Raw genomic sequence first — 55,669 nt, forward strand, 5'->3', positions numbered from 1 at the left:
CAACCGCATGATCTCGCGCAGGATGCCGCGCTGGACGACGACGTCGAGCGCCGTCGTGGGCTCGTCCATGATCATCACCTGGGGGCTGAGCGCGAGCGCCATCGCGATCATCACGCGCTGGCGCATCCCGCCCGAGAGCTCGTGCGCGTAGGAGTCGAGCCGTCCCGGGTCCACACCGACGAGGTCGAGCAGCTCCGCGGCCCGCGCCGCCTTCTCGCGCTTGCGCATGCCCGGGCGGTGGGTCGTGAGCACGTCGTAGAGCTGGGCCCGCACGCTGATGACCGGGTTGAGCGAGTTCATCGCGCCCTGGAACACCATCGAGACCTTGTCCCAGCGGTAGGACCGCAGGGCGTCTCCCCCGAGCGCGACCACGTCGATGTCGCTGCCGCCCTGGTCGTGGAACGTCACCTCGCCCGAGGTGAGCAGCGCCGGCGCCTTGAGCAGCCGGTTGAGCCCGTACGCGAGCGTGGTCTTGCCGCAGCCGGACTCGCCCGCGAGCCCGAGGATCTCGCCCCGGTGCAGCGTGAGGGACACGTCCTTCACCGCATGGACGACGGGGCTCACCTCGTAGTCGATCGAGACATGGCTTGCGGTGAGGACCGGCTCCAGGCCCGCGACGTGGGCGTCGTGACCGGACGACGTGAGCGGCCTGGCCGAGGTCGTGGCGGTCATGCTCGCACCCTCTCCTTCTCGTCGGCGGTGCGCGTGGCGGGCGTGGGTCCGTCGTCGACCGCCCGACGGCGCGCGCTCGACGCGTCGTCGTCCGCGGTGGCGTGGCCCGCCGCCCCGAGCCCGGCCCTGCGCGCCTTGCGCACGCTCTTCACGGCGGCGGGGGCGTTGCGCAGCTTGGGGTTGATGATCTCGTCGATGGCGAAGTTCACGAGCGAGAGGCCGGCGCCGAAGACCGCGATCATGAGGCCCGGCGGGACGAACCACCACCACGCCCCCGCGCTCAGCGCGTTGCCGCCGTACGCGTCCATGATCATCGTCCCCCAGGTGATCGAGCCGTTGGGTCCGAGCCCGATGAAGGACAGGCCTGCCTCCCCGAGGATCGCGAGGATCACCGCGCCGAGGAACTGCGCGGCGAGCAGCGGGAGCAGGTTCGGCATGATCTCGACGAGCACGATGCGGAGGGTCTTCTCGCCCGCGACGCGTGACGCCGCGACGTAGTCGCGGGTGCGCAGCGACCGCGCCTGCGAGCGCAGGATCACGGCGGACCCGGCCCAGCCCGTGATGCCGAGGATGAAGGCGACGAGCCACAGGCTGCGGCTCTCGGCGTAGATGGCGATGACCATCATGAGCGGCAGGCCCGGGATCACGAGCATGACGTTCGTGCCGAGCGACAGGAACTCGTCCGTCCAGCCGCCGACGTACCCGGCCACGATCCCGAAGACGAGCGAGAGCGTGATCGCGATCGCGGCGGCGACCAGCCCGACGAGCAGCGATCCCTTCGCGCCGTACGCGAGCTGGGCGAGGACGTCGTAGCCGAGCTTCGTCGTCCCCAGGAGGTGCTCCGCGCTCGGGGGCTGCAGCGCCTCGTTGCCCGAGAACCGCGGGTCCTGCACGACGTACGGGGCCAGGAACGCGAAGAGCGTGATCCCGATCGTGATGACGAGACCGACGGCGAGCTTCACGGAGAACGACGGCAGGAGCTGGCGGAACCCGCGGCGCGCCGTCTTCTCGGTCGGTGCCGCGGTGCCGACGGCGCTCGCCTCGACGACCGCGCTCTCGACCGGCTGGGGCGCTCCCTCGTCGGCGGGCAGGCCGTCGACGGCCGCCTCGTCGAGGGGTACCGCCGGACCGGCGTTCTTGACGAGCTCCTGCTCGCGGATGTCGTCAGCCATTGTGCCGCGTCCTCGGGTCGATGAAGCCGTACACCAGGTCCATGAAGAAGGTCGCCACCAGCACGGTGAGGGTGATGACGAGGAACAGGCCCTGCATGAGCGCGTAGTCGTTGCCCTGGACGGCCGTGATCATGAGCTTGCCGAGGCCGGGGTACGTGAACACCTGCTCCATGACGATCGCGCCCGTGACGACGAACGCGAGCGAGATGCCGAACCCGGCGATCGACGGCAGCGCGGCGTTGCGCGTCGCGTAGGTGAGGAGGATCCGCGACTTCCGCAGCCCCTTGGCCTCGGCCGTCGTGATGTAGTCCTCCGACATCGTCGAGACCATCATGTTGCGCATCCCGAGCAGCCAGGCCCCGAACGACGAGAGCACGACCGTCAGCGCGGGGAGGAAGCCGTGGTGGATCACCGAGCCGACGAACGCCCAGCTCAGCTCGGGTCCGTCGAAGGTGAAGACGTCGTACCCGCCGATGCGCGGGAAGACCGGGTTCTGCACGGCGAAGAGGTAGGCGAGCAGGAGGGCGACCCAGAAGTACGGGAGGGACTGCAGGAGCGTGGAGGCCGGGATGAGGTTGTCCACCCACGTGCCGCGGCGCCAGCCGATCCACGCGCCGCCCGCGATGCCGATGACGAACGAGATGACCGTCGCGATCCCGAGCAGGCCGATCGACCACGGGAGCGCCGCCCCGATGAGCTCGGTGACCGGCGTCGGGAACTTCGTGACGGAGACCCCGAGGTCCCCCTGCAGGATGTTGCCCCAGTAAGCGACGTACTGGTCCCACAGGGACTGGTCGGTGTCTGCTCCGAGGAGGAGCCGGATGGTCTTCTCGACCCCGGGTGCGACCTCGCCGCTGCGGGCCATCTTGGCCAGCATGATGTCGGCGGGGTCGCCCGGCATGAGCCGGGGGATCAGGAAGTTCAGGGAGATGGCAGCCCACAGGGTGAACGCGTAGAACGCGATCCGCCGGGCGTAGTACTTCATCGGGTGCTTCCCTCGCTCATCACGGCTCCTCCTCGGTGCGGTTCAGCGGAGCGTCACTCGGCGGGCTTCAGGTTGCCGAGGACGTAGCCCGCGGAGACCGAGCCCCACGACGGCGGGAAGGCGTAGAGGTCGTCCTCCGTGGGCCAGCCCGTGTAGTCCGTGTCGTTGAAGAAGGTCTGCGTCGCGTTGATGACGAGCGGGATGTACGGCAGGTCGCGCGTGATCTCCGCCTGGATCGTGGCGTAGGCCTCCTGCTTCGCGGCCTCGTCGTTCGTCGCGGCGGCCGCCTTCACGGCCTCGTCGACGACGGGGTTGGCGTAGCGCGAGAAGTTCCACTCGCCCGGCTCGAGCTGCGTGCCGACGGCCTGCGTGTAGTCGCCCGAGAACCAGTCGCGGTAGATCTGGAACGGGTCGGCGACCGAGGTGCCGATGACGCCGCCCATGATGAGCTGGTAGCTGCCGGACTGGCGCGAGTCCGAGAACTCCTGCCAGCTCACCGTGCTCGCCGTGACGGCGATGCCCGCGGCCCTGGCCTGCTCCTCGATGAGCTTGGCGGCGTCGTTGTAGTCGGTCCATCCGTCGACCGAGGTCAGCGTCAGCTCGACCTTCTGGCCGTCCTTGGCGTAGATGCCGTCGTCGCCCTTGGCGTAGCCGGCGTCCTCGAGGATCTGCCCGGCCGCATCGATGTCCGCCGTCTGCGGGCTCTCCTCCTCCACGTCCGGCGAGATCCACTCGTCGTCGCGGCCGAGAAGGGCGAACGTCGGGGAGATCGTCCCGGCGAGGCCGACGAACGCCTTGTCCGTGATCGTGCCGCGGTCGATGGCGAGGTCGAGCGCCTGGCGCACCGCGACGTCCGTCTGCGGGCCGGTGCAGCCGAGGTCGGCGTTGGCGCACGTGTAGAGCACCGTCGGGTCCTGCGGCGTGTTGATGTAGCCGGTGGGGCCGCCGGACGAGGCGACGGCCTCGGGGTCCGGGACGAACATGCCCGCCCAGTCGAGGTCGCCCGCCTTGAGCAGGTCCTCGGCGGACTGGTTCGCGTCGATGCCGAGGTAGCGGACCTCCTTGACGGCGGGCTTGCCGTCCTGCCAGTAGTCCTCGTTCGCGACGAGCGTGTAGGCGGCGTCCGAGGTCGTCTTGACGGTGTACGGACCGGTGCCGACGGGCTCCTCGTTGGTGAAGGTCGTCATCTCCTCGGCCGACTTCTCCGACCAGACGTGCTCGGGGATCATCCACGAGGCGCCCAGGAGCGCGAACTCGTTGGTGTACTGCGGGCCGTCGAACGTGAGGACGACCGTCGACTCGTCGGTCGCCTCGGCCGACGTGGCGTAGGCGGGCTTCGACGCCTCGTTGGTGAACGAGAAGACGACGTCGTCGACGGTGAAGTCCTCCCCGTCGTTCCAGGTCACGCCCTGACGGATCGTCACCGTGAGCTGCGTGCCGTCCTCGTTCCACTCGAACGACTCACCGAGCATCGGCGTCGGCTCGGCCGCCTGGGCCTTGTTGTAGACGAAGAGCGTCTCGTAGACCGGGCCGAGCGCGCCGTGCAGCACCGTCGGCGCGAAGGGGTTGAAGTTGGCGACGATCGGGGTCTGGGAGCCGGCCCACACGTTGAGCACCCGGCCTGCCGTCGCGCCGTCCTCGCCCTGGTCGTCCCCGCTGCTCGAGCAACCCGTCGCCAGGAGGGTCACGCCGGTCACGAGCGCAACCGCCGTGAGCAGACGCTTGCGCGCCGTGCTTCGAATCATCATCGGTCCTTTCGCATGGACGACGCGCCGTCGCGTCGTTCGTCGTGCGCCCGGAGGCGTGTGCAGGAACACTAACTAATTCGACGCAGCCCTCACGGCAATACGACAGGAAAGTTACCTAACTGATACACGCCGGCAACGGACGGCGCGATCCCGCCCGACGGCGGCCCTCGCTCAGCCCGTGCGGGTCGCCGTGTCGAGCGCTGCGCGGGCGGCCGCCGCGACGGCGGGGTCCGTGACCTCGTACCCGGCGTCGCCGCCGCCCCCCGGGCCCGCGTCGTCGGCGACGACCCCCTTCGCCGAGAGGTGCACGGCGTCGACACCTACACCGACGAGGGCCGCGACGTCCTCGACGCGCACTCCCCCGCCCGCCATGACCTGGACGACCCCGCCGAGCGGCCCCCGCGCGCGGGCGGCGAGCTCGCCCAGCCGGCGCGCCCCGTCGATGCTCCGCGGCGCACCGCCGGAGGTCAGCACGCGGCGCACCCCGAGGCCGGCGAGGACGTCGAGCGCGAGCAGCTGGTCCGCGACGACGTCGAACGCGCGGTGGAACGTGACCTCCGCGCCGCCCGCCGCCGCGACGAGCGCGCGCAGCGCGTGCGCGTCCACGACGCCGTCCGGGGTGAGCGCTCCGACGACGACGCCGCTCGCCCCCGCCTCGACGGCCGCCCGGACGTCCCGCACCTGCAGGTCGACCTCGTCGGCCGAGTAGACGAACCCGCCCGGCCGGGGCCGCACGAGGACGTGGACCTCGGGCCCGGGTACGCCCGCGGCGCCGCGCGACGCGTCCAGCGCCGCGGCGAGCAGGCCCGCGCTCGGCGTGAGACCGCCCGTGGCGCCGAGACCGACGCACAGCTCGACCCGGCGCGCGCCGACCGAGGCCGCGACGCGCACCCCCTGCGGGTCCTGGACCGCGAGCTCGAGCGCGACGTCGCGCCCGCCCCGCGCGGTGGCGCCCTCGTACCCGCTGGTCGTCATCCGTGCGCTCCCGTCGACGTACGGCCGGTCGGTCCGCGCCCCGTGCGCGCACCCGACGTCCGGCCGCCCGCCAGGGTAGACGACGCGTCAGATGACCCCGAGCGCGATCATGGCGTCGGCGACCTTGGTGAACCCTGCGACGTTGGCGCCGAGCACGTAGTTACCCGGTGCGCCGTACTCGTCGGCCGTCTCGACGCAGCGGTCGTGGATCCCCGCCATCGTCTGGGCGAGACGCTCCTCGGTGTGCTCGAAGGACCACGCGTCGCGGGACGCGTTCTGCTGCATCTCGAGCGCCGACGTCGCGACCCCGCCCGCGTTCGCGGCCTTGCCGGGCGCGAACAGCACGCCCGCGTCCTGCAGGAGCGCGACGGCCTGGGGCGTCGTCGGCATGTTCGCGCCCTCGGCGACGGCGACGACGCCGTGCGCGACGAGCTGCTTCGCGGCCCGCTCGTCGAGCTCGTTCTGCGTGGCGCACGGCAGGGCGACGTCCGTCGGGACGTCCCAGATCGAGCCGTCCGTGACCAGGTGGGCACCCGGCCGGCGGGCGACGTAGTCCGCGACGCGCCCCCGCTCCACCTCCTTCACGTGCCGGAGCAGCGCGAGGTCGACGCCGAGCTCGTCCACGACGTAGCCGGAGGAGTCCGAGAATGCGACGACGTGGCCCCCGAGCTGCTGCGCCTTCTCGATCGCATAGGTCGCGACGTTCCCCGAGCCGGACACCGTGACACGGCGCCCGTCCAGGTCGCGCCCGGTCGTGGCGAGCATGCGCTCGGCGAACAGGACCGTGCCGTAGCCGGTCGCCTCGGTGCGCACGAGCGACCCGCCCCAGCTGATGCCCTTGCCCGTGAGCACGCCGGACTCGTACCGGTTGGTGATCCGCTTGTACTGGCCGAAGAGGTAGCCGATCTCCCGGCCGCCGACGCCGGTGTCGCCCGCGGGGACGTCGGTGTTCTCGCCGATGTGCCGGTAGAGCTCCGTCATGAAGGACTGGCAGAACCGCATGACCTCGCCCTCGGAACGGCCGCGCGGGTCGAAGTCGGACCCGCCCTTCCCGCCGCCGATGGGCATCCCGGTGAGCGAGTTCTTGAAGACCTGCTCGAACCCGAGGAACTTCACGATGCCGAGGTACACCGAGGGGTGGAAGCGCAGCCCGCCCTTGTACGGGCCGAGCGCTGAGTTGAACTCGACCCGGAAGCCGCGGTTGATCTGCACGCGCCCCGCGTCGTCGACCCACGGCACGCGGAAGATGATCTGCCGCTCCGGCTCGCAGACCCGCTCGAGCACCGCGGCCTCGACGTAGCGCGGGTGCTTGTGCAGCACGGGTCCCAGCGAGTCGAAGACCTCGCGCACGGCCTGGTGGAACTCGGCCTCGCCGGGGTTGCGGCGCAGGACGTCGTCGAAGACGGACTGCAGTCGGCTGTCCATGGGTGCTCCTCGTCGGACGGGTGACGGAACCCTCGACGGTACGCCTGTACCAGTTGAACTCCGCTCCTCGTCCGCTCCGCGAAACGCCGCTCACCTGCGTTCCCCACGTCACGTCCGTCCACCGGCTGAGAAACCCGACTGATCCGGTGCACTTTCAGTCGCCGGGTTGCTATACCCGTCACCAGGTCAAGAGCACCAGCGCCAAGCCCCGGCTCGCTGGTCGGCAACCCCCACGTCACGGCGGGGTGCTCCGGGAGATGACCAGGCCGCACGGGCACCCGCCGCACGCCGGCAGGACCCGCCCACGGCAAGCGTGATCGACGAGAACTGCGAGGAAGACACCCATGACGAACCATCTCTCCCCCTCGGACCCGGCCACGGTGGTGGTCGTGTCCGGCAACCCGCGCGCGGGCTCCCGGACGCTCTCCGCGGCCGAGGCGCTCGCCCGCCGGGTCGCGGCCCACCTGGCCCCTGAGGCGCCTCCCCACGTCACGACGATCGACCTCGCGACGCTCGGGGGCGAGCTGCTCGCCCCCGAGCACCCCGCGGCCGACGCCGCGCGCGAGCGGCTCACCGCCGCGACGGTCGCCGTCGTGGCGACGCCCGTCTACAAGGCGTCCTACACCGGCCTGCTCAAGGCGTTCCTCGACCTCTACGGACCGGACGGTCTCGCGGGGGTCGTCGCGGTCCCGCTCGTCGTGTCGGGGAACCCGGCGCACGCGCTCGTCGGCGAGGTGCACCTGCGCCCCGTGCTCGTCGAGCTCGGCGCCGTCGTCCCCACCCGCTCTTTCACCGTGACCGAGCCGCAGCTCGCGGACCTCGAACCGGTGGTCGAGGCCTGGATCGGCCGCGAGGGCGACGCGCTGCGTCGCGCCGTGACGCCGCTCCACCTCCCGTCGGACGGGCCCGACCGTGAGCCTGCCGTCGTCGACGCGTTCGCGGAGGTGGCCCGATGACCGCCGAGCCGGAGGCCCGCGCCGCCGACCTGTACCACCTGGAGGCGCTCCTGACCGAGCAGGACGAGCCGCAGCTCACGCCCGACGAGTACAAGTCCGTGTTCCGCGGCCACCCCGCGGGTGTCGCCGTGATCGCGCTCGAGCACGACGGGCGCCCCGTCGGCTTCACCGCGACGTCGGTCATCTCCGTGTCCGCCGCTCCCCCGCTGCTCGCGTTCTCGCTCGCCTCGACGTCCTCGTCGTGGCCCGCGATCTCCGCGGCGCGCACGCTCACGGTGAGCTTCCTCACCGACCACCAGGACGACGTGTCCGCGCGGTTCGCGACGAGCGGGATCGACCGGTTCGCCGACGGCGGCTGGTCCCGCCTCGAGTCGGGCGAGCCCGTCATCGACGGCGCGCTGTCGTGGGTCCGCGGTCGCGTCGTCCAGCGCACGCCCGTGGGCGACTCCTACCTCGTCTCGCTGCGTGCGCTCGCGTCGAGCGCGGGGCCCGGCGGCGGCGACCGGCGACCCGGAGAGAGCGGTGCGCCGTCACCGCTCGTCTACCACGACCGCACCTACCACCGGATCGGCGACCACTCGGTGCTGTGACCGGGTGGTCACCAGCTCCAGCCGCGCGCGCTGAGCTCGAGCTCCTCGCGGAACCGCTCCTCGTCCCCCGCGCGGAAGCCGACCTGCAGGGGCATGTCCTCGACGGGAAGGCCGGTGAGCCGGCACGCCTCGCGCAGGAGCGCGTCGTACGCGCCCTGCACGGCCAGGTAGTGGTGCGCGCGGGCGTAGACCTCGGGGTCCGCCTCGATGCGGCGCAGCTCCGCCGCCAGCTCGCTGAGCCGGACCTGGAGGCCCAGGGTCACGAGGGGGTCGGGCGCGGCGACCCCACGCCGACCATGACGCCGGGGTGGCCGCGGGCGGACCGGGAGCGGCCGGGGGTGGAGCGCGCGGAGCAGCACCCAGCACACGGCGGCGAGCGTGCACGCCGTCGCGCACCAGAGCATGACCTGCCACGTCATCGGAGCGGACCTCGTGAGCCCGTCCCGCGGGCTCCCCGCGGGACCTCGTAGGGACGTCCTCAGCCTACGGCGAGGTCGCCCGCGGGAGCCATGCGTAGGCGGCCGTCCTGCGTCGACCGGCCCGCGGTCAGCCGGCGAGCAGGTCGGCCTGCGGGTGCCGGACGCCCTGCACGTCGCCGCGCGGGATGCTGGCACCGATCGCCGCGACGTCGTCGGCCGTGAGCCGGACGGACGCCGCCGCGACGTTCTGCTCCAGGTAGGCGAGCCGCTTCGTCCCGGGGATCGGGACGATGTCGTCGCCCTGCGCGAGGAGCCACGCCAGGGCGAGCTGCGCCGTCGTGACGCCGCGCTCGGCCGCGAGGCCCTCGAGCGTGCGCACGAGGCCGCGGTTGTGCTCGAACGCGTCGCCCGCGTAGCGCGCGTGCGCACGGCGCACGTCGTCCTCGGCGAAGGCGTCCGGCGCGTCGACCGTGCCCGTGAGGATGCCGCGGCCGAGCGGGGAGAAGGGCACGAACCCGATGCCGAGCTCGCGCAGCGCGGGGAGCACCTCGTCCTCGGGGTCGCGCGTCCACAGGGAGTACTCGCTCTGGACGGCGGTGACGGGATGCACCGCGTGGGCGCGGCGCACGGTGGCCGCGGACGGCTCCGAGAGGCCGATCGCCCGGACCTTGCCCGCCTCGACGAGCTCGGCGAGCGCCCCGACCGTCTCCTCGATCGGCACCTGCGGGTCGATGCGGTGCAGGTAGTACAGGTCGAGACGGTCGGTCCCGAGCCGCGAGAGGCTGCGGTCGATCGCGGCCCGCACGTACTCGGGCCTGCCGTCGACGCGACGGCCGTCGGGGTGCCCGCCCGCAGGCGGCAGGCCGAACTTGGACGCGAGGACGATCTCGTCCCGGTGGGCGCCGAGGACCCGGCCGATCAGCTCCTCGTTGCGGCCGTGCCCGTAGACGTCCGCCGTGTCGACGAGCGTCACCCCGAGCTCGAGGGCGCGGCGCAGGACGGCCTCCGCCTCGACCGCGTCGGCCGGTCCGTACGCGTCGGTCACGGACATGCCGCCGAAGCCGAGCGCCGAGACGGTGAGCGCGGCGTGGCCGCTGCCGAGGGTGCGGGAAGCGAGGACGGAGGGTGCTGGTGCGTGGTCGTCGGTCATGACGACAGCGGACCACCCGGCATCGCCCGGCGCAAGCGTCCGGGCGAGGCACTCACCTGTCGGGAGGACGTGAACGGGACGCGGTCAGGTACGGCTGTCCTTGCTGGCGGGACCGCCCCGTGGGTCCTAAACTGGAATCGTTCCAGAAAAGATCGACGAGGTGCCGACCTGCACGACGGGCGGCACCGAGAGAGCGAGGAGCACCATGACCACGCCGACCATCACCCGCGGCACCGCCCGCTTCCAGGCGTCCGAGACGCTGCGCGCCCACCTCCAGCGCGTGCTCGTGGATCTCGTCGACCTCCACCTCCAGGGCAAGCAGGCGCACTGGAACGTGACGGGCCGCGGCTTCCGCGACCTGCACCTCCAGCTCGACGAGCTCGTCGACGCCGCCCGGGAGCACAGCGACACCGTCGCCGAGCGCCTGCGCGCGCTCCAGGCCGTCCCGGACGGACGCACGGAGACCGTCGCGACGACGACCGACCTCTCCCCCTACCCCGCGGACCTGCTGTCCGTCGGCGACACGGTGACCACGGTCGTCGAGCGCGTCGCGCAGACCGTCGCGGTCGTGCGCGAGGTGCACGACGCCGTCGACGCCGAGGACCCCACGAGCGCCGACCTCTTGCACGAGATCCTCGCCGACCTCGAGAAGCAGGCCTGGTTCCTCTCGTCGGAGAACCACGAGGTCTGACGCTCCACGTCCCCGACGCAGATCTCACGCCCTGGGACCCGAGCGAGCTCGCGGTCCCGCCCGGTGCTCGCACCCGTCGAGGTCAGGCGATGGCGGCGGAGCGGTGCGCGGGACCGGCCAGCCCGAGCGTCTCCCGCAACGTGGTGCCGGGGTACTCGGTGCGGAACAGCCCCGCGCGCTGCAGGAGAGGGACCACACGCTGCACGACCGCGTCGAGGTCCGTGGACAGCGACGACGGCCGGAGGAGGAAGCCGTCCGCGGCTCCCGCGACGGTCCAGTCCTCGACGGTGGCTGCGAGATCGCGCGCGGTGCCGACGTGCGTCAAGGACCCCGTGTCCCAGCTCACGCCCTCGAGGTCCTCGATGAGGTCGAGGCGCGCCTGCGCGCTCGCGCGGTCCTGGCCGACGACCACATAGGCGTCGACCAGGACGCGCAGGTCGTCGGGGCGCCGACCGACGTCGGCCGCCGCGGACCGCAGCCTCTCCCGCAGCGCGACGGCCTCGTCGCGGCTCGACGTGCGCACGCGGACGACGTCTGCGCGGCGTACCGCGAGATCCTCAGACTCGGGCGACGTCACGCGGACGACGACGGGCGGCCGGCCCTGCGGCGGGCGCGGCACGGTCGGCGCCTCGTCGACCACGAAACGGATGCCGTCGCGGTCGACGCGGTGGACCGCCTCCCGGTCGCGGGAGCGGCCGCTCGCGACGTCCCGGGTCCGGGTGGCCCCGTCCTCCCAGCCCTCCCAGAGGCACGCGACGGCCCCGACGACCTCGGCCGCCTCGGCGACGCCGTCGGCTGCGCGCTGCGGACCCCTCCGTCCGGACGCGGCGGCGTCCGCGGGCGTCGTCGACCACCCGACCTGCCAACCGGCCCGGCCGTTGCTCACGTGGTCGATCGTCGCGAGGGCTCGGGAGACGTGGAACGGCTCGGCGTGCGTCGTGCTGACGGTCGGGACGAGGCCGATGCCCACGCTCCGTGGCGCGAGGCGGGATGCGACGAGCGCCGCGTCGAGCCGCCCGCGAGCGCCGCGACCGTGCTGGGGCGAGAACGCGTCGTCGAGCGTCACGAGGTCGAGCAGCCCGCGCTCGGCGGTAGCGACGAGCTCGACGAGACGCCTGGCGTCGAAGAGCCGCTGCGTCCGGGCGCCCGCCGTGCTCCACGCGGCGGGATGCGCACCCGCGTCGGTGAGGTCGACGCCGAGGTGGACGCGGTAGGGAGGGGTGGTCGTGCCGGGCATGGGTCATCCGTTCTCGAGGCACGCGGACGCACAGGCGCCCCGGCGAGGAGCAGGCCCGAGCGCTGCCGGACGCGGTGCACGGTGGCGAGGTCCAGGACGCGGCCGGCGACGGGCGTCGCGGGCGTCGGCGATGCAGGCGGTCGGCGGTCGGCTAGCGACGACAGAGGTGTCGGCCACGGGTCCGGGACCGCTCGTCCCGGCAGGCGGCGATCAGGAGGCAGGTCGCGGTGCGGCACGCCGCACCGCGCGACGGGAGGTGGCCCATCATCGCCCCCCTCCGGTGTCGGCCTCACGACCATGTCGTCACCGGGACCGTGATGTCTCGGTGCGGGGAACCTACGAGGGCCCCCGGGGGGTGTCAACGCGATCCGGGCGGCTTCCCACATACTGGACCAATGTTGTCAACATTGGCCTCGGAAGGGCGTAGTTTGCACTCAGTGCAACGATGCACCTAGTGTCGTGACGTGATCCCCGAGCCCCCGCCCGCCGACCGGCGCGCCGCCCTCCGGCAGCGCCACCGGCGCGCCATCGTCGACGCCGCCGCGGCGCTCCTCGACGAGCGGAACGGCGCCCCGTTCACCGTCGACGAGCTCGCCGCACGCGCCGACGTCGCCCGCCGCACGGTCTTCAACCACTTCTCGTCCGTGGACGACGTCGTGGCAGAGGTCGGTGCGCGCGTGCTGGGCGAGGTCGCCGCCGACTTCGGCGCGAGCGCCGCCGCGCCCCGGGACGACGAGCGCGACGGCTCGCTCTTCGACGAGCTCGCCGAGCTCCTGCGCGCGACCGATCTCGTCGCACCGATGGCCTACCTGACGCGCGTGCTCGGCAGCGAGGGCTGCGCCGAGCCGTCGCCGCGCGTGACGGCGATGGTCGCGCGGACGTTCACCGACCTCAGCGAGAGGCTCGTCGTGGGCCTCTCGCGACGGCACCCCGAGGCCGACCTGCTCGACGTCCAGCTCCTCGTCGCGTCGTTCATGAGCGGCATCATGGTCGTCCACCGCCACTGGTGGGAGGCCACGGGCGCCGCGGACGACGCCGCGTCCCGGGAGGTCTGGAGCGGGCTGCTCGACCACCTCGTGGAACGCGCGCGGCACGGGCACGCCGCGCCGTCGGACCGCACCTCCTGACGCACCCGGCACGACAGCAGCACCGACCGCCCGGACCACCCCCGCACCGTCCTGACCGCTCCCTCACGAAGGACCCTCATGGCTGAACTCCTCTACCGGCTCGGGCGCGCGTGCGCGCGCCGGGCACGGACCGTCCTCGCGGCCTGGCTCGCGATCCTCGTCCTCGCGGGCGCGGCGTTCGCCGCGTTCGGCGGCACCCTCGCGACCAGCTTCTCGATCCCCGGCACCCCGACGGCGGAGGTCACCGAGCGCCTGCAGTCCGAGCTCCCGGAGGCCTCGGGCGGCAGTGGCACCGTCGTGTTCCAGACGGAGGACGGCTCGGCGTTCACCGCCGAGCAGGAGGCCGCGATCGGCGAGCTGATCACGACGGCGGGCGACGTCGACGGCGTCGAGACCGTGATCGACCCGTTCGCGACCCAGACCGAGCTCGCCGACCAGGCCGCCCAGGTCGAGGACGGCCGCACGCAGATCGCCGACGGCCGCGAGCAGATCGAGGCCGGGCGCACGCAGCTCGAGGACGGCCAGGCGCAGCTCGACGCGGCACGTTCCCAGCTCGACGCCGGACAGGCCCAGCTCGACGAGGCCCGCGCCCAGGCGGAGGCCGCGGGCATCGCCGACCAGGCCGCACCGCAGCTCGACGCACAGCAGGCGCAGCTCGACGCCGGGCGGGCCGAGCTCGACGCGCAGGCGGCGACGATCACGGAGCAGCAGGCCGCGCTGGAGGACCAGAGCACCGAGCTCGAGGACCAGGCCGCTCAGCTCGAGCTCTCGGCGCCGCTGCTCGAGATGGCGTCGGACATCCGCATGGTCTCCGAGGACGGCAGCGCCGCGGTCGCGAGCGTGTCGTTCACCGAGCCGAACATGAGCATCGAGCAGCAGACGAAGGACGACCTCGTCGCCGTCTTCGCCGACGACCCGGTCGACGGGGTGCAGACGGACTTCTCCGCCGACATCACCCAGGGCGTCCCCCAGGTGTTCGGGGTGGGCGAGGCCATCGGCCTCGTCGTCGCGGCCGTCGTGCTCGTGATCATGCTGGGCACGCTGGTCGGCGCGGGGCTGCCGCTCCTCACGGCGCTGATCGGCGTCGGCATCGGCGCGCTCACCGCGATGTCGCTGTCCGGCGTCGTCGACATGTCGTCCGTCACCCCGGTGCTCGGGCTCATGCTCGGGCTCGCCGTCGGGATCGACTACTCGCTGTTCATCATCAACAGGCACCGGCGGCAGCTCAAGCAGGGCGACGAGGTGCACGAGTCGATCGGCCTCGCGAACGGCACCTCCGGCAACGCGGTCGTGTTCGCGGGCGCCACGGTCCTCATCGCGCTGCTCGCGCTCAACGTCACCGGCATCCCGTTCCTCGGGCTCATGGGCACGGTCGGCGCGCTGTGCGTCGCGATCGCGGTCCTCATCGCCGTCACGCTGACCCCGGCGCTGCTGGGCATGATCGGGATGCGCATCCTCAGCAAGCGCGAGCGGGCCCGGCTCGCCGGGGCGACCTCCGCCGGCGGTGCGACGAGCGCGTCGGCGGCTACGGCGTCGGGCACGACCGGGGCGGACGCAGGCGCGGCGGCGCCGGGTGGCGCACCCGCGAAGCCCGTGCGACCCATGTCGACGCCGCGCGCCCTCGCGACGGTGCTGCTCAGCATCGCCGCCGTCGCGGTGATCGCCCTGCCCGCGCTGGACCTGCGGACCAACCTGCCGGACGGCTCGTCCGAGGCGCACGACTCCACGCAGTACCGCGCCTACTCGACCGTCGCCGAGCAGTTCGGGGAGGGCACGAACGGGCCGCTCCTCGTCGTCGCCGACCTCCCGGGCGAGCCCACGGAGGACGAGGCGCTCGAGTACCAGGTCCGCATCGCGGAGGAGCTCTTCGCGCAGGACGACGTCGTGGCCGTGGCGCCGATCGGCACGTCGGAGGACCGCACCGTCGCCGCGTTCCAGGTCGTGCCCGCCGAGGGTCCGACGAGCGAGTCCACCGAGGAGCTCGTGCACAGCCTCCGCGACCTCGAGCTGCTGGACGGCGACGTGACGATCGGCGTCGCCGGTTCCGCGAGCGGCAACATCGACATCTCCGACAAGCTCGCGCAGGCGCTGCCGATCTACCTCGGGGTCGTCGTGGGGCTGTCGCTGATCATCCTGATCCTCGTGTTCCGGTCGATCTTCGTGCCGGTCGTCGCGACGCTGGGGTTCATCCTGTCCTACTTCGCCGCGCTCGGCGGGGTCGTCGCGATCTACCAGTGGGGCTGGCTGGCGGGGGTGTTCGGGGTCGAGACGCCGGGCCCGGTGCTCAACTTCCTGCCCACGCTGCTCGTCGGGATCCTGTTCGGCCTCGCGATGGACTACCAGCTGTTCCTCGGCTCGGGGATGCGCGAGGCGTACGCCCACGGGGCTCCGGCGCGGATCGCCGTCGTGCAGGGCGTGCGCGCCGGCCGCGCCGTCGTCACGGCTGCCGCGATCATCATGATCTCCGTGTTCGGCGGGTTCGTGTTCTCGCACAGCGCGATGATCCGGCCCATCGGGTTCGCTCTCGCGTTCGGCGTGCTCGTCGACGCGTTCGTGGTCCGCATGCTCCTCGTCCCGGCACTCATGCACCTCGCCGGCGACAAGGCGTGGTGGCTGCCGCGCTGGCTCGACAGGATCCTGCCGGACGTGGACGTCGAGGGCGCCGCCCTCGAGCGCCGGCACCCGCACGAGCACGGGTCGGCTCCGGCCGAGCCCGCGCAGACCTCCGGCGGCGCGACCGAGCGGGAGCCCGCGAAGGGCTGACGCCCGCCGGTGCTCGCCGAACCCCGGGTCGTGCGTCGATCGTCGTGCTGATCGGCGCACAACCCGGGGTTCGGCACGTCACCGATGGTCAGGCTCGCGGGAGAGTCAGGATCGAGCGACGTGGACCGTCGCGAGGATCGCGCGGTGGTCGGCGTCGGCGATCTGCACCGAGCGGACGTCGGTCACGACGTTCTCCCGGTCCGTCACCACGTGGTCGAGGTCGAGCAGCGCGGGCGTGCCGAGCCGCGCCGACCACGACAGGTTGAGCCCCTGACCGACGCTGCGCGTCGCGTCGTGGAACCGGTCGCCGAGCAGGCTCCGGAACGACGCGTGGTCGTAGGTCGCGTTGAAGTCGCCGACGAGCACCTGCGGCAGCGGGTCGTCCTGGACGCGTGCGGTGAGCCGCAACAGCTCCGCCTTCCACTGGTGCGTGATCTCGGGGAGCGGCGGCACCGGGTGCACGGCCGTGACGCGCACCGGGCGCCCGTCGACCTCGACGGTCGCCGCGGGCATGGCGAACGTCGAGAACTCCGTCATGTCGACGTCGTCGAGCGGCAGCGCGCTCCACAGCCCGCTCCCCGGCGACCCCGTCCCGACCTTCGCGTCCACGTGGTGCGGCAGCACGTCCTCGATCCCCGCGGCGACGAGCCGGTCGCGGAAGTCCGTCGTCAGCTCGACGACCGCCAGGACCTGCACGTCCTCGGCACGGACCAGCTCGACGACCTGCTCCGCGTCGGCCTGACCGAACCACGCGTTGACGCCGAGCACACGCAGCGGCGCTGCCCCGGCGGGCGGCGCCGCCTGGTCCGGGACGAAGAACGGCGCGAGCCAGATCGCGTGCCCGACGACGCACGCCGCGACGAGCACGGCGAGCAGTCGACGCCGCGCGACCACCACGACGACGAGGAGCAGCGCGGCGAGCGCCCCGACCCACGGCGTCATGCCCACGAGCTGCGCGAACGGCGTCGCGGCGTCGAACGGGACCAGCCGCACGAGCGTCATGGCGGCTACGACGACCGTCAGGGTGACCAGGACCGCTCCCAGTACCGGCCCGCCGGGGCGGCGACGCGTCGTCACGCGCGCCCGGCTCGTCGCCGAGGTCCGCGGCCGGGAGGCGCCCCGCGACGTCCCGGCGCGCGGGGTGCGCGCCGGGCCCGCTGCCCGCGGGGTGCGTGCCGTGCCCGGCGCCCGCGGGGTGCTCGACGGCCGGGCCGCTCCCGACGCCCGCGGCGTGCGCTGCCGTGTCATGGCACGGGACTCTGGCACCCGGAGCGCCAGGACGCGACGGGCGGCACGACGTCGGACCCCGACCTCCACGAAACCCGCGCAGTCGACGCGTCGACCGCCGATCCGTGGGGACGCACGGCGATGCCCCGGCCGCCGACATGCGTACGGCGACCGGGGCTGTGCTCCGACGGCAGGGTGTCGTCAGCCGAAGATGCGCGGCAGGGTCTCGCGGAACGCGGCGTCGGCCTCGGCCAGCGCGATCGTGAACAGGCCGTCGACCTCGAGCGCCTCACCGGAGTCGGACGCGACCGACGGCTCGGTGCCCGTCTCGCCGATCTTCACGACCGGCACGCCGCGCGCGACGCACGCGTCGATCAGCTGAGCCTCCTCGCTGCCCCCGTTCGTCTGAGGAACGGCCACGAGCGCCCGCGCCGTCGACTCCGAGAACAGCGCCTCGAACGGCGTGACGCCGTCGCGCTCGACGACAGCGTCGAGCGACACCGTCGCCCCGACGCCGAACCGCAGCGACGCCTCGAGCAGCGCCTGGACGAGCCCGCCCTCCGAGAGGTCGTGCGCCGCGGAGACGAGGTCGTCGCGGCTCGCGTTGACGAGCACGCCGGCGAGCGCCTTCTCGGCCGCGAGGTCCACGCGCGGCGGCACGCCGCCGAGGTGACCGTGCTCGACGTCGGCCCAGGCCGACCCGTCGAGCTCGCCCCGCGTGGTGCCGAGCAGGTAGATGCTCTCCCCCGCCTCGCGCCAGCCGGACGGCGTGGCGTGCGCGACATCGTCCAGAACGCCGAGCACCCCGACCACGGGCGTGGGGTGGATCGACGAGTCGATCTGGCCGGGCTCGCCCGTCCCGTTGTAGAGCGAGACGTTTCCGCCCGTCACGGGGACGCCGAGCTCGCGGCACGCGTCCGCGAGGCCCTCGATCGCCTCGACGAGCTGCCACATCGAGTCGGGGTCCTCGGGCGAGCCGAAGTTGAGGCAGTCCGTCACCGCGAGCGGGCGGGCGCCCGTCGTCGCGACGTTGCGGTAGGCCTCCGCGAGCGCGAGCTGCGCGCCCGTGCGCGGGTCGAGCTTGCCGTAGCGGCCGTTCGCGTCGGTCGCGAGCGCGACGCCGAGGCCCGTGGACTCGTCGACGCGGACCACGCCCGAGTCGTCGGGCTGCGCGAGCGCGGTGTTGCCCTGGACGAACCGGTCGTACTGGTTCGTCACCCACTCCTTCGACGCGAGGTTCGGGGAGGTGAGCAGGCGCAGCGCGGTGGCGCGGAGCTCGTCGCCCGACTCCGGCCGCGCGAGGCGAGCGGCGCCGTCGGGACCCGAGACCGTGTCGGCGTTGAGGCCGTCCTGCCACGACGGGCGCGCGTACGGGCGGTGGTACACCGGTCCCTCGTGCGCGACCGTCTTCGGGTCCACGTCCACGATGCGCTGCCCGTGGTGGTCGATCGTCAGGCGGCCGGAGCCGTTGACCTCGCCGATGACGGCGGTCTCGACGTCCCACTTGCCGGTGATCGCGAGGAACGCGTCGAGCTTGTCGGGCGCGACGACCGCCATCATGCGCTCCTGCGACTCCGACATGAGGATCTCGCCCGCGTTGAGCGACGGGTCGCGCAGCAGGACGTCGTCGAGCCACACGTGCATGCCGCCGTCGCCGTTGGAGGCGAGCTCCGACGTCGCGCACGAGATGCCCGCGGCGCCGAGGTCCTGGATGCCCTCGACGACCTTCGCCGCGTAGAGCTCGAGGCAGCACTCGATGAGGACCTTCTCCATGAACGGGTCGCCCACCTGGACGCTCGGGCGCTTCGCGGGGACGCCGTCCTCGAACGTCTCGGACGCGAGGATCGACGCGCCGCCGATGCCGTCGCCACCCGTGCGCGCACCGAAGAGGATGACCTTGTTGCCCGTTCCGGACGCGTTCGCCAGGTGGATGTCCTCGTGCCGCAGCACGCCGAGGCACAGCGCGTTGACGAGCGGGTTGCCCTGGTAGGAGCCGTCGAACACGAGCTCGCCGCCGATGTTCGGCAGCCCGAGCGAGTTGCCGTAGCCGCCGACGCCGCTCACCACGCCGTGCACGACGCGCGCCGTGTCCGGGTGGTCGACCGCGCCGAAGCGCAGCTGGTCCATGACGGCGACCGGGCGCGCGCCCATCGAGATGATGTCGCGCACGATGCCGCCGACGCCCGTCGCGGCGCCCTGGTAGGGCTCGACGAACGACGGGTGGTTGTGCGACTCGACCTTGAACGTCACGGCCCAGCCGTCGCCGATGTCGACGACACCCGCGTTCTCGCCGATGCCGACGAGCAGGTGCTTCTTCATCTCGTCCGTCGTGGCCTGGCCGAACTTCGACAGGTGCACCTTGGACGACTTGTAGGAGCAGTGCTCGGACCACATGACGGAGTACATCGCGAGCTCCGCGGCCGTGGGGCGGCGCCCCAGGATGTCGCGGATGCGCTGGTACTCGTCGGGCTTGAGACCGAGCTCGGCGTACGGCTGGACCTCGTCGGGGGTCTCGGCGGCGTGCTCGACGGTGTCGAGAGCGGGGCGTGCAGAAGCCTGGGATGCGGGGGCGGTCATCGGTTCCCTCGGGTGGGCGCTGGCGGGGAGCGCACGACGGCGCGCGACCAGTCTACCGGCGGGCCACCTCGCCGTCGGCGCGGCCGTTCCGCGAGATTGCGGCGAGACCTGCCATGAGACCGGCCGCGAGACCCGTCGCTCCACGGGCGGCGATCGTCGTGTACTGTCGCCAACATACCGCGCGGTCGGTACGGGACTCTGGACGACGACGTCAAGGAGGTGCGGCGATGGAGATCGTCGGCGCCGTGCTCGAACGGACGGGTGCCGCGGCGCCCTACGCCACCTCGCGCCCGCTGCGCGTCACGACCCTCGAGCTGGACCCGCCCGGGCCGGGCGAGCTCCTCGTGCGCATCGAGGCCGCAGGGCTCTGCCACTCCGACCTGTCCGTCGTGGACGGCAACCGTCCCCGGCCCGTGCCGATGCTGCTCGGGCACGAGGCGGCGGGGATCGTCGAGGAGGCGGGCGACGGCGTCGACGACGTCCGGGCCGGCGACCGCGTCGTCATGACGTTCCTCCCGCGCTGCGGCGCGTGCCCCGAGTGCGCGACCGACGGCCGCCTGCCGTGCCGCGCGGGCAGCACGGCGAACGCGGCGGGCACGCTCGTCGGCGGCGCGCGGCGCCTGCGCCGAGACGGCGCACCCGTCCACCACCACCTCGGCGTCTCCGCGTTCGCGACGCACGCCGTCGTGAGCCGCACGTCCGTCGTCCCGGTGGACGACGACGTCCCGCCCGACGTCGCGGCCCTCCTCGGCTGTGCGGTGCTCACCGGGGGCGGGGCCGTGCTCAACGCGGGGCGCCCGCGACCGGGCGAGCCGGTGCTCGTCGTCGGGCTGGGCGGCGTCGGCATGGCCGCTCTGCTCGTGGCCCGGGCGCTGGGCCACGAGGTGATCGGCGTCGACGCGGTCGAGGACAAGCTCGCGACAGCCCGCGCGCTCGGCGCGTCCGCCGTGCACACGCCCGCGTCGCTGGCGGAGGCCGCGGTCCGGGCGCCCGTGGTCGTCGAGGCCGCGGGCAGCGCCCGCGCGTTCGAGACCGCGTTCGCCGCGACCGCGCCCGGCGGCACGACCGTGACCGTGGGCCTGCCCGGCCCCGACGCCCGGTCGTCGGTCTCCCCGCTGACGCTCACCGCGGAGGCGCGCACCGTCGTCGGGAGCTACCTCGGCTCGGCCGTGCCCGCGCGCGACATCCCCCGCTACGTGCAGCTCTGGCGCGACGGCGTGCTCCCGCTGGAGCGCCTCGTGTCCGCGCACGTGGCCCTCGACGACCTCTGCTCCGCGATGGACCGCCTGGCGACCGGCGCGGAGCTGCGCCAGCTCGTCCGACCGAACGAAGGGACACCCCGATGACCGAGACCCCCACCGAGCAGGGCACCGGCCGACCACCCCGCACCGCGATCGTCACCGGCGGCGCGCGCGGCATCGGCGCCGCGATCGCCCGGCGGCTCGCCGCCGACGGCCTGCGCGTCGCCGTCGTCGACCTGCGCGAGGAGCAGGCCGCCGAGACCGCGAAGGGCATCGAGGACGACGGCGGCCGTGCCGTCGCGATCGGCGCGGACGTCGCGGACGCGGCGGCCGTCGAGACCGCCGTCGCGCGCGTCGTCGACGAGCTCGGCGCTCCGACCGTCCTGGTGAACAACGCCGGCATCCTGCGCGACAACCTGCTGTTCAAGATGTCCGACGACGACTGGGACGCCGTCCTCGGCGTCCACCTGCGCGGCGCGTTCCTCATGACCCGGGCCGTGCAGCGCCATCAGGTCGAGGCACGCTGGGGGCGGGTCGTGAACCTGTCCAGCACGTCCGCGCTCGGCAACCGCGGCCAGGCGAACTACTCCGCCGCGAAGGCCGGGATGCAGGGGTTCACCAAGACGCTCGCGATCGAGCTCGGCCCGTTCGGCGTGACCGCGAACGCGATCGCCCCCGGGTTCGTCGCCACGGACATGGTCCGCGAGACGGCCGCGCGCGTCGGGATGGGGTTCGAGGAGTTCTGCGAGCTCGCCGCCCAGGAGATCCCGGTGCGGCGCGTCGGGCAGCCCGAGGACATCGCGGCGCTCGCGTCGTTCCTGTGCTCGAAGGAGGCCGGGTTCGTCTCGGGCCAGGTCGTCTACGCGGCGGGAGGTCCGCGCGCATGAGCACCGCGTCCACCGGCCCGACGCCGGCCCCGCCGACCCCGCGGACCGACACCGTGATCCGGGTGGCGTCGGTCGCCGACCTGCCGTCCGCCGTCGGGCGCTCGGCCACGTCCGAGCGGTGGGTCGTCGTCGACCAGGCGCGCATCGACGCGTTCGCGGACGTCACGGAGGACCACCAGTGGATCCACGTCGACCCCGAGCGCGCCGCAGCCGGACCGTTCGGCGCGCCCGTCGCGCACGGCTACCTCACGCTCTCGCTCCTGCCAGTCCTCACCGCGGGCCTGCTCGACGTGGGCGGCGTCGCGATGCACGTGAACTACGGCCTCGACTCCGTGCGCTTCCTCACCCCGGTGCGCGCCGGTGCGCGCGTGCGTGCGACGTCGACCGTCACGGGGGTGGACGACTCCCCGCGCGGGGCCCGCGTCCGCATCCGCGTGAGCGTCGAGGTCGAGGGTGCGGACAAGCCCGCGCTCGTCGCGGACACGGTCGTCCTCGTCGTCCCGGCCTGACCGGCCGGGCCACCCATCGGCGCGGGCGGTCACGAACCGCGAGCGCCACGAGGCCCGTCCCGCAGCACGCGGGGCGGGCCTCCCGTCAGCCTCCGCGTGTCGTCACCCTCGGGCGCCACGGCCGAGGACCCCGACGAGCACGCCCCAGACCAGCCGGTCGAACCGCGCGTCGAGGTCCGGCGGCTCCGGCGGGGTGACGGGCGACGCCGCGCCGAGCGCGGCCGCGATGCTCGGGTGCTCGCCGTCGCCGGCGACGGCGACGAGACGAGCAGCGAGCTCTGCGTCGGCACCCCGCCGCACCTCCGCGTCGACGAGAGAGCGGACGACGGTGTTGACGATCGCGAAGGCCTCGAGCTTCGTGGGACCCGGCACCTCGACGCGCGCGAGCGCTGCGAGCGCACGCTCGGCGTACGCCATCGACCGCGGCCCCGTCCCGACCCTGCTCCCGAGCGCGTCGAGGAGCCACGACCGGCGGAGCAGCAGTGCCCGCACCCGTCGGGCGAGCTCCACGACAGCGTCGACGCCATCGCCCTCCAGCGTGAGGTCCAGGTCGGCGAACGCCTCGTCGACCATGAGGTCGACGAGCTCGGCCCGCCCCGTGACGTAGCGGTACAGCGATGCCGGCGCCGTTCCCGCCGCCGCGGCCGCGGACCGCATCGTCACGCCGTCCAGCCCGTCGGCGTCCGCGACGCCACCTGCCGCACGGCCGAGACCTTCGCGGGTCAGAGCGGGCGCCGGGCCCCGCGCGCCCCGTTCCGGACGGTCCCACACAGTCGGCGCCACGACACCCTCCGTCCTGCTAGCCTCACTGCGAACAACAATCGCAGTTTATGGGAGATCGGCATGGTCGGCAACGCGCAGTGGACACCCACCCGGTACGCGCACAACGGGCAGGTGCGGATCGCCTACGACACGTTCGTCGGTAGCTCCGGCGACCCGCTGGTGCTCGTCATGGGGCTCGGGACGTCGAGGTTCTGGTGGCCGGACGGCCTGTGCGCAGCCCTGGCCGACGTCGGCTTCCAGGTGCTCCGCTACGACCAGCGTGACGCCGGCGAGTCGACGCGCATGCCGGAGGTGCGGACCACGAACCCGTTCGTGGCGCTCACCCGCGGCACGGGCGAGGCCTACACCGCGGAGGACATGGTGGACGACGCCGTCGCCGTGCTCGACGCCGCCGCCATCCCTGGCGCGTTCGTCGCCGGGCACTCGATGGGAGGCCTCCTCGCGCAGCGGCTCGCGATCCGGCACCCGGACCGGGTGCTCGGGCTGGTCTCCGGGGGCGCCGTCCCCTCCGACGCCTCCGGCCTCACCACCTGGCGGCACCTGCGGCTGCGCACGATGGTCCGCCTCGCCCGGACGACGTTCGACGCAGGGCGACAGGGTGACATCGACGCCTCGGTCGCCCTGGCTCGGCTCATCGCCTCGTCCACCTACCCGGCCGACGAGGACGCCGTCCGCACCTGGGCGCAGCGCGAGGCCGACAGCGGACCTCGCGACGCGAAGGCCCAGAGTCGTCAGATCGGCGCGCCCTGGAGCGGCGGGCGCCTCGCCGACGTCGTCGCGCCGACCCTCGTCGTCCACGGCGAGGAGGACCCCCTCGTCAAGCCGAGCGCCGCGCGCGCGATCGCCGGCGCGATCCCCGGGGCGCGCGTGCGGATCCTCCGCGGCGTCGGTCACGATCTCCCCGCGCCGTCGTGGGCCGAGTATGCGCGGGAGGTCCGGGCGCTCGCCGACCGGACCCGGGCGGCGAGCGCCTGACTCGTCAGGGCACGCGCTCGAGCACCATCGCCATGCCCTGCCCGCCGCCGACGCACATCGTCTCCAGCCCGTACCGTCCGCCGGTCTCGGCGAGACCGTGGATCAGCGTGGAGGTGATGCGCGCGCCCGTCATGCCGAACGGGTGTCCGACGGCGATCGCGCCGCCGTGGACGTTGAGGCGCTCGACGTCGACGCCGAGCTCCTTCGCGCTCGGCAGCACCTGCGCCGCGAACGCCTCGTTGATCTCCACCAGGTCGACGTCGTCGATCGTCAGCCGGGCGCGCTCGAGCGCCTGGCGGCTGGCCTCGACGGGGCCGAGGCCCATGATCTCGGGCGACAGCCCGCTCACCCCGGTCGAGACGATGCGGGCGAGCGGCTGGAGCCCGAGCTCGTCGACCACGCGGCCGCTCACCACGACGACCGCCGCGGCCCCGTCGTTGAGCGGGCAGCAGTTGCCCGCCGTCACGGTCCCGTCGGGGCGGAACACCGGGTCCAGGCCCGCGAGCGACTCGACGGTCACGCCCGGGCGAGGACCGTCGTCGGCCGTCACGCGCGTGCCGTCCGGGAGGGTGACGGGGGTGATGTCGCGCGACCAGAACCCGCTCGCGATGGCCGCCTGCGCGCGCTGCTGGCTCAGCGCGGCGTACTCGTCCTGCTCGCGGCGCGAGGTCCCGGTGAGCTGCGCGACGTTCTCCGCCGTCTGGCCCATCGCGACGTAGACGTCGGGGAGGTCGCCCGCGAGACGCGGGTCGGTCCACGACTCGGCGCCGGCCTCCGAGCGGAGCGCCGTGCGCCCGACGGCGGCCGCGAACCGGGGGTTGGTGAGGTCCTCCCCCGGGATGTGGTCGGCCGTGCCGCGCGCGGTGCTGCTCACGGACTCCACGCCTGCCGAGACGAACACGTCGCCCTCGCCCGCGCGGATCGCGTGGAACGCCATGCGCGTGGTCTGCAGGCTCGACGAGCAGTAGCGGTTGACGGTCGTGCCGGGCACGCCGTCGAGCCCGAGCAGCACGGCGACGACGCGGGCCATGTTCATGCCCTGCTCACCTCCGGGCTGCCCGCACCCGAGCAGCAGGTCCTCGACCCGGCCGGGGTCGAGCGTGGGTACCTGGGCGAGCGCGGCCCGGACCATGTCGGCGGCGAGGTCGTCCGGGCGCACCCCCCGCAACGACCCCTTGAACGCGCGCCCGATGGGCGAGCGGGCGACGGCGACGACGTAGGCCTCCTGCACGGTGGCCTCCCTTCGGTGGTGGGGAACTCGGTGGCGGGGACTCGGGGACGGTGATCGGTGGTGCCGGACGGTTCAGACGAACGCCTGGATGCCGGTGATGGCCCGCCCGACGATGAGGGTGTTCATGTCCCGCGTGCCCTCGTAGGTGTAGACGGCCTCGGCGTCGGCGAAGTAGCGCGCGACGCCGTGGTCGAGCTGGATCCCGTTGCCGCCGAGGACCTCGCGGCAGCGCGCGACGGTCGCCCGCATGCGCGTCGTCGCGAAGGACTTGGCGAGCGCGGCGTGCTCGTCGCGCTGGCGCCCCTGCTCGGCGAGCACCGAGAGCTGGCGGCACAGCGCGATGCTCGCCGTGATGTCGGCGAGGGACTCCGCGAGCTTGTCCTGCACGAGCTGGAACGACCCGAGGGGGCGCCCGAACTGCTCGCGCGACGCCACGTAGGCGACCGCGGCCTCGTACGCACCGACGGCGAGCCCGACCGCCTGCCACGCGACCTCCGCGCGCGTGGGTCGCAGGACCGCGGCGACGTCGCGGAACGAGGAGACGCGCTGGAGCCGGTCCTCCTCGGCGACCTCGACGCCGTCGAGCTCGATGTCGGCGTTCTGCACGGTGCGCAGCGCCTGCTTGCGCTCGATCTTCGTGACGGTCAGACCAGGCGAGCCCGTGCGGACGAGGAAGCCCTTGACCTCGTCGTCGGCGACGTCCTTGGCCCACACGACGATCACGTCGGCGAACGTCGCGTTGCCGATCCAGCGCTTCGCCCCACGCAGGGTCCACGTGTCGCCGTGGCGCTCGGCCGTCGTGCGCAGGCCGCGCGCGGTGTCGGAACCGGAGTACGGCTCCGTGAGCCCGAACGCACCCATCAGCTCGCCCCGGCCCATCGGGGGCAGCCACCGCTCGCGCTGCTCAGGCGACCCGCCGCCGGCGATCGCGGTCATCGTGAGGCCGGTCTGGACGCCCACGAACGTCGCGATCGACGGGTCGACCCGCGCGAGCTCGAGCGCGACCCAGCCGCGGTAGAGCATCCCGTTCTCGAACCGCGCCGTCTCGGGCAGGTGCGCGCCGAACAGACCGAGATCGGCGAGCCCGGGGATCAGGTGGTGGGGGAACTCGGCGCGGTCCCAGCAGTCGTCCGCGATCGGGCGCACCTCGCGCTCGAGGAACTCGCGGATGCGCAGGACCCGTTCCTGCTCGTCGGGCGCGAGCTCGGTCTGCACCCCGTAGAAGTCGCTCGTGAGCGTCGTGGGCGGGGCCACGGTGGTCGTGGACATGCGTGCCTCCGGTGGATCGTCGGTGATCTCCTCGCGGCCAGTGTGCATCAAAATCCAAAATGTTGCACGCATCGGTCGACGCGGCGGTAGAGTGCCCGGCATGGCAGGTGACGACGACGCGCCCGGCACGACGGCAGGTGGGACCACGGCCGCGACAGCCCTCGCCCCCGGCGTGCCCCGCGCCGACGGCCGGCTCGGGCACGTCGGGACGGCCGCCGCGCCGTCGTGGCTGTCGGAGCGGCTCGTCTCGGGGACGCACGCCGACACGGTCACGGCGTTCCGGCGCGCGCGCGAGACGTTCATCGCGGGCGAGCGGATCGACATGGGTCGGCTCGCGACGTCCCTCGGCGTGGACCGCACGAGCCTGTTCCGGTGGGTCGGCAACCGCGACGCGCTGCTCTCCGAGGTGCTGTGGTCCCTCGCCGTCCCCACGCTCGAGCAGGCCGACGACGCGGCCGCCGGACTGCACGGGGCCGAGCGCGTCGCGTCCGTGCTCACGACGTTCGTCCGCGACCTCATCACGGCCGGGTACTTCCGCACCTTCCTGCAGCGCGAGCCCGCCCGCGCCCTGCGCCTGCTGACCACCAAGGAGAGCCAGATCCAGCGGCGCTACGTCGCCGAGGTGGAGGCGCTCGTCGACGCCGAGCTCTCGCCCCGGCCGCTCGGGCGCGACGTCGCCCCGCGCGAGCTCGCCTACCTGCTCGTCCGCATCAGCGAGTCGTTCACGTACGCCGACCTCATCGCGGGCGACGTGCCGAGCGCGGCGCGCGCGCAGACGGCGTTCGAGCTCGTGCTGCACCTCGACCGACCCGACCCCGCGGCGTCGTGACGCACGCTGCCGCGCCCGACCGATCGCCGTCGTGCGCGCCACCCGATCCCCGTCGCCTCCCCCGGAGGAGCCCGTGACCACTCCGCCCGCCCCGCCCGCCTACGGCCACCGCTCGCCGTTCCCGACCCGCTGGAACGACGACGACGTCTACGGCCACGTGAACAACACCGTCTACTACGAGGCGATGGACACCGCGATCAACACGTGGCTCGTGCGCGTCGCGGGACTCGACCGCCTGACCGGTCCCGCGATCGGGCTGTGCGTGAGCAGCTCGTGCGAGTACCGCGCGTCGGCGTCCTTCCCGGACCCGCTGGAGGTGGGCGTGCGGGTGGGACGCCTCGGGACGTCGAGCGTCGCGTGGGAGCTGGGCATCCTGCGCGCGGGTGAGGACGTGCCGATCGCCGAGGGCCGGTTCGTGCACGTCTTCGTGGACCGCGAGACGCGTCGCCCGACCCCCGTCCCGGCGGGCATCCGGGCCGCGATCGAGCGCGACCTCCTGGTCCCCGCAGCGGTGAGCTGAGGTTGGGCATCTGTCGTCGCGAGGAAGCGATGGCGACAGATCCAGCACTCAGCGGTCCGAGGTGAGTCGAGGAGTCCTGGGGCAGCGTCATACCGACCGCGCGGTATGATCGCTTGAAGCCGGTCGATCCGGCGTCCCGACGACGCGCGACGCAGCGCGGAGAGGTGGTCGACGATGACCCGACCGACGGCGAGCCCGCCCGGGCTCGACGTGCACCGGCTCGACCAGTGGTTGCGCCGGACGCACCCCGAGCTCGCCACGGAGCGACCCGTCTCCGCGACCGTGATCGCCGGGGGCCGGAGCAACCTCACGTACCGCGTCGAGGGCGCAGCCGTCCCGCTCGTGCTGCGCCGGCCGCCGCTCGGCCACGTGCTGTCCACCGCGCACGACATGGCGCGCGAGCACCGCGTCATCGCGGCGCTGGAAGGCACACCCGTCCCGGTGCCACGCGTCGTCGACCTCGTCGACGACCGCGACGGCGCTGCCGGTACCGGGACGCCGTTCTTCCTCATGGAGCACGTCGCCGGCGAGGTGCTCGCGCACCCGGCCCAGAACGTCGCATACTCCCCGACCGAGCTGCGCGCCCTCTCGCTCGAGCTCGCCGAGACGCTTGCCGAGCTGCACCGGGTGGACCCGGCCGACGTCGGGCTCGCGGACTTCGGCCGACCGGACGGCTACCTGGAGCGCCAGCTGCGCCGGTGGGCCACGCAGCTCGACGCGTCGCGCTCGCGCGACGTCCCCGCCCTCGACGCGCTCGGCGCGCTCCTGCGCGAGCACGTCCCGGCGCAGCAGTCCGCGGGGATCGTGCACGGCGACTTCCGGCTCGACAACGCCATCGTGAGCCGCGGCGTCGGCGCGCGGGTCGGCGGGGCCGTCGACGGGACGTCGGACCGGACGACCGACGGGGCCCCGCGCGTCGCAGCGATCCTCGACTGGGAGATGGCGACCCTCGGGGACCCGACCGTCGACCTCGGGATGCTCGGACTCTACTGGGACATCGGCGCGCTCGGCGAGGCGGCCGCAGGCGTGGCGACGAGCGCCGTCGACCTCGCCGCCGGGTACCCGGCGTTCGACGAGCTCGTCGACGCCTACGAGGCCCGGCGCGGTCGACCGGTCCCGGAGCTGTCCTGGTACCGCGCGTTCGGCGCGTACAAGCTCGGCGTGATCCTCGAGGGCGTGCACTACCGCTACCGCGCGGGCGAGACCGTGGGCGACGGCTTCGACGTCATCGGCGACCTCGTCGGACCGCTCGCCGACGAGGGCCTCGCGCGCCTCGCGACCACCCGGAGGGGATGACCGTGGACTTCGAGCCCGACACCACGACGCGCGAGGTCGTCGACCGCGCCCAGGCGTTCCTCGACGAGCGCGTGCTGCCCGCGGAGCGCGTGCTGGCGCGCCAGGTGGAGGCGACGCCCGACGACTGGTCGTTCCGGCCGGTCGTGCGCGAGCTGCAGGCCGAGGCGCGCGAACGCGGTTTGTGGAACCTCTTCCTGCCGGGCCCGGACGGCGGCGGTCTCACGACGCTCCAGTACGCCCCGGTCGCCGAGCTCTCCGGGCGTAGCCCGCGGCTCGCGCCCGTCGCGATGAACTGCGCCGCGCCCGACACCGGCAACATGGAGCTCCTGCACGACTTCGGCACTCCCGAGCAGAAGGAGCGGTGGCTCGCCCCGCTCCTGCGCGGCGAGATCCGCTCGGCCTTCTGCATGACCGAGCCCGACGTCGCGTCCTCGGACGCGAGCCAGATCGCCACGCGGATCCGGCGGGACGGCGACCACTACGTCGTCTCGGGGCGGAAGTGGTGGTCGACGGGGGCCATGAATCCCGACGCGAAGATCCTCGTGGTCATGGGTGCGACGGACCCGGACGCCGACCGGCACCGCCGGCAGAGCATGATCCTCGTGCCGCGCGACGCCCCGGGCGTGCGCGTCGTGCGCCCCCTGACCGTGTTCGGCTACGACGACCGCGAGCACGGCGGCCACGCGGAGATCGTGCTCGACGACGTCCGGGTACCGGCGACGCATCTCGTCGCCGGAGAGGGCGACGGCTTCCGCATCGCCCAGGCGCGGCTCGGGCCGGGGCGCGTCCACCACTGCATGCGCGCCCTGGGCATGGCCGGCCGGGCGCTCGACCTCGTGCGCGAGCGCGCGACGTCGCGCACCGCGTTCGGGAGGACCCTCGCCCAGCAGGGTGTGATCCGGGAGTGGGTCGCGGAGTCGCGCGTCCAGCTCGAGGCGCTGCGCCTGCTCGTGCTCAAGACCGCGTGGCTCATGGACACGGTCGGCAACCGCGCCGCGATGCGCGAGATCCAGGCCATCAAGATCGCCGTGCCGCGCGCCGTGCAGCAGATCCTCGACCGCGCGATCCAGGTGTTCGGCGCGGCCGGTCTCTCCGGCGACCAGCCGCTCGCCGAGATGTTCGCCGCCGCGCGCGCGATGCGGCTCGCCGACGGACCCGACGAGGTCCACCTCGCGGCGCTCGGCCGGGCCGAGCTCGCCACCCCCGCACCGCCGACGCCGCCCGGGCGCCGGTGACCGTCGCACGACCCCACCCTCCACCCAGCACCGAAGGGACCTCGACCGATGACCGCTCCTGGTGACCTCGACCTCTCCCCCACCACCGCTCCGGGTGCCGTGCCCGCCTCGGCGGACGACCCGTCGTCGGGCACCGCACCCGACCCCGTCCTCACGGGCCCCGGCTTCGGCACGCTGTCCATCGCCGCGATCCTCGCGGAGACGGCGCACCGCCGGCCCGACGCCACCGCGTTCCTCGTCGGCGACGCGTCCGTGACCTACGGAGACCTGTGGGCGCAGAGCCGCGCGTACGCGGGCGCGCTGCTCGCGCGCGGCGTCCGGCCGGGCGACCGCGTCGCGATGCTCGTGCCGAACGTGCCCGACTTCGCGCGCGTCTACTACGGGGCGCTGTCGATCGGCGCCGTCGTGGTGCCGATCCACCTGCTCTTCAAGGCGGCGGAGATCGAGTTCGTGCTGCGCGACGCCGGGGCGAGCCTTCTCGTCGCCGGCGCGCCGTTCCTCGGGGAGGCGGGACCGGCCGCCGCCGCGGCGGGGATCCCCACCGTGACCGTGCTCGTACCCGACGCGCTGCGCGACCAGGTCCCGTTCCCGCGCCTGGAGGACGAGGCGGCGCAGGCCGAGCCCGTCCGCACGTACGCGTCCGTCAACCCGCTCGCGGCGGCCACGATCCTCTACACGAGCGGGACGACGGGGCGCCCCAAGGGCGCGGTCGGCTCGCACCTCGCGATGATCGAGCAGGTGCACGTCGCGCTGATCGACACGTTCGACCTGCGGCCCGACGACGTCGTGTTCGGCGGCCTGCCGTTCTTCCACACGTTCGGTCAGATGGCGGTGCTCAACATCGCGTTCCGCAAGGGCGCGGCGATCGTGCTGCTGCCCAAGTTCGACCCGGACGAGGCGCTCGCCCTGCTGGTGCGGCACCGCGCGACCGTGTTCACCGCCGTCCCGACGATGTTCGTCGGCATGGTCCAGGCCGCCGAGCGCACGAGCGACCGGCCGCCGCTGCGCTACGCCGTGTCGGGCGGCGCGGCGCTCCCCGTGCCCCTGCTCGAGGCGTTCTCACGCACGTTCGGCGCCGAGGTCCACGAGGGCTACGGGCTCACCGAGACGTCCCCCACCGCCGCGTTCAACCCCGTCGGCGAGCCGATCCGGCCCGGGACGGTCGGGCGCCCGCTCTGGGGCGTCGACGTCGAGATCGCCGACGCGGACGTCGACGACCGGGTCGAGCTGCTCGCGGCGGGCGAGCTCGGCGAGATCGTCGTCCGCGGCCACAACCTGTTCAAGGGCTACCTGGGCAACCCCGAGGCCAACGCGCAGACCGTCGTCGACGGCTGGTTCCGCACGGGCGACCTCGGCACCAAGGACGCCGACGACATCGTGACCATCGTCGACCGCAAGAAGGACATGATCGTCCGCAACGGGTACAACGTGTACCCGAGCGAGGTCGAGGACGTCATGACCGGCCACCCCGCCGTCGCCCAGGTCGCCGTGTTCGGGCTCGCGGACGACACCCACGGCCAGGAGGTCCACGCCGCCGTCGTGCTCATGCCGGGCCGCAGCGCCGACGCCGCGGAGATCGTCGAGTTCACCAAGGAGCGCGTCGCCGCGTACAAGTACCCGCGCCACGTGCACCTCGTCGAGACGCTCCCGCTCGGCGGCTCGGGCAAGGTGCTCAAGCGCGAGCTCGTCGCGTCGTTCGAGGCGGCCCGCTCCACCGAGGGGGCGTGACCGGCATTCGGCGATCGGCGCCGGGTGAACGTCGTCGGCCGCGAGAACGTGCTCGCCCGCCGCCGCGGGAGCGCGACCCAGCGCCTTCCGACGTACGCGCACCAGGAGGTCGCTCTGCCGGTAGCTGCGGCAACCCTGGCACACCTGCGTCACTTCGACGACTGTCGCAAAACCCTGGTTGCTGTTCCGCGACACCGAAGGTTGTCGGACACGAGTTCTGCGACAGCTTCTTGTCGGCGTGTCGCGATGATCGGTGCGGTGTACGACAAACGGTCGGTTGTGCGGTGTCGAACAATCCCGGCCGCAAGGTCAAGGAATCGCAACCGATTACCGGTCGTTGCGTCTAGGGCGTGTCTCCCAAAGAGTTCCCAATGGCTTCATCGCGGAGACGAACGAACCCCCCTCGAGCGGAGTCTCTCGGGCCGAACCGGCCACGCTCGATCGAGGCTGCGACCGGTTGGAGGAGGTGGTGCGACCGATCGGATGAGGTCGGCAGGGGTCCTGCGAGACGAGTCTTGAGACATCAAGCAACGCAGGAACAACAACCCTGAAGGAGTTCGATCACCATGAAGCTCACCAAGATCACGGCAGCCGTCGGAACCGGAGTCCTCGGCCTTGGCCTCGTCGGAGCCCTGACCGCGTCTGGCGCCTCGGCCGCGGAGATCGCCCCCGTCGAGCGCCCCGCCACGCAGGCGACCGAGTACGCCAGCCATGACGACGCGGGTTCGGAGTACGCCTCCCACGACGACACCGCTCCCGAGGTCATCGTCCGGGACAACACCGGCGGTGAGGTCATCACCCGCGACGACACCGCTCCCGAGGTCATCGTCCGGGACGACACCGCCCCCGAGGTCATCGTCCGCGACAACACCGCCCCCGAGGTCATCGTCCGCGACAACACCGCGCCCGAGGTCTCCACCCACGACAACACCGTCCCCGCTCCCATCGAGGGCAGCACGTTCCACCCCGACGCCAACGGTGGCGGGTACTGGACCCACGACGACGTCCTTCCCGCTCCGATCGAGGGCAGCACGTTCCACCCCGACGCCAACGGTGGCGGGTACTGGACCCACGACGACGTCCTTCCCGCTCCGATCGAGGGCAGCACGTTCCACCCCGACGCCCAGGGTGGCGGCGGGTACTGGACCCACGACGACGTCCTTCCCGCTCCGATCGAGGGCAGCACGTTCCACCCCGACGCCGAGGGTGGTGGCGGGTACTGGACCCACGACGACCCCGCCGACGACCCGACCGACAACCCGACCGACAACCCGACCGACAACCCGACCGACGGCGGCGGCGACGCGACGAACAGCACCGACGACGCCACCAGCGGCACGGCTACCGTCGCGAACACCGTCAGCACGAACGGCGCGAGCGACGCGCCTGCCGCCCCCCTCACCGGCGCCCAGGCAGACGAGTCGACCGGTTCGCTGGCCCAGACCGGCCTGGACACCGAGGTGCTGGCGGCATCGGCCCTCGGCCTGGCGGCCCTTGGCGGTCTCGCCCTGGCCGTCGCACGGCGCCGGCGCCAGAGCGCGAGCTGACACCAGAGGTACAACCACGCGAGGGGTCGCCACCACCGGCGGCCCCTCGCTTCGTGTGAGCACGTGCGTCCGCTCTGGGACGACAGATCCTGTACGCCGCGTGGATGAGCGCCCGGGGCGGGTGCTTGCCCGATACGGTGGGCCGGTGAGCAGGGACATCTCTGCGGACACCCGGGCCGACGTGGCGCTCGGGTGCGTGGCGGCGCTGCTGGGTATCGCGGTCGTCACGGCACGGATGCCCCCGGACTCCCTCGGCCTGCCGGTCGGTGTGGAGGCGGCGGGACAGGTCGCCGGTGGTGCGCTGATCATCGGGTCACGACGGCGGCCGCTGCTCGTCTACGTGTCGTGCCTGGCGATCTCCGTGGCGGTGCCCGTCGGAGCGGTGTGCATCGCGGCATTCATGGTGGGCCGCTGGGCCCGAGCCGACCGGCGCTCCGTGATCACCACGCTCGGTGGTCTCGTGCTCCTGCTCGGGTCGTGGTGGGTGATGGACCGCGACTGGCAGGCCTCGCACATCGTGGCGTTCGTAGCGGCCACCCTGGTGGGGTGGCTCCTGGGCCGTGCGCTCGCGTCGTCGGACGAGGCCGCACAGGCCCGTGCCGAGGAGCGCCGCGCTGCCGCCGCACTGCTCGCCGCGGCGGTCAGGCAGGCCGAACGCGACCGGCTCGCGGGCGAGATGCACGACGTGGTCGCCCACCGCGTGTCTTTGATGGTGCTCGACGCCAACCGGATCGAGGCGGGCTCTGCCCCCGACGACCGGGCGGTCGCGGCCCAGATCCGCGACACCGGGCGAGCGGCCCTGGCCGACATGCGCGAGGTGCTCCAGAGGTTGCAACGCGACGACCTCGACAAAGGACTCGCGCGCCACTCGTTCACGGAGATCGACGACCTGGTCAACGGTGTGCGGGAGGTCGGTCAGCCCGTCGAGGTCACCGTCACGGCGCCGGGGAGCCAGCCCCCGGACCTGGCGGAGCGGACCGCGGTCCGCATCGTGCGCGAGGCACTGACCAACGCGGCCCGGCACGCACCCGGCGCCGCGACCCGCGTCCAGATCGGCGAACAGGGGCACGCCCTGCTCGTCCACGTCCGCAACGCCGCGCCCGAACACGCGCCGCAGGTCGAGCTGACCACCGGCGGCCACGGCCTGCGCGCGCTGAGCGAACGCGTCGCGCTGATCGGCGGCCAGTGGCACGCGGGACCGACGAGCGACGGGGGGTTCGCCGTGGAGGCGACGATGCCGAGGGGGCACCAGTGATCAGCGTGGTGATCGTGGACGACGAGGAGCTGTTCCGCAGCGGGCTCGCCGAGCTGCTCGACGCCGCACCGGACATCGAGGTCGTCGCACAGGCGGCCGACGGCCGCGCCGGCATCCAGACCGTCCAGGCACACCGCCCCGACGTCGTCCTGCTCGACATGCAGATGCCCGTCATGGACGGCCTGTCCGCGGCAGCAGAGATCCGACGCAGCGTCCCGAGCACCGCGATCGTCGTCGTGACAAGCTTCGACTACGACGAGTTCATCCTGCCCGCGCTGCGGCTCGGCGCGGCCGGCTACCTGCTCAAGGACTCGAGCGCCGACGAGCTGCGCCGAGGCATCCGCGTCGCAGCAGCCGGCGAGGCGATGCTCTCCCCCGCCGTGACCCGTCACCTCCTGGACGTGGTGGGCGAACACCTCGGTGAGGACCACAGCGAGTCCGTCCGCCTCGTCACAGACCTGAGCGAACGCGAACGCGACGTCCTCGGCTGCGTCGCAGCCGGCATGACCAACCCCCAGATCGCACGCCACCTCTACAGCGCCGAGACCACCGTCAAGACCCACCTCGCCCACGCCCTGACCAAGCTCGGCGACCTCAACCGCACCCAGGCCGCGATCATCGCCCACGAAGCCGGCCTCACCCCTCCTGCGGCCTAGGAGAAGGGCACGAATGGGGGTTGCTCTGGTCCGGCTAGCAATGACTGGAGCACGAGCGCCGACGCGAGCACGGCAATCGGGATCGCCGCACCGAGGAGCGCCCATCGGACCGCTGCCGTCGCTGTCAGCTCTCCACGAGCTCTGATGCGTGTGACCACGCCGACGGCGAACAGCACTGCGACGAGCAACAGGACGAGCCCAGCTACAGCACGTACGACGACCGGTCGATCGGGAACTCCGTCGAGGAGTCCGCTCGAGCCAGCGTTCAGCCACCACAGCTCCCAGAGGTACTCGCTGACGGCCCAACCCAGAAGCAAGGTCGGCGGCGTGGTGACGAGCGCCGCACCTCCCACGATGAGCGCGACGCTCTGCCGACGTGTCGACTGTCGCTCCGCAATGTCGGCTGACCTCATGGCCGAACGGTAGCAAAGGTGCAGAAGGGACAGACGAGCCCGGGGCCAAGCGAAGATCTCGGGCACGCCAGTGCCCCGCCAGGGCACTGCTCGCGCAGATCAGACCGTTTGTCGGACGTCGCAGAACCTTCTTTAGCGACGCCTGACAAACGGTTGTTTTTGCAACATCGGACAAGTGGCCCGTTATGTCCGACGGGTTCGTCAGAGCGCGTTGTGGCGCGTCTACCCTCAAGCGGGTACTGGTCCCGGGGTGAAGAGCGGCAATCCTCTCGGCGTGTCGCATGCTGCTCTGGGCGCGCGAGTGGTCTAGTGCTCCCGCTCAGCACTGTGCGAGCGCTTCTAGAGAGTGGGTTTCAATGACGAACCTGCGCTGGACGACACCCCTCGTCCTGCTCCTGGCAACTGCAATTGCAGCGCCTGCTTCTGCCTCGGCACCATCACCGGATGGCAGCGAGAGCGACCAGGTCACCGCGGCCGCGGCCTGCATCCCTTCCTCAAAGATCACGGGCCAACTCCTCAACACATCAGGCGGATACCTCAAGTACGCCCCCGTGTCGGTCAGCGTGCTGCCGCCCGAGAGCACCACCGGTGACCTCCAGTCCGTGCTCCTGGGCGAGACGACGACCGACGCGCTCGGCCGGTTCGAGCTCGTGCGGTGCAACGGTGGGATGCCCGTCTCCGACCTTGGCGACGGCTCCTACATGCTGGTCTTCACGGGCGGCGACGAGGCCAATTTTGTCTACACCGAGGCGATCATGAAGAAGCCGACCACCCTGGGTGCGGCCTGGACGCTCGCCGACGCCCCGCAGGCCTATACAGGCGGAACGGCCCCGCTGGAGTCCGTCAACGGTGGTGCGACGGAGGTAGGCACGGTCGGCATCGTGACGGAGGCACACGCCGCCGGCGACGGAGCCGAGCTGGAGAACCCGGTGTACGAGGACGAGAACGGCAACCCGCAGGATCCGACGATCCTTGACGATCCGCCGTCGGGCACGATGAACACGATGGCGATCCCGACCTCGGTGTGTTCCGGCTCGGTCTCGTATACGGCAACGAACACCTACACGCGCGCGTGGGTCCCGATCCAGCGATTCAAGACTCGTACCCGGCTCGGCGCCTCCTTCGACTGGAGCACGACCAAGGAGACGAGCCTCGGTGTCGCGATGACCGGATCGAAGGGCAAGTACAACGTCGGGCTCTCGAAGTCGCTGACCAACAACACTGCGACCGGCATGAGCGTCAACGCGAATACGAACAGCGCCTTCCGCACTGATGTGGAGTGGCGCTACCGCGGCTACAAGGTCACGTGCTGGCCTGTGGGCTCCAACGCCCCGGTCGCCACAGGACAGATCGCGTGGCGCCCGTACAACTGGACTGGCGGTAACCGGAACGCCATCTCCCAGCCGACCTGGTCATGCGTGGCGAGCAGGACGGTCTCGCTCGCGAATGCCATCTGGGTCGCGCGTGACCGCACGGTCACGTGGTCGGGGAACTACTCCATCGGCGGCGTCTCTCTCTCGAACTCGCAGAGGACGAGCACCAGCGCCAAGCTGACGCTGATCCCGAAGGCTAGCGGTGCGAAGGCGTGTGGCAGCAACTCCACTCCGACGACCGCGGCTCAGGTGCAAGAGGCCCCATGATCCGTCACCACCGCAAGGTGGCCGTCGCGCTCGGCCTGGCACTCCTCCTCTCGGGGTGTCAGGCCGAGCCGTCCGCGTCCGACGACTTCCGCGCGACAGAGCCTCACGGGTGGGCTGTCGAGGTCACGCCTGGCGAACCAGTGACCGACGGCCTGGAGGTGCTGTACCTCGACGTGCCGGGGGAGGCCACGATCACCGACGTCTCGTTCACCCCGGAGGACAGCGGTATCGAGATCGTCGGCGTCTCGATCCTCGGTCCCGAGGACCGTGAGATCGGTGCGACGCAGCTCGCCCCCGGCTTCCCGCCTGCACCGGCCGACGTCAGCGCGACCGTGGATACCTTCGACGACGCCGTCGGGTACACGGTGACGTACGAGGGCTCTCGGGCTCCAGCAGACGAACCCGAGGCGATCGAGGGATACCAGCTCCTCATCGGGATCACAGCTGACGAGCCCGGACGCTTCGAACGGAAAACGATCGAGGTCACCTACGAGATTGACGGTGCGGAGAGGCAGTACTCGATCCCGGCAGAACTCGTCGTCTGCTCGGGTGCCCCGATCGACGAGAGCGGCTTCGACTGCGCCAACTGACTCGGCATCTGCTGCGAAACCCAACGTTTGTCGTGCGTCGCAAAACCAGGTTCTGCGACGCACGACAAACGGTCGGTTTAGCGGTGTCCGACAACCCCGGACGGGTTGTCAAGACCTGGTCCAGATGACGCCATCGGGTGGTTGGGGGTGCGGCGATCAACGCCTCCGGATCGGCGAGCACCCTTTCGGGTTCGTGGTCCGTGTTCTATGTATGGCGACGGCGACAGAGGGTTCGTGGCACCGAAGCTCGGCCGGGCTACCTGTGCACCGAGGGCCGCTGGTTCGGCAACACGACTACAGTCAAGGCCGTAGCCGCGTCGCTCTGCACGCCGACCAGCCAGTCGATGCAATGGAAGTGACCCACATGAGCACCAAGGCCCCTCAGCCCGCCGCCATGCGGCCCATCGTCGCCAGCGCCCACCAGGACATCCCCGAAGCCACTGAGCCGTCGCGCGGGATCCTCGGCAACAGCTTCTGGGCCTGCCTCTTCTGGGGCGCCGTCATCGCAGCCGTCGCATACCTCTCGGCGACCTACTCCTGGGCGCCGATGACGTTCCTCATCGGAGCGCCCATCGCGGCCGTCATCGTCGGCACCGCGATGACCCTCCACCACAACAGGCGAAACCGCCGCTGAGCACCAACGGCCACCGACGACGGGCCCCTGCGCCTCAGGTGCAGGGGCCCGTTCCGGTTTGCCCGGCCACGAGACGACCTGGCGGCGTGGAGCTCAACACCTGGTCATACAAGTGCGCGCTCGCTTGCGACGAGAGAAGGAACAGTCGCTCGGCGTCACCGTGTCCGGCGTAGCGGCCAGCAGCCACATGTCCTCTATTGCGCCGTACGACAAACGGTCGGTTGTGCGGTGTCCGACAACTTCGGTCGGGTAGAGATCTGGTCCAGATGAAGCTATCTGGTGGTCGACGGCGCGCGGACGATCACGTCGGATGGCCCAACGGGCGCGCCATCCCTCCTTGACCTGGATGGTCGATGGCAGTTCGCCCACGCGATCGCCTCAACGAGGTGCACAGCCTGCGTCCGCCTGCCGTGCGAGGGCCATGCGAACCGCTCACCCGGGGCGCCCGTGTCACGGGGTGAGCGGTTCGAGTCCTCAGTGCTGCACGTCGTAGACGAGCTTGACCACGCCGTTCGCATACGTTGCGGAGTCGCGCAGTGACAGGGTGCGACGGTCGGCGCCGCGTGCGCCGAAGATCGTCTTGCCGCCGGGCAGGAGGTAGGGGAACGTCAGCAGGTTGTAGCGGTCGATGAGGCCGGCCTCGCCCAGCCGCAGGGCGAGCTCTGCGCTGCCGTGGATGAAGATCGCACCCCCGTCGGCCTGCTTGAGGTCGGCGACGTCCTGGGTGCTGCGCAGGATCGTCGTCGGCCCCCAGCCGTCGACGAGAGCGTCCTCGTCGAGAGTCGTGGACACCACGTACTTGGGAAGCTCCTGGTACGCCGCATGGTCGGAGGACGTCGGCCAGAAGCTTGAGAACGCCTCATAGCTGCGTCGGCCGAACAGCAGGGCCGTCGTCTCCTCGAGCTCTTCGCCCTTCAGGGCGTACGCCTCCGGGACGAAGTCGGTGTCGAACACCCACCCGCCTCCGGGATGGCCCTCGGCCGTTCCGCCGGGAGAGTCGACCGAGCCGTCGAGGGTGATGAATCCGGTGTAGACGAGTTCGCGTGCCATGGTTCCGTTCCTGTTCGGGTGGTGGAGTCTCAGTGCCTTCACGACGACGTCGAACGGCGCACCCTCGGTTCGACATCTCTTCGAGAAGACTCTCGCCGAGCCCGCGCCTGACTATCGAGACGACGGTCAGACCCCGGACCGTACGTGCCACCGACAGCTCGGGTCACCCGTAAATTGCCTGCACCCCTAGGTGATGGTGACGGTGATGATGCCCGTCTGCTGCTGGACGCTCGAGGTGAGGCAGCTGAGGAGGTCGAGGTCCGGGTACACGGCGATCCGTTCGGAGATGGACCCTTCGCCGAATCCGTCGGTCACCGTGCCGGTCGACGTCACGATGAGCTGGCCAGCGGCACGGACGACGGTGGTCACCGGGTAGGTGATGGTGCTGGTCTGGCCGCCTTGCCAGTGATACGTCACGACGTTCTCCACGAGGGTGTCGCCGAGCCCCTGGAGAAGGCAGCTGACCTCCTGCTCGAACACGGTGACGGCGGCGCCGGCGGCGAACGGGCCGATGCACGAGCCACCACCGTCCGTGCCGAGCTCCTCGGTCACGGTCTGCGTGGTCGGCTTCGGGAGCGGACCGAGCGCGGGACTGTAGCTGGTCGTCACGGTCCCGGTACAGATGATCGGACCCCCGTCCTCGTCGGGCGGGTCCGCGGAGGCAGCCGTGCCGGTCGCAAGGATGGCCGTGGCAGCCAGGAGCAGGGTCGAGGCGGAAGCCGCAAGGCGGTTCCTCGAGGTTCTGTGCGTCATGGCATCCCCTCAGAGCTCATGAGGCGAACGTGCGGAGGAGCGCTGGCATGCGGCAGCGCATGAGTCGACGGCTCGCCGACCGATGAAGGTGTCGAATCCATGCTGCGGCCGCACCCCATGGCCGACAAGTGCTGGCGCCAGCAGGCAGACCCTGCGGTCACCTCGAGGCAGCCTTCGGCATCTCGTCGCCCTCACCGGCGAGCGCAACGTCGTCCTGAACGAGCCCGCCGAACCTTGCTGGACCCGTAGGCCCGTTGACGGGCAGGGCGTCCAGGCAGGATCGGTCGTGCGCCCCCTTCGCAGCAGGCCGCGGGAGAGGTGTCAGTCGTCGGCCGCGCTCCTGAGGACGAAGAAGAGGAAGCACAGGAACGCCGAGCGTTCACCGCTGACGATGCGCGGTGGGAGCAGCTCGGGAGGCGTCCGGGGCGAGGGTTGCGGCTCGCTCAGGACCTCGATGCCGAAGCCCGCGGCGGTGAACGCGTCGACCATCGCGTGCAGGGGGCGATGCCACATCGTCAGCACGCCTGGCGCACCGTCGAACAGGAACTCCTCGGAGTACTGCCGGGTGGCGAAGTAGTCCTCGCCCGGGTAGTTGATCACGCTGGCGGTGGGGTGGTTGACGGAGATGACGAGCCGACCGCCGGGCTTCAGCACACGCCGGATCTCCGTCAGCGGCGCCACCCAGTCCTCGAGGTAGTGCAGCACGAGCGAGGCGACCACGTCGTCGAACGCACCGTCCGCGAACGGCAGCGGCCGCGCGAGGTCCGCGACGTGCAGCGGCACGCCGTCGCCGAGCCTGCGGCGCGCGAGGTCGATCATCGCGGGGCTGCCGTCGAACCCGGTCATGGCGGCGCCCTTGTCACGCAGCGCCGCCGTCAGTGGTCCGGAGCCACACCCGGCGTCGAGGATGCGCCGGCCGCGGACGTCGCCGGCGAGGCGGATCATGGCCGGCCGTTCGTAGTGCGCGTTGAGCAGGCTCGACGCGTTCTCCGCGTCGTACCTGGCCGCGAAACGGTCGTAGTGGTCGGCCTTCATGGTGCTCCTTCGCTCGGACGTCCCGACGTCGGGACGCTATCGGGACGGGGCGTCCGCGTGCGGCGCAGTCAGCGCGCCCAGCCGGCGGACCAGGAGGCGACGGTCGCCCTCGCGGTCGACGAGGTCGAGCGCGGCGCGCAGGTGCTCGGCCGCCTCGACGGGACGTCCAGCACGTGCGTGGAGCTCGGCACGGACGGCGGGCAGGAGGTGGTAGCCGGCGAGCGCCGGGTCGTCGGCCACCTCGTCGATCGCGGCCAGGCCCGCGTCGCCGCCGCGCACCTCCGCGACGGCGACCGCGCGGTTGAGGGCCACGACCGGCGACCCGGTCATGCTCAGGAGCACGTCGTAGAGCCCGAGGATCTCGGACCAGTCCACCTCAGCGTCGCTGCCGGCGCGGTCGTGCAGGGCCGCGATCGCCGCCTGCACCTGGTACGGACCGGGCCGCGCGGCGGCGAGCGCGACGTCGAGCTCGCGCAGGCCTTCGGTGATCTCGTCGTGGCGCCAGCGGGACCGGTCCTGCTCCGCGAGGGTGCGCGCGACGCCGTCGGGCCCCGTCCGCTCGTCGCGCCGGGCGTGCTGGAGCAGGAGCAGGGCGAGCAGTCCACGGGCCTCCGGCTCGTCGTCGAGCAGGCGCGCGGCAAGTCTCGCGAGCCGGACCGCGTCGTCGGCCAGGGCGCGCCGCTCCACCGAGCCGTCCGTCTCGTCCGCCGGTTCCGCCCAGGCGTCGTACCCCTCGGTGAAGAGCAGGTAGAGCACCGTCAGCACCCCCGTGACGCGCTCCGCGCGCAGCTCCGGGGGCGGGACCCGGAACGCGATGCCGGTCGCGCGGATGCGTCGCTTGGCGCGCACCAGGCGCTGCGCCATCGTGGCCTCGGGGACGAGGAACGCGCGGGCCACCTGCGCCGTCGTCATGCCGACGAGCGACCGCAGCGTCAGCGCCACCCGGGACTCTGCGGGCAGCGCGGGGTGGCAGCAGGTGAACAGCAGGCGCAGCAGGTCCCCGTCCGGGTCGTCGATGTCCCATGCGTCGTCGTCCAGGACCAGCGCCACCTCGTCGGGGACCGGGTCCGCGGTGCGCCCGACGGCGAGCGGTCCGGCGTCGACCCGTTCCGCGAGCCGCGCCGCCGCCGAGGTCCGGTCCGCGTCGACCCGACGGCGTCGCAGCACGTCGATGGCGTGGCGCCGGGCGGTGGTCGTCAGCCAGGCCCCGGGACGCTCGGGGACGCCGTCGCGCCCCCACGTCCGGAGCGCCGTCGCGAACGCCTCCTGGGCGGACTCCTCGGCCAGGTCGAGGTCGCCCGTGCTGCGCGCGACGGCGCCGAGGACGCGGCCCCACTCGGTGCGGAACGCGTCCTCGACGGCCGAGCCGGAGCTCATCGCCGGCACCGCGGCTCAGGCGTCGTCGAGGTTCAGCGGCCAGACCGGTCGCAGCTCGATCGCGCCGCCACGCGCCATCGGGTGCTCGGACGCGATGGCGATCGCGGTGTCCAGGTCGTCGGCCTCCAGGACGTCGAACCCGCCGATCGCCTCCTTCGTCTCCGAGAACGGGCCGTCGGTGACGAGGACGCGGCCGTCGCGCACCCGCACGCCGACCGCGTCGGCCGGCGGCCGCAGCCGGTCGCCCAGGACCGCTGCCCCGCTGCCGTAGTGCCGCTCGACCCACTGCTCGATGGTGGGTCCGCTCTCGGCGTCCTCGGACCGCAGCTCGGGGTCGTGCGGCGTGCTCAGGACCAGCATCAGGTAGCGCATCAGGACTCCTCCGCCCAGGTCGTGGTGGGCCGGCGGAGCACCATCGGCCCGAAGAACGCCACGTCGGCGGCCTCGATGCCGTCGCCGACGCTGCGACGCCCGTCACCGTACAGCGTGGTGGTGTCGGCCCGCCCACGCGGGCGGTCGGCCCGCAGGATCATGTCCAGGAATCTCATCGTGCCTCCTCCTCGTGCGCGGCCCGTGCGGCCGCACACCAGGACGACGAAGCCCGGACGCCGAGATCGACACCTCGAGCCGAGGATCTTTCGAGCCGGTCGACGGACCGAGCCCCGGTCGACTCGACCGGGGCTCGATCTCACGGGTAGATCGGGGAGCCGTCAGGGCTGCGGGATCCCCTCGTTCTCGAAGGGGACCGCCTCGCCGGTGAAGTCCTCGACCGGCCCGTCCGCGGAGTCGGTCGCGTAGACGGGGCCGACGTAGTCCTGCACCCCGTCGGCGACGACCGTGATCCCGACGCCGTCGTACGCCGAGTGGTCGTCCGCCGCGAACGCGAGCGGCATGATCCCCGCCCCGACGACGTCGCCCGACTGGAGCGCCTCGACGAGGCTCTCGCGCGTCGGGTCCTCCCCGGCACGGGCGAGCGCCTCCGCGAACGTGTAGGCCACCGACATGCCGTAGACGGTGTTGCCGTCGAAGGGCGCGCCGTCGTTGTACTGGTCGTTCACGTCGCGGAAGTGCGTGACCCACGGATCGGCGGGGCTGAAGGAGAGGTAGTTTGTCGAGACGAAGCCCTCGAGCAGCAGCGGCGCGACGTCGTCGCCGAGGAAGCCCGCGAGGGTCGGGTAGTCGCCGCCGGACGACGACGACAGCCACCGCGCCTGGTAGCCGAGCTGCGCCGCGGTGCCGAGCGCGAGCGCCGTGAACCCGTTGACGGTCGCGAGGAAGTTGGTGTCGCACCCCGCGGCCTGCATGGCGCCGATCTGCGCGGTGACGTCCTGGTTGGAGACGGAGTACGTCTGCACGGACGCCAGCCCGTCGGCGCCGAGCACGGCCTCGAGGCCCTGCTGGAACTCCTCCCCGAAGTCGTCGTCCTGGCCGAGCACGCAGTACGTGGTGCCGTCGAGCTCCTCCTGCGCGTAGTGGGCCAGCGCCTTGCCCTCGACCACGTAGTCCGCGTTGAACGCGAACGTCCAGGGGTACTCCTCCGGCTGGTCCCAGCTCGTGCTGCCGGACGCGACGAACAGGTCGGGCACCTCGTTCTGGTCGAGGTAGTCGAGGACCGCGGAGTGGGTGGGCGTGCCGAGACCGTTGAGAACCGCGAAGACCTCGTCCTCCTGGACGAGCTCGCGCACGACGGTCTGGGTGTTCGCCGGGTTGTAGCCGTCGTCCTTGACGACGTACTCGATGGTGCGGCCGTTGATGCCGCCCTGCTCGTTGAGGTAGTCGAAGTAGGCGGTGGCCGCGGCGGAGATCGACGAGTAGCCGGCCGCGGCCGGACCGGTGAGCGGGGTGTGCGTGCCGACGGTGACGGTGGAGTCGGTGACGCCCGTGGCGTCCCCCTCCTCGTCGCCGGACGCGGTGGATCCCGGGACGCTGCAGGCCGTGAGGCCCAGGGCGAGGGCCGGGACGGCGAGGACTGCGACCGCGCGCAGGCGGCGGGTGGTGAGTGACATCGGCGTCACCTCTCTGTGTCGGCGTGGAGCGGTACGTCCGACGGTTCGTCGGACGGTTCGTCGGACGGATCGACGGCACGGCGTGCAGCCGGTTCGTCGGCAAGGGGGTCGGCAGGGGCTGACGACGCGCGACGGCGGCGAGACGTCGACCGGGACTGCAGCGCGCCGGTGAGACCGCCGGGGGCGGCGACCATGACGACGACGAGCAGGACGCCGAACAGCAGGACGGCGAGGTTGCCGTCCAGCCGCTGGGCCAGGTCCCCGGGAACGGGCAGGGCGTCGGCCAGGAGGCCGGCGAGCCACGGCACGAGGACGAGCAGGACGGCGCCGATCACGGCGCCGCGCAGGCTGCCGAGACCGCCCAGGACGACCGCGACGAGCAGCAGGAGGGACAGCGCGAGGCCGTAGCCACCGGGGGCGACGGACTGCGTGACGAAGCACAGCACCGCGCCGCCGAGGCCGGCACCGACGGCGCTCGCCGTGAACGTCGCGACCATGACCCGGCCGGCGGGGATGCCGGCGAGGCGCGCGGCGACGGCGTCGTCCCGCACGGCCCGGATGCGCAGACCGAGGCGGCCGTCGCGCAGCAGCGCGAGACCCGTGACGACGACGGCGGCCACGACGACCGCGACCCACGCCTGCCACTGCTCGATCCCGAGGAGGCCCTGCAGCGGCTCGGGCACGCCGTCGAACGCGACCTGGACTCCCTGGTCACCGCCGAGCACCGTGCTCCACGTCGTCGCGAGCGCGGGCAGCGCGAGGACGAGCGCGAGCGTGAGGCCCGCGAGGTACGGGCCGTGCAGGCGCGCGCCCGCGAGCCCGAGGAGCAGGCCGAGCGCCCCGGCGACCGCGGCGCCCGCGAGCAGCGACGGCACGACCCGCGCCCCGCCCTCGAGCCCGGCGTCGGTCAGCGCGTTCGCGGTGAGCGCGTACCCGTAGCCGCCCGCCGCCATGAGCGCGGCGTGCCCGAGGGACACCTGCCCGGCGAGCCCGACGACGAGGGTGAGCCCCGCCGTCGCGCACAGGTACACCGCGACGAGCGCGACCTGGTAGCTGCGGAACGGGTCGAGGAAGAGCACGGCCACGAGCACGGCCGGGGTGGCGACCGCGGCGAGGAGGAGCGTGCGGCGGGCACCGGTGAGGCGGCTCATGCGCGCCTCGCCTCCCCCACCGCGAGCAGGCCCTGCGGTCGCACGAGCAGCACGACCACGAGGAGCACGAGGACGGCGAGGGGCGCCACGCTCGCGCCGAGGTACCCGGTGACGAGGCTGATGAGCACGCCCACCCCGATGCCGCCGACGAGCGCACCGACCGGCGAGTCGAGCCCGCCGACCACCGCGACGGTGAAGCCGAGCACGAAGAGCATGTCGGTCGCGTGCGGCGTCAGGCCGAGCTCGGTCGGCACGAGCAGGATCGCCGCGAGCGCCGCGACGGCCGACGACAGCGCCCACCCCAGCGTGAGCAGCCGCGACACCCTGATGCCGAGCATGCGCGACACCTCGGGCGCGAACGCCGCCGCCCGCATCTGCAGGCCGAGCCGTGTGCGGGTGAAGAGCAGCCCGAGCCCCGCCATGACGACGAGCGCGACCACGAGGACGAACAGGTCGTACGGCGAGAGCAGCGGGACGCCGCCGACGCTGATCGGCCGCTCGTCGAACGGCGCCTCGACGGGCAGCGTCCGGCCGCCCACGATGATCCCGAGCGCCGACTGGAGGATCATCACGAGCCCGATCGCCACGATCACCCCCGCGAGCGGCGAGCTGCCCGCGACGCGGCGCATCAGGCCGCGCTCGACCGCCCAGCCGAGCGCGGCGCCGGCGACGAGCGCTGCGACGAGCCCGACGACGAAGCTCCCCGTCGTGCGGGTCACCACGTACGCGACGTAGGTCGCGGTGACGGCCATCGCGCCCTGCGCGAAGTTCACGACGCGCGCCGCGCGCCAGACGAGCACGAGCGAGAGCGCGAAGAGCGCGAGCACGGCGCCGCGGGCGAGCCCGGTGCCGAGGAGGAACACGAGTCGGTCCATCAGAACCCCAGGTAGGCGTGGCGGAGGGTGGTGTCGTGCAGGAGCTCCGCCGCGGGTCGGCTCGCGACGACCTCGCCGAGGCCGAGCACGACGCCGTGGTCGGCGACGGACAGTGCGCTCGCGACGTTCTGCTCGGCGAGCAGCACGGTGAGGCCCGTCGCGTCGCACAGCCGCCGCAGGACGGCCATGATCTGGGCGACGACGCGGGGCGCGAGGCCGAGCGACGGCTCGTCGAGCAGCAGGACGCGCGGGGCGGCGACGAGCGCGCGGGCGAGCGCGAGCATCTGGCGCTCGCCGCCGGAGAGCTGGTGCCCCGCGCTGGTGCGGCGGCGCGCGAGCGGCTCGAAGAGCTCGTAGGCGTCGGCGATCGCCGTGCGCCGGTCCGCCGGGGTGCGCCACAGCGCTCCGAGGCGCAGGTTCTCCTCGACCGTCAGCTCGACGACGACGCCACGCCCCTCGGGCACGTGCGCGAGACCCCGGCGCGACCGGTCCTCGACGGACAGGCTCGCGAGGTCGACGCCGTCGAGCCGGACGGTGCCAGCCGTCGGTGCGACGAGGCCGGAGGCCGTGCGCAGCAGGGTCGTCTTCCCGGCGCCGTTCGCGCCGACGAGCGCCACGATGCGCGCGGTCGGGACGTCGAGGTGCACGTCGCGCAGCACGGGGGCGCCGCCGTAGCCGACGGTGAGGCCGTCGATCTCCAGCGCGGCGGTCACCGGTCGACCTCCGTGCCGAGGTAGGCCTCCAAGACGGCGGGGTCGTCGCGCACCTCGGCGGGCGTCCCGCACGCGATGACGCGGCCGAAGTCGAGCACGACGACGCGGTCGCACACCTCCATGACGAAGTCCACGTGGTGCTCGACGAGCAGCACCGCGCACCCGCCGCGCGCCACGCGGCGCACGAGCCCGGCGAGGTCGTCGATGTCGGCGGCGCCGAGACCGCCGGCGGGCTCGTCGAGCAGGAGGAGTCCCGGACGCGAGACGAGGGCCCGCGCGAGCGCGACCTTCTTCTGGTCGGGGTAGGGCAGCGCCGTGGGACGGGCGGCGGCGAGGTGGCCGATGCCCAGCCCGTCGAGCTCGGCCAGCGCACGGTCGACCCCTCCGCGCCGGTCGGGGCACGCCGCCACGACGTTCTCCAGGACCGTCAGGCCGGCGAACAGGCCGAGACCCTGGAGGGTCCGGGCCACGCCGTGGCGCACGAGGCGGTCCGGACGCGGCGCCCGGTCCCTTCGCCCGCCCGCGACGGCGACCGTGCCCTCGGTCGGCGGGACCAGCCCGCACACGGCGTTGAACAGCGTCGTCTTGCCGGCCCCGTTCGGGCCGATGAGCCCGACGACCTCGCCGTCGTCGACGCGCAGGGAGACGTCGGTGAGCGCGGTGAGCCCGCCGAACCGCACGGTCAGGCCGTGCACGGCGAGCCGCGGGACCAGCGTCGCGGGGGGAGCAGCGGTGGTGGACATCGGCACCTCTTCGTGTCGGTTCCTCTGAACGATACAACAGAGACCGACCGGCCGGTATGTCGATTCGGCAACGATTCTCGGCGGTCTCGGGGCGGACGGCGCGCTCGACGGCGCACCGCACGATCAGGAGTGCGGGATGCCCGCGATCATGCCGCCGTCGACGACGAGCTCGGTGCCCGTCGTGTACGCGGACTCGTCGCTCGCGAGGTGCACGACGGCCCCGGCGACGTCCTCGGGCAGCGCCGGGCGTCCGAGCGGGATGTGCGGCGACTCGGGGTCGAGGCGTTCGGTCATGGCCGTGAGGACGAACCCGGGGTGCACGGAGTTCACGCGGATGTTCTCGGGACCGAGCTCGACCGCGAGCGACTTGGTGAGGCCGCGCACGCCGAACTTCGACGCGACGTAGCCGTGCAGACCGGGACTGCCGCGCATGCCCTCGACCGAGGACACGTTGACGATCGACCCGCCGCCGGCGGCGCGGAGCGCGGGCAGGACCGCCCGGACCCCGAGGTAGGTGCCGGTGAGGTTCACCGCGATGACGGCGTCCCACTTCTCCCGCCCGTACCGCTCGATCCGGCCGGCGTTCGCGATGCCCGCGTTGTTGACGAGCACGTTCAGCGCGCCGAACCTCTCGACGGTCGCGTCGACCGCCGCCGCCCAGCTCGCCTCGTCCGTCACGTCGAGCCGGAGGGCGAGCGCCCGGTCCCCGAGCTCGTCCGCGAGCGCCTCCGACTCCTCCTCGAGGAGGTCGGCGACGACGACGCGCGCCCCCTCCGCGTGCAGCGCGCGCACGTACGCCGCGCCGAGCCCGCGGGCTCCTCCGCTGACGAGCGCGACCTTGCCGTCGAGCCGGGCCATGACTGCTCCTTCGATCGGGTGCCGTGCGGGCAGGTTCAGCCGACGTTCAGCCGACGCGGACGACCAGGCGACCCGTCGTCGCGCCGTCCGCGAGGCGCTGCACGGCGTCAGCGGCGTCCTCGAACGGGACGACGGCGCCGACCACGGGCCGTACGGCGCCCTCGGCGACGAGCCGGGAGATCTCGTCGTGCACCTGCGCGACGAGGTCGGGTCGCTCGCGCGCGTACAGACCCCAGTGCAGGCCGAGCACGCCGTAGTTCTTCACGAGCGCGTGCTCGGGGCGGACCCTCTGGATGCGTCCGCCGGCGAACCCGACGACGACGATCCGGCCCTCGAACGCGACGCAGCGGACCGAGGCGTCGAACGCGTCCCCGCCGACGGGGTCGACCACGACGTCGGCCCCGCGACCGCCGGTGGCCTCCTTGACGGCGGCTACGAGGTCGTCGCTGGTGCGGTCGAGCACGACGTGCGCGCCGGCATCGCGCGCGACCTGCGCCTTCGCCGCGCCGCCCACGACCCCGACCACGCGAGCCCCGGCGGCGACCGCGAGCTGCACGGTCGCGGTCCCGACGCCTCCGGCGGCGGCGTGCACGAGCACCGTCTCGCCCGGCTGCACGGCGGCCCGCCGGTGCAGGGCGAACCACGCGGTCTGGTAGGCGATCGTCAGCGCCGCGGCCTCGGCGTCGTCGAGCGCCTCGGGCGCGGGGAAGACCTCGGACTCCGCGAGGACCGCGACCTGCGCCAGGACGCCGATCCGTGAGCCGACCACCCGCTCCCCCACGCGCACGCGCTCGACCCCCGCCCCGACCGCGACGACGTCCCCGCACAGCTCGATGCCGGGCGTGAACGGGACCTCGGGCCGCACCTGGTACTCGCCGCGCGCGAGCAGCACGTCCGGGAAGTTCACCGCGACCGCGCGCACGCGGACCGCGACCTCTCCCGGCCCGGGCTCCGGCTCGGGCACCTCGACGACCCGGAGCGCGTCTCGCGGCTCCCCGAGGCTCGTGACCTGCCACGCCTGCACGCTCATCCGCCGACCCCTGTCGTCGTCGTGGTCCCGGGCAGGACGCTGCGGCCCGCGCTCTCGGCGGAGAGCGCGACGAGGAACATGTCGGTGAGCTGCTCCGCGACCTGCACCTTGGACTCCGGCCCGGTCGGCGAGTACCAGTGGGACAGGTAGTGCACGTCCGAGAAGAAGTGCGCGACCAGCACACCGACCGGGACGTCGGTGCGGTACAGGCCCTCGTGCTGCCCGCGCTCGATCAGCCCGGAAAAGGTGTCGTGGTAGGCCCGACGGCGCTGGGTCACCTCCTGCTGGCGCGGCGCGGACAGCATGTGCGCGCTGCGGAAGAACACCGTGCCCTCGGCCAGGAAGTCGATCGACGTCTCGATGACGTCGACGCACACGGCGCGCAGCGTCTGCGCCGTCGGCTCGCCGCGCCCGATGATCTCCTCGAGGTGCGACGTCTGGAGCGACAGGATCCGCTCGTAGATCGCGAAGAGGAGGTCGTCCTTGGACTCGAAGTAGTGGTACATCGCGCCCTTGGTCACGCCCGCGGCCTCCACCACCTGGCGCACCGAGGTGTTGGCGAAGCCCTGCGTGGCGAACAGCTCCAGCGCTGCCCGCATGATGTCGTCGACGACGGGTGTCTGCCTCATGCGCCCATCCTCACCCGATCGGGCGGACGCTGCTGCCGCCGTCGATCGTCAGGGTCTGGCCGGTGATCCACGCGGCGTCGTCGGACAGGAGGAAGGCGACCGGCCCGGCGACGTCCGCCGGCTCGCCCAGGCGACCGAGCGGGTACCGCGCGACGACCTCCTCCTCGCGCCCCTCGTAGAGGGCGCGCGCGAGCCGCGTCCGCACGATCGCCGGGGCGACCGCGTTGACCCGCACCCCCGGCGCGAGCTCGACCGCGAGCTGCTGCACGAGGTTGACGAGCGCCGCCTTGGAGACGCCGTAGAACGCGATGCCGGGGCTCGCGGCGAGGCCCGACACCGAGGACGTGCACACGACCGACCCGCCCGCACCCAGTCCGGCCGCGACGGCGTCGCGCGTCCACTCGAGCGCCGCGACGACGTTGACCTCGAGGATCTTGCGGATCGCGTCGGGCTCGATCTCGAGCGCCGGTCCGTAGACGGGGTTGACGCCCGCGTTGTTGACGAGGTGGTCGATGCGGCCGAAGCGGTCGAGCGTCGCGGCCAGCGTCTGGGCGCGGTGGGCGGGGTCGTCGGCCTTGCCGGCGACCGTCAGGACATGGTCCGCACCCAGCTTCTCGACGAGCTCCGCGAGCGCCTCGGGCTTGCGCGCCGTCACGACGACGCGAGCTCCCTCGGCGACGAGCCGCTCGACGATCGCGCGCCCGATCCCGCGGCTCGCCCCGGTCACGACCGCGACCCTGCCCTCGAACCTGCGCACGGGCTCCGCCCTCCCGGCCCTCCGGCCACCTCGCCGACGAACGGACAGACCGACCGTTCGGTATGTTGCGAGACCCTAGCATCCCGGGACGCTCCGGTCGACCGTCGAGGTCAGTCCGACGACGGCGACCACAGGAAGGGCTCTGCCACCGCGAGCGCCACGGCGACGCCGCCCATCGCGAGCCCCACCCGCGTGTGCGGCGCCCGGACGCCGCGGGCCCGCAGCGCCTCGCCCCGGCGGTACGCCCACCTCTCCCCCGCGACGGCGAGGGCCACGCTCGCGACCACCCCACCGACCGCGCCCACGGCGATCACCGCGGGCGGCACGGGGAACGGCGAGCGGGCGACGTCGGGCGCGTAGGCGTTGTCCTCACGCTCGGCTCCACGCGGGCGCGGCGCTCCTGGGAGCGCGGCGTCGTCGCCGGGCGTGGCCGAGGTCTCGTCGACGAGCGCGGCCCCGTCACGGAGCGACCGCACGGCCTCCCGGGCTTCGCGACCATCGGCCGTGGACGTCACGGTGAGCACGGCGCCGGCCGCACCGATCGCCGTCTTGAGCAGCGCCCTCGCCCAGCGCGGCCGCACGACGTCGGGGACGGCGTACCACGCGAGGGTCGTGGCCCCCGCGATCGCGACCGTCGTCGGGTCGACGGCTCGTCGGGTGGTCGATGCGTCCTGCGTCATGGCTCCCCTTCTCGTCGGCGTGCTCACGCCTGGGCAACGGCTCGCGGCGCCGCTGGGTTCCTCGTGGCCGAGCCCCTCGCCGAACCCCGGGTTGCGCGCCGATCCGGCCCCGGAAGGGCGCACGACCCGGGGTTCGGCTTGAGGGCGTCAGGGCACGACGGCGCGCAGCCGCTCGCGCAGGTACCGCACCGCGGGCGCGTCCGTCATCGTCGCGCGCCAGACGACGGTCACCGGGCGCGTCGGCACCGGCTCGCGCACGGGCACCGCGACGACCTCGGACGGCAGCGGCCCGCGACCGAGCCGCGGGACCAGGGCCACCGCGAGCCCGTGCGCGACGAGCTCGACCTGCGACGCGAACTCGAGGCACCGGTAGTCGATCCGGGGGACGCGCGGCTGGCGCGCGAACATGTGGCAGAACCACTCGTAGCAGATCGTCCCGTCCGGGGTGCAGACCCAGGTCTCGTCGAGCAGGTCGGCCGGGGTCAGGGCGTCCCGGCCCGCGAGCGGGCTCGTCCGGTGCACGAGGACGTCCGCCTCGTCGCGGAACAGCTCCTCGCTGCGCAGGCTCGGTGGGAGCGAGATCCCGACGCCCTCCCAGTGGTGCACGAGCGCGAGGTCGAGCGTCCCGGCGGCGACAGCGGCGACCGCGTCCCACGGCTCGGCCTCCTGCACGACGAGCCGCAGGTCGGGCTCGTCCGCGCGCACGGCGGCGGCGAGCGGCGCGACGACGCCCCGCACCGCCGTCGAGAAGGTCCCGAGCCGCACGGTCCCCGTGGGGCGCGCTCCGGCGTCGTGCAGGCGGGAGCGCAGCGCCTCGACCTGCTCCCGCAGGACGCGCCCCTCGTCGACGACGCGCCGCCCCGCGGACGTGAGCACGACCCCGCGGCCCTCGCGGTCCAGCAGCCGCACGCCGAGCTCGCGCTCGAGGCGCTTGACCTGCTGCGACACCGCCGACGGCGTGTACCCGAGATCCCGGGCCGCAGCGTGCACGGTGCCCGTGCGCTCGACGGCGACGAGGGCGTCCACGGCGGCGAGATCGATCATGCACCCACGCTACCGTGCAGTTGCGCTACCGGGAATGCGTCATGTCTGTGCGCTGGACGTGCACGGAGGGACCGGTCAGGCTGGCCCCATGCCCCTGCGCCCGTCCCTCCTCGCGGTCCTCGTCGCCGTCATCTGGGGAGCGAACTTCGTCGTCATCGACCTCGGTCTCGGCGACCTGCCGCCCACGCTGTTCGTCGCGCTGCGGTTCGTCGCGGTGCTCGTGCCGGCGATCTTCCTCGTCCCCCGCCCGACCGCCCGGTGGCGCGACGTCCTGCTCGTCGGCTTCTTCATGAGCCTGTGCCAGTTCGGCCTGCTCTACACGGCCCTCTCGCTGGGGATGCCGCCGGGGCTCGCGTCGCTCGTCCTCCAGGCCCAGGTGGGCCTGACGGTCCTGTTCGCGGCGCTCGCGCTGCGCGAGGTGCCGACGCGCTGGCAGCTCGTCGGCGTCGTGGTCGGCGCGGCGGGGCTCGTCGTCGTCGGGCTGGGCCGCAGCGCGTCGACGCCGGCGCTCGCGTTCGTCGTCACGCTCGCCGCGGCGGCGTCGTGGGCGGTCGGCAACGTCGTCCAGCGGCGTTCGGGCAGCCGCGCCGCCACCCAGGCGGACCGGGGTACCACCTCGGCGGTCCGGGGTACCACCTCGCGGCGACGCCCCGCTCCCGCGTGGGCCGACGGGCTGTCGATGACGGTGTGGTCGGCGCTCGTCGTCCCGGTCCCCCTGCTCGGGCTGGCGCTGTGGACCGACGGGCCGGACGCCGTCGGGCACGCGCTGACCCACCTGACTCTCGCCCCCCTGCTGTCGACCGCGTACACCGCGTGGCTCGCGAGCCTCGTCGGGTACGGGATCTGGAACGGCCTCCTCGCGCGCTACCCGGCGTCCGCCGTCGTGCCGTTCACGATGCTCGTCCCCGTGGTGGGGATGCTCGCGGCGTGGCTCGTCCTCGACGAGGTGCCCAACGTCGCGGAGGCGACGGGCGGCGTCGTGCTCCTGCTGGGCGTCGCGATCACGACGGGCGTCCTGCGCCGACGCCGGCCGGCCCGACTCGTCCCAGGTGCCGAGCCCACCCCCACCGCCGAACCCCGGGTCGTGCGCCGATTCGCGGGCTGATCGCCGCACGACCCCGGGCTCGGCGAGGAGAGCGACGCGACACGCCCCCTCTCGCACTGACATCCCGCCTCCGCCGCGGTCGAATGGAGGTCAGGGACGCCGAGACGCGAGGGAGCCTCTCATGAGCCAGACCGCAGGGCAGACGGAGGCAGCGCGCGAGCAGCCGGAGCTGCGGCGGGTCATGGGGCCCAAGCTGCTGCTCCTGTTCATCGTCGGCGACATCCTCGGCACGGGCGTGTACGCCCTGACGGGACAGGTCGCGGGCGAGGTCGGCGGAGCCGCGTGGCTGCCGTTCGCCCTCGCGTTCGTCGTCGCGACGATCACCGCGTTCTCCTACCTGGAGCTCGTCACGAAGTACCCGAGCGCCGCCGGCGCGGCGCTCTACACGCACAAGGCGTTCGGCATCCACCTGCTGACGTTCGTCGTCGCGTTCATGGTCATGAGCTCGGGCATCACGTCGGCGTCGACGGCGTCCAACGCGTTCGCCGGGTTCGTCTCCGACGGCTTCGGGCTGGGTCTGGAGACGGGCGGGGCGGGTCGCCTGTGGATCGCGCTCGGCTTCATGGCGCTCGTCGCGCTCGTCAACTTCCGCGGCGTCGCGGAGAGCGTGCGGACGAACGTCGTCCTGTCGCTCGTCGAGCTCTCGGGCCTGCTGCTCGTGATCTTCGTCGGGCTGTGGGCGACGACGCAGGGTCGCGCCGACTTCTCGCGCGTCGTCGTGTTCGAGAGCGCAGACGACAAGAGCGTCTTCCTCGCCGTGACCGCCGCGACGACGCTCGCGTTCTTCGCGATGGTCGGCTTCGAGGACTCGGTGAACATGGCGGAGGAGTGCAAGAACCCCGTGCGCGACTTCCCGCGCATGATGCTCACCGGCCTGTCGGTCACCGGCGTCATCTACGTCCTCGTCGCGA

At 72.8% G+C, this 55,669-nt stretch carries 54 protein-coding genes and 1 riboswitch (2 of these 55 only partly in view); of the genes, 22 read left to right on the top strand and 32 right to left on the bottom strand.

Going from position 1 to position 55,669, the window contains the following annotated elements:
• The 6 genes from NFS20_RS14640 to gdhA all read right to left on the bottom strand — a co-directional run.
• On the bottom strand, positions 1–672 hold the 5' portion of the coding sequence (locus NFS20_RS14640; protein WP_251152522.1) for an ABC transporter ATP-binding protein. The gene continues 243 nt to the left of window position 1, outside the view; only the first 672 of its 915 coding nucleotides appear in the window; it begins with the start codon at positions 670–672; its stop codon lies beyond the left edge, outside the window.
• Positions 669–1,844: an ABC transporter permease gene (locus NFS20_RS14645; protein WP_251152523.1), complete on the bottom strand. Its 1,176-nt coding sequence runs from the start codon at positions 1,842–1,844 to the stop codon at positions 669–671. Before NFS20_RS14645 ends, NFS20_RS14640 begins: the two co-directional genes overlap by 4 nt.
• Positions 1,837–2,829 (bottom strand): ABC transporter permease, encoded by a 993-nt coding sequence (locus NFS20_RS14650; protein ID WP_251152524.1) that lies wholly within the window; start codon positions 2,827–2,829, stop codon positions 1,837–1,839. Before NFS20_RS14650 ends, NFS20_RS14645 begins: the two co-directional genes overlap by 8 nt.
• Before the next feature lie 53 nt (positions 2,830–2,882).
• Complete coding sequence (locus NFS20_RS14655; protein ID WP_251152525.1) at positions 2,883–4,574, bottom strand: ABC transporter substrate-binding protein; 1,692 nt, start codon at positions 4,572–4,574, stop codon at positions 2,883–2,885.
• A gap of 174 nt (positions 4,575–4,748) precedes the next feature.
• A complete protein-coding gene (locus tag NFS20_RS14660) occupies positions 4,749–5,552 on the bottom strand; it encodes a copper homeostasis protein CutC (protein ID WP_251152526.1) in 804 nt (267 codons plus the stop codon).
• A gap of 87 nt (positions 5,553–5,639) precedes the next feature.
• Positions 5,640–6,977, bottom strand: coding sequence for an NADP-specific glutamate dehydrogenase (gdhA, locus tag NFS20_RS14665; RefSeq protein WP_251152527.1), 1,338 nt, complete (start codon positions 6,975–6,977; stop codon positions 5,640–5,642).
• A 184-nt stretch (positions 6,978–7,161) separates the two neighbouring features.
• Positions 7,162–7,264: riboswitch (SAM riboswitch) on the top strand.
• Positions 7,265–7,321: 57 nt separating this feature from the next.
• On the opposite strand from gdhA, the gene NFS20_RS14670 reads away from it, so the two are divergent.
• Both NFS20_RS14670 and NFS20_RS14675 read left to right on the top strand, forming a co-directional pair.
• Entirely contained in the window at positions 7,322–7,933 is a 612-nt protein-coding gene (locus NFS20_RS14670) for an NADPH-dependent FMN reductase (RefSeq protein WP_251152528.1), read from the top strand.
• Positions 7,930–8,523: a flavin reductase family protein gene (locus tag NFS20_RS14675; RefSeq protein ID WP_251152529.1), complete on the top strand. Its 594-nt coding sequence runs from the start codon at positions 7,930–7,932 to the stop codon at positions 8,521–8,523. The genes NFS20_RS14670 and NFS20_RS14675 overlap by 4 nt, the downstream gene beginning before the upstream one ends.
• Positions 8,524–8,531: 8 nt before the next feature.
• On the opposite strand, the gene NFS20_RS14680 is transcribed toward NFS20_RS14675, so the two are convergent.
• Positions 8,532–8,942 (bottom strand): hypothetical protein, encoded by a 411-nt coding sequence (locus tag NFS20_RS14680; RefSeq protein ID WP_251152530.1) that lies wholly within the window; start codon positions 8,940–8,942, stop codon positions 8,532–8,534.
• 127 nt (positions 8,943–9,069) lie between these two features.
• Positions 9,070–10,092: an aldo/keto reductase gene (locus NFS20_RS14685; protein ID WP_251152531.1), complete on the bottom strand. Its 1,023-nt coding sequence runs from the start codon at positions 10,090–10,092 to the stop codon at positions 9,070–9,072.
• A 205-nt stretch (positions 10,093–10,297) separates the two neighbouring features.
• Here NFS20_RS14685 and dps point away from each other — a divergent pair, with 205 nt between their 5' ends.
• The gene (gene dps / locus NFS20_RS14690) at positions 10,298–10,783 is read left to right on the top strand and encodes a DNA starvation/stationary phase protection protein Dps (RefSeq protein ID WP_251152532.1); all 486 of its coding nucleotides are present in this window, start codon (positions 10,298–10,300) and stop codon (positions 10,781–10,783) included.
• A gap of 82 nt (positions 10,784–10,865) precedes the next feature.
• Here the strand turns inward: dps and NFS20_RS14695 are convergent, their stop codons facing one another.
• Positions 10,866–12,020 carry an LLM class flavin-dependent oxidoreductase gene (locus tag NFS20_RS14695; RefSeq protein ID WP_251152533.1) on the bottom strand — a complete coding sequence of 385 codons (1,155 nt, stop codon included), beginning with the start codon at positions 12,018–12,020 and terminating at the stop codon, positions 10,866–10,868.
• 464 nt (positions 12,021–12,484) lie between these two features.
• On the opposite strand from NFS20_RS14695, the gene NFS20_RS14700 reads away from it, so the two are divergent.
• Complete coding sequence (locus NFS20_RS14700) at positions 12,485–13,147, top strand: TetR/AcrR family transcriptional regulator (protein ID WP_251152534.1); 663 nt, start codon at positions 12,485–12,487, stop codon at positions 13,145–13,147.
• Positions 13,148–13,225: 78 nt separating this feature from the next.
• Positions 13,226–15,910, top strand: coding sequence for an MMPL family transporter (locus NFS20_RS14705; protein WP_251152535.1), 2,685 nt, complete (start codon positions 13,226–13,228; stop codon positions 15,908–15,910).
• A gap of 105 nt (positions 15,911–16,015) precedes the next feature.
• On the opposite strand, the gene NFS20_RS14710 is transcribed toward NFS20_RS14705, so the two are convergent.
• Both NFS20_RS14710 and purL read right to left on the bottom strand, forming a co-directional pair.
• Positions 16,016–16,987: an endonuclease/exonuclease/phosphatase family protein gene (locus tag NFS20_RS14710; protein ID WP_251152536.1), complete on the bottom strand. Its 972-nt coding sequence runs from the start codon at positions 16,985–16,987 to the stop codon at positions 16,016–16,018.
• Between the two features lie 351 nt (positions 16,988–17,338).
• Positions 17,339–19,714 carry a phosphoribosylformylglycinamidine synthase subunit PurL gene (purL, locus tag NFS20_RS14715; RefSeq protein ID WP_251152537.1) on the bottom strand — a complete coding sequence of 792 codons (2,376 nt, stop codon included), beginning with the start codon at positions 19,712–19,714 and terminating at the stop codon, positions 17,339–17,341.
• A 227-nt stretch (positions 19,715–19,941) separates the two neighbouring features.
• Here purL and NFS20_RS14720 point away from each other — a divergent pair, with 227 nt between their 5' ends.
• From NFS20_RS14720 to NFS20_RS14730, 3 genes are read left to right on the top strand one after another with little or no spacing between them, the layout of a single operon-like run.
• Entirely contained in the window at positions 19,942–21,060 is a 1,119-nt protein-coding gene (locus NFS20_RS14720) for an alcohol dehydrogenase catalytic domain-containing protein (RefSeq protein ID WP_251152538.1), read from the top strand.
• Positions 21,057–21,842 (top strand): 3-oxoacyl-ACP reductase FabG, encoded by a 786-nt coding sequence (gene fabG, locus NFS20_RS14725; RefSeq protein WP_251152539.1) that lies wholly within the window; start codon positions 21,057–21,059, stop codon positions 21,840–21,842. The genes NFS20_RS14720 and fabG overlap by 4 nt, the downstream gene beginning before the upstream one ends.
• Entirely contained in the window at positions 21,839–22,351 is a 513-nt protein-coding gene (locus tag NFS20_RS14730; RefSeq protein WP_251152540.1) for a MaoC family dehydratase, read from the top strand. Before fabG ends, NFS20_RS14730 begins: the two co-directional genes overlap by 4 nt.
• Positions 22,352–22,453: 102 nt before the next feature.
• Here the strand turns inward: NFS20_RS14730 and NFS20_RS14735 are convergent, their stop codons facing one another.
• The gene (locus NFS20_RS14735) at positions 22,454–23,134 is read right to left on the bottom strand and encodes a TetR/AcrR family transcriptional regulator C-terminal domain-containing protein (RefSeq protein ID WP_251152541.1); all 681 of its coding nucleotides are present in this window, start codon (positions 23,132–23,134) and stop codon (positions 22,454–22,456) included.
• Between the two features lie 60 nt (positions 23,135–23,194).
• Between NFS20_RS14735 and NFS20_RS14740 the strand changes: the two genes are divergently transcribed.
• Complete coding sequence (locus NFS20_RS14740; RefSeq protein ID WP_251152542.1) at positions 23,195–24,109, top strand: alpha/beta fold hydrolase; 915 nt, start codon at positions 23,195–23,197, stop codon at positions 24,107–24,109.
• 4 nt (positions 24,110–24,113) lie between these two features.
• Here the strand turns inward: NFS20_RS14740 and NFS20_RS14745 are convergent, their stop codons facing one another.
• Positions 24,114–25,340 carry an acetyl-CoA C-acetyltransferase gene (locus NFS20_RS14745; RefSeq protein ID WP_251152543.1) on the bottom strand — a complete coding sequence of 409 codons (1,227 nt, stop codon included), beginning with the start codon at positions 25,338–25,340 and terminating at the stop codon, positions 24,114–24,116.
• Positions 25,341–25,412: 72 nt separating this feature from the next.
• Positions 25,413–26,609, bottom strand: a complete 1,197-nt coding sequence (locus NFS20_RS14750; protein WP_251152544.1) for an acyl-CoA dehydrogenase family protein — start codon at positions 26,607–26,609, stop codon at positions 25,413–25,415.
• A 100-nt stretch (positions 26,610–26,709) separates the two neighbouring features.
• Here NFS20_RS14750 and NFS20_RS14755 point away from each other — a divergent pair, with 100 nt between their 5' ends.
• From NFS20_RS14755 to NFS20_RS14790, 8 genes are all read left to right on the top strand, one after another.
• Entirely contained in the window at positions 26,710–27,438 is a 729-nt protein-coding gene (locus NFS20_RS14755; RefSeq protein ID WP_251152545.1) for a QsdR family transcriptional regulator, read from the top strand.
• Positions 27,439–27,511: 73 nt separating this feature from the next.
• Positions 27,512–27,958 carry an acyl-CoA thioesterase gene (locus NFS20_RS14760; RefSeq protein WP_251152546.1) on the top strand — a complete coding sequence of 149 codons (447 nt, stop codon included), beginning with the start codon at positions 27,512–27,514 and terminating at the stop codon, positions 27,956–27,958.
• A 174-nt stretch (positions 27,959–28,132) separates the two neighbouring features.
• On the top strand, positions 28,133–29,254 hold the full coding sequence (locus NFS20_RS14765) for a phosphotransferase family protein (protein WP_251152547.1): 1,122 nt from the start codon (positions 28,133–28,135) through the stop codon (positions 29,252–29,254).
• A 2-nt stretch (positions 29,255–29,256) separates the two neighbouring features.
• On the top strand, positions 29,257–30,489 hold the full coding sequence (locus NFS20_RS14770; RefSeq protein WP_251152664.1) for an acyl-CoA dehydrogenase family protein: 1,233 nt from the start codon (positions 29,257–29,259) through the stop codon (positions 30,487–30,489).
• A gap of 48 nt (positions 30,490–30,537) precedes the next feature.
• Positions 30,538–32,217: a long-chain-fatty-acid--CoA ligase gene (locus NFS20_RS14775; RefSeq protein ID WP_251152548.1), complete on the top strand. Its 1,680-nt coding sequence runs from the start codon at positions 30,538–30,540 to the stop codon at positions 32,215–32,217.
• Positions 32,218–32,783: 566 nt separating this feature from the next.
• Positions 32,784–33,764 (top strand): LPXTG cell wall anchor domain-containing protein, encoded by a 981-nt coding sequence (locus tag NFS20_RS14780; RefSeq protein ID WP_251152549.1) that lies wholly within the window; start codon positions 32,784–32,786, stop codon positions 33,762–33,764.
• A gap of 145 nt (positions 33,765–33,909) precedes the next feature.
• Entirely contained in the window at positions 33,910–35,019 is a 1,110-nt protein-coding gene (locus NFS20_RS14785; RefSeq protein ID WP_251152550.1) for a sensor histidine kinase, read from the top strand.
• A 14-nt stretch (positions 35,020–35,033) separates the two neighbouring features.
• Positions 35,034–35,675 (top strand): response regulator, encoded by a 642-nt coding sequence (locus NFS20_RS14790; protein WP_251152551.1) that lies wholly within the window; start codon positions 35,034–35,036, stop codon positions 35,673–35,675.
• Here the strand turns inward: NFS20_RS14790 and NFS20_RS14795 are convergent.
• The gene (locus tag NFS20_RS14795; RefSeq protein WP_251152552.1) at positions 35,672–36,088 is read right to left on the bottom strand and encodes a hypothetical protein; all 417 of its coding nucleotides are present in this window, start codon (positions 36,086–36,088) and stop codon (positions 35,672–35,674) included. The genes NFS20_RS14790 and NFS20_RS14795 overlap by 4 nt on opposite strands.
• 356 nt (positions 36,089–36,444) lie before the next feature.
• Between NFS20_RS14795 and NFS20_RS14800 the strand changes: the two genes are divergently transcribed.
• The 3 genes from NFS20_RS14800 to NFS20_RS14810 all read left to right on the top strand — a co-directional run bounded on the left by NFS20_RS14800 (position 36,445) and on the right by NFS20_RS14810 (position 38,952).
• Complete coding sequence (locus NFS20_RS14800; protein ID WP_251152553.1) at positions 36,445–37,728, top strand: hypothetical protein; 1,284 nt, start codon at positions 36,445–36,447, stop codon at positions 37,726–37,728.
• Positions 37,725–38,318 (top strand): hypothetical protein, encoded by a 594-nt coding sequence (locus NFS20_RS14805; protein ID WP_251152554.1) that lies wholly within the window; start codon positions 37,725–37,727, stop codon positions 38,316–38,318. The genes NFS20_RS14800 and NFS20_RS14805 overlap by 4 nt, the downstream gene beginning before the upstream one ends.
• Positions 38,319–38,682: 364 nt before the next feature.
• Positions 38,683–38,952, top strand: coding sequence for a hypothetical protein (locus tag NFS20_RS14810; RefSeq protein ID WP_251152555.1), 270 nt, complete (start codon positions 38,683–38,685; stop codon positions 38,950–38,952).
• A gap of 474 nt (positions 38,953–39,426) precedes the next feature.
• Here the strand turns inward: NFS20_RS14810 and NFS20_RS14815 are convergent, their stop codons facing one another.
• From NFS20_RS14815 to NFS20_RS14895, 17 genes are all read right to left on the bottom strand, one after another.
• On the bottom strand, positions 39,427–40,002 hold the full coding sequence (locus tag NFS20_RS14815; RefSeq protein WP_251152556.1) for a dihydrofolate reductase family protein: 576 nt from the start codon (positions 40,000–40,002) through the stop codon (positions 39,427–39,429).
• Between the two features lie 186 nt (positions 40,003–40,188).
• The gene (locus tag NFS20_RS14820; RefSeq protein WP_251152557.1) at positions 40,189–40,611 is read right to left on the bottom strand and encodes a hypothetical protein; all 423 of its coding nucleotides are present in this window, start codon (positions 40,609–40,611) and stop codon (positions 40,189–40,191) included.
• Between the two features lie 465 nt (positions 40,612–41,076).
• On the bottom strand, positions 41,077–41,790 hold the full coding sequence (locus tag NFS20_RS14825) for a class I SAM-dependent methyltransferase (RefSeq protein WP_251152558.1): 714 nt from the start codon (positions 41,788–41,790) through the stop codon (positions 41,077–41,079).
• A gap of 36 nt (positions 41,791–41,826) precedes the next feature.
• Positions 41,827–43,167, bottom strand: a complete 1,341-nt coding sequence (locus NFS20_RS14830) for an RNA polymerase sigma factor (RefSeq protein WP_251152559.1) — start codon at positions 43,165–43,167, stop codon at positions 41,827–41,829.
• Between the two features lie 15 nt (positions 43,168–43,182).
• Positions 43,183–43,539, bottom strand: a complete 357-nt coding sequence (locus NFS20_RS14835) for a YciI family protein (RefSeq protein WP_251152560.1) — start codon at positions 43,537–43,539, stop codon at positions 43,183–43,185.
• Positions 43,539–43,715, bottom strand: coding sequence for a hypothetical protein (locus NFS20_RS14840; protein WP_251152561.1), 177 nt, complete (start codon positions 43,713–43,715; stop codon positions 43,539–43,541). Before NFS20_RS14840 ends, NFS20_RS14835 begins: the two co-directional genes overlap by 1 nt.
• A gap of 162 nt (positions 43,716–43,877) precedes the next feature.
• Positions 43,878–45,173 carry an ABC transporter substrate-binding protein gene (locus NFS20_RS14845; RefSeq protein WP_251152562.1) on the bottom strand — a complete coding sequence of 432 codons (1,296 nt, stop codon included), beginning with the start codon at positions 45,171–45,173 and terminating at the stop codon, positions 43,878–43,880.
• 5 nt (positions 45,174–45,178) lie between these two features.
• Positions 45,179–46,324 carry a branched-chain amino acid ABC transporter permease gene (locus NFS20_RS14850; RefSeq protein WP_251152563.1) on the bottom strand — a complete coding sequence of 382 codons (1,146 nt, stop codon included), beginning with the start codon at positions 46,322–46,324 and terminating at the stop codon, positions 45,179–45,181.
• Entirely contained in the window at positions 46,321–47,199 is an 879-nt protein-coding gene (locus tag NFS20_RS14855) for a branched-chain amino acid ABC transporter permease (RefSeq protein WP_251152564.1), read from the bottom strand. The genes NFS20_RS14850 and NFS20_RS14855 overlap by 4 nt, the downstream gene beginning before the upstream one ends.
• Positions 47,199–47,912 carry an ABC transporter ATP-binding protein gene (locus NFS20_RS14860; RefSeq protein ID WP_251152565.1) on the bottom strand — a complete coding sequence of 238 codons (714 nt, stop codon included), beginning with the start codon at positions 47,910–47,912 and terminating at the stop codon, positions 47,199–47,201. The genes NFS20_RS14855 and NFS20_RS14860 overlap by 1 nt, the downstream gene beginning before the upstream one ends.
• Positions 47,909–48,655: an ABC transporter ATP-binding protein gene (locus tag NFS20_RS14865; protein WP_251152566.1), complete on the bottom strand. Its 747-nt coding sequence runs from the start codon at positions 48,653–48,655 to the stop codon at positions 47,909–47,911. Before NFS20_RS14865 ends, NFS20_RS14860 begins: the two co-directional genes overlap by 4 nt.
• Positions 48,656–48,778: 123 nt before the next feature.
• Positions 48,779–49,513, bottom strand: coding sequence for an SDR family NAD(P)-dependent oxidoreductase (locus NFS20_RS14870; protein WP_251152567.1), 735 nt, complete (start codon positions 49,511–49,513; stop codon positions 48,779–48,781).
• A gap of 46 nt (positions 49,514–49,559) precedes the next feature.
• A complete protein-coding gene (locus NFS20_RS14875) occupies positions 49,560–50,543 on the bottom strand; it encodes an NADPH:quinone oxidoreductase family protein (RefSeq protein ID WP_251152568.1) in 984 nt (327 codons plus the stop codon).
• Positions 50,540–51,172, bottom strand: a complete 633-nt coding sequence (locus tag NFS20_RS14880) for a TetR/AcrR family transcriptional regulator (protein WP_251152569.1) — start codon at positions 51,170–51,172, stop codon at positions 50,540–50,542. Before NFS20_RS14880 ends, NFS20_RS14875 begins: the two co-directional genes overlap by 4 nt.
• Before the next feature lie 10 nt (positions 51,173–51,182).
• Positions 51,183–51,929, bottom strand: a complete 747-nt coding sequence (locus NFS20_RS14885; protein ID WP_251152570.1) for an SDR family oxidoreductase — start codon at positions 51,927–51,929, stop codon at positions 51,183–51,185.
• A gap of 110 nt (positions 51,930–52,039) precedes the next feature.
• The gene (locus NFS20_RS14890; RefSeq protein WP_251152571.1) at positions 52,040–52,609 is read right to left on the bottom strand and encodes a hypothetical protein; all 570 of its coding nucleotides are present in this window, start codon (positions 52,607–52,609) and stop codon (positions 52,040–52,042) included.
• Positions 52,610–52,756: 147 nt separating this feature from the next.
• The gene (locus tag NFS20_RS14895; protein WP_251152572.1) at positions 52,757–53,653 is read right to left on the bottom strand and encodes a LysR family transcriptional regulator; all 897 of its coding nucleotides are present in this window, start codon (positions 53,651–53,653) and stop codon (positions 52,757–52,759) included.
• An 88-nt stretch (positions 53,654–53,741) separates the two neighbouring features.
• On the opposite strand from NFS20_RS14895, the gene NFS20_RS14900 reads away from it, so the two are divergent.
• Both NFS20_RS14900 and NFS20_RS14905 read left to right on the top strand, forming a co-directional pair.
• Positions 53,742–54,758, top strand: a complete 1,017-nt coding sequence (locus NFS20_RS14900) for an EamA family transporter (protein WP_251152573.1) — start codon at positions 53,742–53,744, stop codon at positions 54,756–54,758.
• Positions 54,759–54,879: 121 nt separating this feature from the next.
• A protein-coding gene (locus NFS20_RS14905) for an APC family permease (RefSeq protein WP_251152574.1) crosses the window boundary here: on the top strand, positions 54,880–55,669 show its 5' portion. 677 nt of this gene lie beyond the right edge of the window; only the first 790 of its 1,467 coding nucleotides appear in the window; the start codon lies at positions 54,880–54,882; the stop codon falls past the right edge of the window.

The organism is Cellulosimicrobium sp. Marseille-Q4280 (assembly GCF_943181405.1).
Lineage (GTDB): Bacteria > Actinomycetota > Actinomycetes > Actinomycetales > Cellulomonadaceae > Cellulosimicrobium.

Bases quoted from the DNA above. Each gene is read 5' to 3' on its own strand.
- NFS20_RS14645 (WP_251152523.1), bottom strand. From the start codon at position 1,844: ATGGCTGACGACATCCGCGAGCAGGAGCTCGTCAAGAACGCCGGTCCG.
- NFS20_RS14650 (WP_251152524.1), bottom strand. From the start codon at position 2,829: ATGAAGTACTACGCCCGGCGGATCGCGTTCTACGCGTTCACCCTGTGG.
- NFS20_RS14655 (WP_251152525.1), bottom strand. From the start codon at position 4,574: ATGATTCGAAGCACGGCGCGCAAGCGTCTGCTCACGGCGGTTGCGCTC.
- NFS20_RS14660 (WP_251152526.1), bottom strand. From the start codon at position 5,552: ATGACGACCAGCGGGTACGAGGGCGCCACCGCGCGGGGCGGGCGCGAC.
- gdhA (WP_251152527.1), bottom strand. From the start codon at position 6,977: ATGGACAGCCGACTGCAGTCCGTCTTCGACGACGTCCTGCGCCGCAAC.
- NFS20_RS14670 (WP_251152528.1), top strand. From the start codon at position 7,322: ATGACGAACCATCTCTCCCCCTCGGACCCGGCCACGGTGGTGGTCGTG.
- NFS20_RS14675 (WP_251152529.1), top strand. From the start codon at position 7,930: ATGACCGCCGAGCCGGAGGCCCGCGCCGCCGACCTGTACCACCTGGAG.
- NFS20_RS14680 (WP_251152530.1), bottom strand. From the start codon at position 8,942: ATGACGTGGCAGGTCATGCTCTGGTGCGCGACGGCGTGCACGCTCGCC.
- NFS20_RS14685 (WP_251152531.1), bottom strand. From the start codon at position 10,092: ATGACCGACGACCACGCACCAGCACCCTCCGTCCTCGCTTCCCGCACC.
- dps (WP_251152532.1), top strand. From the start codon at position 10,298: ATGACCACGCCGACCATCACCCGCGGCACCGCCCGCTTCCAGGCGTCC.
- NFS20_RS14695 (WP_251152533.1), bottom strand. From the start codon at position 12,020: ATGCCCGGCACGACCACCCCTCCCTACCGCGTCCACCTCGGCGTCGAC.
- NFS20_RS14705 (WP_251152535.1), top strand. From the start codon at position 13,226: ATGGCTGAACTCCTCTACCGGCTCGGGCGCGCGTGCGCGCGCCGGGCA.
- purL (WP_251152537.1), bottom strand. From the start codon at position 19,714: ATGACCGCCCCCGCATCCCAGGCTTCTGCACGCCCCGCTCTCGACACC.
- NFS20_RS14720 (WP_251152538.1), top strand. From the start codon at position 19,942: ATGGAGATCGTCGGCGCCGTGCTCGAACGGACGGGTGCCGCGGCGCCC.
- fabG (WP_251152539.1), top strand. From the start codon at position 21,057: ATGACCGAGACCCCCACCGAGCAGGGCACCGGCCGACCACCCCGCACC.
- NFS20_RS14730 (WP_251152540.1), top strand. From the start codon at position 21,839: ATGAGCACCGCGTCCACCGGCCCGACGCCGGCCCCGCCGACCCCGCGG.
- NFS20_RS14740 (WP_251152542.1), top strand. From the start codon at position 23,195: ATGGTCGGCAACGCGCAGTGGACACCCACCCGGTACGCGCACAACGGG.
- NFS20_RS14750 (WP_251152544.1), bottom strand. From the start codon at position 26,609: ATGTCCACGACCACCGTGGCCCCGCCCACGACGCTCACGAGCGACTTC.
- NFS20_RS14755 (WP_251152545.1), top strand. From the start codon at position 26,710: ATGGCAGGTGACGACGACGCGCCCGGCACGACGGCAGGTGGGACCACG.
- NFS20_RS14765 (WP_251152547.1), top strand. From the start codon at position 28,133: ATGACCCGACCGACGGCGAGCCCGCCCGGGCTCGACGTGCACCGGCTC.
- NFS20_RS14775 (WP_251152548.1), top strand. From the start codon at position 30,538: ATGACCGCTCCTGGTGACCTCGACCTCTCCCCCACCACCGCTCCGGGT.
- NFS20_RS14780 (WP_251152549.1), top strand. From the start codon at position 32,784: ATGAAGCTCACCAAGATCACGGCAGCCGTCGGAACCGGAGTCCTCGGC.
- NFS20_RS14795 (WP_251152552.1), bottom strand. From the start codon at position 36,088: ATGAGGTCAGCCGACATTGCGGAGCGACAGTCGACACGTCGGCAGAGC.
- NFS20_RS14800 (WP_251152553.1), top strand. From the start codon at position 36,445: ATGACGAACCTGCGCTGGACGACACCCCTCGTCCTGCTCCTGGCAACT.
- NFS20_RS14805 (WP_251152554.1), top strand. From the start codon at position 37,725: ATGATCCGTCACCACCGCAAGGTGGCCGTCGCGCTCGGCCTGGCACTC.
- NFS20_RS14810 (WP_251152555.1), top strand. From the start codon at position 38,683: ATGAGCACCAAGGCCCCTCAGCCCGCCGCCATGCGGCCCATCGTCGCC.
- NFS20_RS14815 (WP_251152556.1), bottom strand. From the start codon at position 40,002: ATGGCACGCGAACTCGTCTACACCGGATTCATCACCCTCGACGGCTCG.
- NFS20_RS14825 (WP_251152558.1), bottom strand. From the start codon at position 41,790: ATGAAGGCCGACCACTACGACCGTTTCGCGGCCAGGTACGACGCGGAG.
- NFS20_RS14830 (WP_251152559.1), bottom strand. From the start codon at position 43,167: ATGAGCTCCGGCTCGGCCGTCGAGGACGCGTTCCGCACCGAGTGGGGC.
- NFS20_RS14835 (WP_251152560.1), bottom strand. From the start codon at position 43,539: ATGCGCTACCTGATGCTGGTCCTGAGCACGCCGCACGACCCCGAGCTG.
- NFS20_RS14840 (WP_251152561.1), bottom strand. From the start codon at position 43,715: ATGAGATTCCTGGACATGATCCTGCGGGCCGACCGCCCGCGTGGGCGG.
- NFS20_RS14845 (WP_251152562.1), bottom strand. From the start codon at position 45,173: ATGTCACTCACCACCCGCCGCCTGCGCGCGGTCGCAGTCCTCGCCGTC.
- NFS20_RS14850 (WP_251152563.1), bottom strand. From the start codon at position 46,324: ATGAGCCGCCTCACCGGTGCCCGCCGCACGCTCCTCCTCGCCGCGGTC.
- NFS20_RS14855 (WP_251152564.1), bottom strand. From the start codon at position 47,199: ATGGACCGACTCGTGTTCCTCCTCGGCACCGGGCTCGCCCGCGGCGCC.
- NFS20_RS14865 (WP_251152566.1), bottom strand. From the start codon at position 48,655: ATGTCCACCACCGCTGCTCCCCCCGCGACGCTGGTCCCGCGGCTCGCC.
- NFS20_RS14870 (WP_251152567.1), bottom strand. From the start codon at position 49,513: ATGGCCCGGCTCGACGGCAAGGTCGCGCTCGTCAGCGGAGGAGCCCGC.
- NFS20_RS14875 (WP_251152568.1), bottom strand. From the start codon at position 50,543: ATGAGCGTGCAGGCGTGGCAGGTCACGAGCCTCGGGGAGCCGCGAGAC.
- NFS20_RS14880 (WP_251152569.1), bottom strand. From the start codon at position 51,172: ATGAGGCAGACACCCGTCGTCGACGACATCATGCGGGCAGCGCTGGAG.
- NFS20_RS14890 (WP_251152571.1), bottom strand. From the start codon at position 52,609: ATGACGCAGGACGCATCGACCACCCGACGAGCCGTCGACCCGACGACG.
- NFS20_RS14895 (WP_251152572.1), bottom strand. From the start codon at position 53,653: ATGATCGATCTCGCCGCCGTGGACGCCCTCGTCGCCGTCGAGCGCACG.
- NFS20_RS14900 (WP_251152573.1), top strand. From the start codon at position 53,742: ATGCCCCTGCGCCCGTCCCTCCTCGCGGTCCTCGTCGCCGTCATCTGG.